Source organism: Streptomyces sp. A2-16 (assembly GCF_018128905.1).
Taxonomy (GTDB): domain Bacteria; phylum Actinomycetota; class Actinomycetes; order Streptomycetales; family Streptomycetaceae; genus Streptomyces.
In genome coordinates this window covers 5,638,291-5,695,961 of sequence record NZ_CP063808.1, presented here as the reverse complement: position 1 = coordinate 5,695,961, position 57,671 = coordinate 5,638,291, and the positions used below count along the sequence as shown (strand labels likewise).

Below are 57,671 nucleotides of genomic sequence, written 5' to 3'. Positions count from 1 at the left end.
GCAGGAAGATCGACTGCTTCGATCCACCGCTCATCCAGACCGTGCGCGGGGTGGGCTACAGCCTGCGCTTTCCCCGCGACCACGCAGGGACGCCGGAGCAGTGACCCACCTTCTGCCCCGGCCGCCCGGATCACTGAGAAGGCGCCTCGTCCTGGGCGTCACCGTGCTCGCCACCGCGGCGGTGCTGGCCTCCCAGGCCATCGGCTACGTGGTGCTTCGGTCCTGGCTGCTCGACCGGGTCGACGAGCAGCTCGTAGCGTTCCACCCGCCGGCACCGGTCTTCCACGACGCCCTCGACGGCACACTCCCGGTGCCGGAGGGCCGCCCGGACATGCTGCCCTCGGATTTCCACGTCTACTTCTACGACGCCTCCGGGCGACTTCTGAAGGACGCCCTCGGCTCCGAGGCGAAGCCCGGACCTCAGCTGGCCGATGACGCGCAGGACCTCGGTCTGAGGGACGGGCATCCGGAAACGGTGCGTGCCACGAGCGGTGACGGACGCTGGAGAGTGATGCTCGACCCCGGCCCGGACGGGATGAGCGCGGTGGTCGCCCTGCCGCTGGACACCGTCGACGGCGCCACGTCGAAGATCCTCTGGCTGAACGCGGTCCTTCTCGCCGTCACGGTCCTCGCGCTGCTCGCCCTGGGCCGCTGGGTCGTCCGGCTGGGCCTGATGCCGCTGACCCGGATGGAAAGCACCGCTCAGGACATCACCGGGGGCCGGCTCGGCCTGCGGTTGCCCGACACCGATCCGCGCACCGAGATCGGCCGGCTGGGCCGGGTCCTGAACTCCATGCTCGACCGCCTCCAGAAGGCGCTGCTGGCCCGCGAGGCCTCCGAGGCACGGCTGCGTCGGTTCGTCGCCGACGCCGGGCACGAACTGCGCACCCCGCTCACCGCCATCCAGGGCTACGCCCAACTCGCCCTGCGCCCGGAGCAGCGCTCGGCGCGGGAACTGCAGGAGGCCAACCGGGTCATCGCGCAGAACGCCGAACGCATGAGCCTGCTCGTCGACGACCTTCAGCTGCTCGCCACCCTGGACAAGGAACCCTCCTACCGCAGGGAACGGGTCGACCTGCTGTCCCTGGCGGCGGACGCCGTCAGCGCGACCGCCGTCCACAGCGCGTCCCACCCCGTTGACCTCGGCCCGCTGCACACCCCGGCCGATCCCACCGGGGCCGAGGAGCTCGACGTCGCGGAGACCGTCGGCGACCCGCACCGATTGCGGCAGATCCTGGAGAACCTGCTCTCCAACGCCCGGACCCACACCCCGCAGGGCACCCGCGTCCACGTCCGTGTCGGCACCGGCGAGGCGGGTCCCGGCACCGGAGGCACGGACCGACCCGGACGCTTCGCCGCTTCACCGCCCCTGGCGGAGCGCCTGCCGATCAGCGTGATCGAGGTGGCGGACGAAGGACCGGGCCTCCCACCCGTCGACGCCGAGCTCGTCTTCGAGCGCTTCTACCGCGCCGATCCGGCGCGTTCCCGCCGCCACGGTGGCAGCGGCCTCGGCCTCGCCATCGCCGCGACCATCGCCGAGGGCCATGGCGGCCGCCTCGAACTCGACACGGCCCCCGGCCGCGGCTGCACCTTCCGCCTGGTCCTGCCCGCAGCCGACCCGGGGCAGGGAGCCCGCTGATCCCGCGCGAGCCCCCGACCGCCGCGGGCACTTGGCATCGCTGCAGCTCATGAGTGGTGTCTTGTGCCACCTGGCGTTCCTGGTCACACTGCGCGTATGGCGGACACGGCGCGCCCCGTGACGGGCGATCCGGGGCTTTTCACTCCGGACTCGGTGACCTGGCAGGTGCACGGCGACCCGATGATGTGGGTCGCCGGCATCCGAGCGCTCTACCTCCAGGCCCTGCACCCGCGAGCCGTGCGCGGTGTCATGCAGAACTCCGACTTCCGGCGCGACGCCTGGGGCCGGCTGATGCGCATCGCCAACTTCGTCGCCACCACGACCTACGGCACCACCGAGGCTGCCGAGAAGGCCGGCGCCCGGGTCCGGAAGATCCACAGCAAGCTCGGGGCGACCGACCCGGACACCGGCGAACGCTACGGCGTCGACGAACCCGACCTGCTGCTCTGGGTGCACTGCGCCGAGATCGACTCCTACCTCCACGTCGCCCGCCGCTCCGGCTTCCGCCTCACCGACGAGCAGGCCGACCGCTACATCGCCGAACACCGTGTCAGCGCCCGCCTGGTGGGCCTCGAGCCCGAGGCCGTACCCGCGAACCAGGCGGAGATGGCCGCCTACTTCGAGAAGGTGCTCCCCGAGCTCGCCGCTACGCCCGAGGCCCGCGCCGTGGACGACTTCCTGCTCCGCCCGCCGACGCACCCCCTCCTGGTCCCGGCGCGTGAGGTGCTGTGGCGGCGCGTGGCGCAGCTGGCGTACGCCGCCCTGCCGCCGTACGCCCACGAGCTGTACGGCAGGAAAGCCCCCGAACCCACCACCGTCACCCGTCAGTTGCGCGCCACCGGCACCCTGCTGCGCTGTGTTCCCGCACGTCTGCGCTGGCAACTCCCGCCCAAACACATCCTCCGCGCCATGGCACGGCTCGGCCCGGGGACCCGGCCCGCCCCGTACAAACTCGGACGATAGGTCGCCATACTGGGCAGGCCAGGGGAGGCGGGGCGAGTTCGACGGGGGCGGTCGCAGGAGATGGGGGACAGCAGGCTCATCCAGGGGCGGTACCGGCTGCTCGACCTGATCGGGCGCGGGGGCATGGGCGAGGTGTGGCGGGCACGCGACGAGTCGCTGGGCCGCCATGTCGCCGTGAAGTGCCTCAAGCCGCTGGGCGGACAGCACGACCAGTCCTTCACCCGGGTCCTCAGAGAGCGGTTCCGGCGGGAGGCCCGGGTGGCCGCCGCGCTGAGCCATCGCGGGGTGACCGTCGTCCACGACTTCGGCGAGTCGGACGGCGTCCTCTACCTGGTGATGGAGCTCCTGGAGGGCCGCAACCTCAGCCAGCTCCTGGAGGACAACAAACAGCACCCGCTCCCGGTCGCCGACGTCGTCGAGATCGCCGACCAGGTCGCCGCCGCCCTCGCCTACACCCACCAGCAGGGCATCGTGCACCGGGACCTGAAACCGGCGAACATCGTCCGTCTCACCGACGGCACCGTGAAGATCTGCGACTTCGGCATCGCCCGCCTCGGCCACGACGTCGACTTCACCTCCCGGCTGACCGGCACCGGCATCGCGATGGGCACCCCGCACTACATGTCGCCGGAGCAGATAGGGGGTTCCGAGGTCGACCAGCGCAGCGACCTGTACTCCCTGGGCTGTGTGCTGTACGAGATCGCCACCGGGGCACCGCCGTTCGACCTGGAGGACGCGTGGGCGATCCTCGTCGGCCACCGCGACACCCCGCCCCGGCCGCCGCGCAACCACCGCGCCGAGCTCCCCGAGTACCTCGACCGGGTCATCCTCGACCTGCTGGCCAAACGGCCCGAAGAACGCCCGCGCGACGCACGTGAGCTGGGCCGCCGGATCACCTTGGGCCGCACCACACCGGCGTACGTGCCCACCGTGGTGACCCCGCGCCCCGACTTCCCGCCGCCGGAGCCGCCCGGGTCCGCCCGTCCGCGTGAGACCCGGCTGCCCTCCTGGACCCGGGGCATGACGACCGGCCACAAGGCCACCGGCGCGGGCCTGGTCACGACACCCCCCGACGCCGGGGCCGGGCTCACCGGCGAGTGGATCGCCCGCCCCGCCACCGGCAGAGTCGAGGAACCCGTCCCGGAGCAGCCGTCCCTGCCCTCCGCGCAGGCCCTCTCGGCACTCGCCGGACGGCACAACGCGGGGCTCAGCCTCGGACGCCTCGGCCGCTGGCCCGAGGCCGGCGAGGTGCACCGGGCGGTCGCCGCCGAACGCGAGCACCTGCTCGGCCCCGACCACCCCGACACCCTCGCCAGCCTCTACGAGGTCGCCTTCACCCTCAGCCGCACGGGCCGTGCCGCCGACGCCCTGCGCGAGTACAAGCACGTGGCCGCGAGCAGGACCCGCGCGCTGGGCCCGGACCACCCCGACACCCTCGCCGCCCGCCAGGAAATGGCGTACGTGCTCGGCCAGTTGGGCCGTCACTTCGACGCCCACCAGGTGTACAACTCGGTGCTCGCCGCCCGGGAGCGCGAGATGGGCCCGGACCACCCCGACACCCTGCGCTGCCGCCACAACCTCGCCTTCAACCTCAGCAGGCTCGGCCGGCTGGAGGACTCGTACCGCATGGCCTGCGAGGTGGCCGCCGCGCGCGCCCGGGTGCTGGGCCCCCATCACCCCGACACCCTGGTCACCCGCTACGAGGTCGCCTACGCGCTCGGCCAGCTGGGCCACTGGGCGGAGGCCCTGCAGACCTACCACGAGGTCGCCGAGGCCCGCGCCCGCGCCCTCGGCCCCGACCATCCCGACACCCTCGCCGCCCGCTACGAGGTGGGCATCAGCCTCGGCCGCCTCGGCCGCAGCGCGGACGCCCTCCAGCTGTACCGCGACCTGATCGAGGACCGCACCCGCGTCCACGGCCCGGCCCACCCCGAGACCCTGCGCGCCCGCCACGGTCTGGGGGTCAACCTCGGACGCCTCGGCCGCTGGGAGGAGGCCCTCGCCGAGTCCCGTGACGTGTGCGCGATCCGCGAACGGGTCCTCGGCCCCGACCACCCGGACACCCTGGTCAGCCGCCGTGAGGTCGCCGTGGGCCTCGGCTGGCTCGGCCGCTGGACGGACGCCCTCACCGAGTACCGCACCGTGGCCGGCGCCCGGGAGAGAGTCCTCGGCGCCGACCACCCCGACACCCTCGCCAGCCGCAACGACGAGGCCCACTGCCTGGAACAGCTCGGCCGGGGCGCGGAGGCGGTCGAGCTCTACCGCCAGGTCGCGGTGCTGCGGCAGCGGCGGGCGTCGGGAGCGCAGTGATCCAGGACCCCACCGGCCCGGACCGGAGCGGTGGGCCGGGTGCCTCCCCCCTCTGGCCGACCTAGATCACCACGTGTTACGAAGAACCATGCCTGCACACGAGGGACACCACCGCCGCTACGACGCCGTCATCGTCGGCGGAGGCCACAACGGACTGGTCGCCGCCGCCTATCTGGCCCGGGCCGGACGCTCCGTACTGGTCCTGGAGCGGCTCGGCAACACCGGGGGAGCAGCGGTCTCCACCCGGCCGTTCGCGGGGGTGGACGCCCGGCTGTCGCGCTACTCGTACCTGGTCAGCCTGCTGCCGAAGAAGATCGTCCGTGATCTCGGCCTCGACTTCCGGGTCCGGACGCGCAATGTCTCGTCGTACACCCCCGTCGAACGCGACGGCAGGCCGACCGGACTGCTCGTCGGCGGCGGCGAGCGCCGCACCCGGGAGGCCTTCGCCCGGCTCACCGGCGGCGAGGACGAGTACCGGGCCTGGCAGCGGTTCTACGACATGACGGGCCGCGTCGCGCAGAGGATCTTCCCCACGCTCACCGAGCCCCTGCCGACCCGGGACGAGCTGCGCCTGCGGGTGGACGACGAGGAGGCGTGGCGGGTCCTGTTCGAGGAGCCCATCGGTGTGGCCGTGGAGGACCGTTTCACCGATGACCTGGTCCGGGGCGTGGTCCTGACCGACGCGCTGATCGGCACCTTCGCCGACGCCCATGACCCCTCCCTCAAGCAGAACCGTTGCTTCCTCTACCACGTGATCGGGGGCGGGACCGGGGCCTGGGACGTGCCCGTCGGCGGCATGGGCGCCCTCACCGACGCCCTGGCCACCGCGGCACGACAGGCCGGCGCGGTCCTCGCCACCGATCACGAGGTCGTGGGGATCTCCACGGACGGGAGCTCGGCGGAGATCACGTACCGCACCGCCGGGGAAGAGGGCACGGTCGCGGCCCGGCACGTCCTGGTCAACGCCTCCCCGGACGAGCTGGCCGTGCTCACCGGCGACCGGCCGCCCACACCCGCCGAGGGGGCCCAGCTCAAGGTCAACATGCTCCTCAAGCGCCTGCCGCGGCTGCGTGACGGCGAGGTGGACCCGCGCGAGGCGTTCGCGGGCACCTTCCACATCGCCGAGGGGTACCAGCAGTTGGCCGTCGCCCACGCCGAGGCCGCCGCCGGCCGGCTCCCCGCCGCCCCGCCCTCCGAGATCTACTGCCACTCCCTGACCGATCCGACGATCCTCGGCCAGGACCTCGTCGAGCAGGGCTACCAGACCCTCACCCTGTTCGGGCTGCACACCCCGGCCCGGCTGTTCGACCGGGACAACGACGCCGTGCGCGAGGAACTCCTCAAGTCGACCCTCGCCCAGCTCGACGCCCACCTCGCCGAGCCGCTGGCCGACTGCCTGGCCACGGACGCGGACGGCCGGCCCTGCATCGAGGCGAAGACCCCGCTCGACCTGGAGCGCGACCTGCGGCTGCCCGGCGGCAACATCTTCCACCGCGAACTGTCCTGGCCGTACGCCGAGGAGGGCACCGGCCGCTGGGGCGTGGAGACCCGGCACCCGAACGTGCTCCTGTGCGGCGCGGGCGCGGTACGCGGCGGCGGGGTGAGCGGAGTGCCGGGCCACAACGCGGCGATGGCGGTCCTGGAGGAACTCGGCGGCTGAGACGGCCGACCGGCGTGCGCCCGCCCGCAGGCCTGACGGAGGCGAGGGGCCGGGTGCCCGACGGGTCGCCGGCCCGGCGCCGCGCATCCTGCTCGGTCGCCGGCGGGACCGCTGCCGACGAGGTAGTGCCGGCCGCACGGGTCCTCGACGGGTCGGCCGCCGGGCCTGCGTGTGTGCGGCCGCCTCATGCCTGGTCGAGGAGTGCCGGCCCGGATGCCCCTGACCCGAGGCCCGCGTGGGGCCCTGCCACGCGCGTCCGCCGTCGGGCCCGATGCCGCGCCCCGTCCGCGTGCCCGTGCCCGGCTGCCGCCGTCGACCCGGAGCACCACTCCGGTGACGTACGAGGCCCTGTAGCCGGCCGCCCCCGGCTCGCCGTCCGAAGAGGCGCTACGGCTGCTGTCGGTGGTCGGCACCCAGCGGCTGGACGTCCCCGGCTGAACCGTCAGTCACCGGACGCCGTCCAGCCGGCCGCCTCGATCCGCGCCGCGTCCGCCGGACGTGACGCGTCGAAGAGGACGCGGTCGCCCGCCCCGACGCACAGCCCGTCGACGTAGGCTCCCCGGCCGACGTACAGCCGGTCGGTGGAGTACCGCCAGCGCAGGGCCAGGCTTCGAGCCGCCGGAAGGGCGGCCGTGAGCCGGTGCCAGACGCGTCCCGACCACCCGGTGACCGTACCGGCGAGGTGCTCCTGCGCGCCGTCGCGCTCCGTGCCGAACGGCACCGGCCGCCAACTCCGACCGCCGTCCGTCGTGGCCTCCAGGGTCAGGACGTCCGCGGGCTCGATGTCCCACCACAGCGCACACCGCAGCCGCGCGTCACCCGACGACGTGTCCAGCGCGGGCAGCGTGAGGGTGGCGTCCGTGGCGCTCGCCATCCCCGAGAACCACGCCCTGCGGCCACGGGCCGGGCGGACCGCCACCGCGCGGGCCATGTTGTTCCCGGCGGCCACCCGGGGAGCCGACCCGGAGCGCCAAGTGCGCACCGGGTGGACCGAGTTGCCCAGCACGATCAGGAAGGAGTCGGTCGTCGGGTCGAGGACCAGCGAGGTGCCGGTGAAGCCGGTGTGGCCCGCGGTGCGCGGAGTGGCCATCGCCCCCATGTACCAGTGCTGGTAGAGCTCGAAGCCGAGGCCGTGCTCGTCGCCGGGGAAGGCGGTGTTGAAGTCGGTGAACATCAGCTCCACCGACTCCGGGCGCAGGATGCGGGCCCTGCCGTACGCCCCGCCGTTGAGCAGGGTCCGCCCGAGGACGGCCAGGTCCCACGCGCTGGAGAACACGCCCGCGTGACCGGCGACCCCGCCCAGAGCGAAGGCGTTCTCGTCGTGCACCTCGCCCCACACCAGCCCCCGGTCCAGTCCTGACCAGGGCTTGCGGGCGTCCTCGGCGGCGGCGGTCCTCGGCTTCCAGGAGGCGGGCGGGTTGTAGCGGGTGCTGCGCAGACCGAGCGGTCCGGTGATCTCCTCGCGCAGCAGGACGTCCAGCGCGCGGCCCGTGACCCGCTCCAGGACCAGCTGGAGCGAGATGAGGTTGAGGTCCGAGTAGAGGTAGGTCGAGCCGGGCGGGTTGAGGGGCGCCTGGTTCCAGATGAGCCGGAGCTTCTCCTCGTACGTCGGGGCGTTGTACAGCGGGATCCAGGACCTGAACCCCGAGGTGTGGGTGAGGAGTTGGCGGACGGTGACGTCCTGTTTGCCCGCCGCCCCGAACTCGGGGAGGTACGTGGCGACCCTGCCCTCCAGCTCCAGTGCGCCCCGCTCGATCTGCTGCACGGCGAGCAGCGAGGTGAACAGCTTCGACACCGAGGCGAGGTCGAAGACGGTGTCCTCGGCCATCGGGATCTGCTGGTCGGCCGGGAACTCGACGCCGGTGTCGGTCTTCTCGTCGTACGACCGGTAGCGCACCGCCATGCCGATCGGCCGGTGCAGGGCCACCGTGGCGCCGCGCCCGGCGAGCAGGACGGCGCCCGCGTACCAGGGGTGCCCGGGGGAGGGGCCGAGGAAGGTCTCGGCGTCGGTGACGAGTCGGCGCAGGTGGGCCGGGAGGAGCCCGGCGCGTTCGGCGGTGCCGTGGCGGAGGGTCGGGTGGTGCCTGGTGGCCGCCGCTTCGGCGGGGCCTGCGGGGAAGGGGGCGACGGCGAGTGCGCCGCCCAGGGCGAGGGTTCTTCGGGCCAGCTGACGGCGGGTCACTCCGGTGGTCACCTCATCGGTCATCGTGGAACTCTAACCGGCTGCCGCCGACGGCACCGCGACCCGCGCTGAATCCGGTCGCCGACGGCACCGCGTCCCGCGCTGAATCCGGTCGCCGACGGCACCGCGGTCCCGACCTGAATCCGGCCGCGTTCCGGGCCTGAATCTGACGGAGCATCAGAAAACCTCTTCCGTCGTCCGGAGGTCTGCGGCATCCTGCGGCCATGCAGACGGAGCTGAGCAAGAAACTGGGAGTCGAGCACGCCGTCTTCGGCTTCACGCCGTTCCCCGCCGTCGCCGCGGCCATCAGCCGGGCCGGCGGCTTCGGAGTGCTCGGCGCGGTCCGCTACACGGCACCCGACGAACTCAAACGCGACCTCGACTGGATCGAGGCCCACGTCGACGGCAAGCCGTACGGCCTGGATGTCGTGATGCCCGCCAAGAAGGTCGAGGGCGTGACCGAGGCGGACGTCGAGGCGATGATCCCCGAAGGGCACCGGCAGTTCGTCAGGGACACCCTCGCCAAGTACGGGGTGCCCGAACTCGCCGAGGGCGAGGCGTCCGGGTGGCGCATCACGGGCTGGATGGAACAGGTCGCCCGCAACCAGCTGGACGTCGCCTTCGACTACCCGATCCGGCTGCTCGCCAATGCACTGGGCTCCCCGCCCGCCGACGTGGTGGCCCGGGCGCACGAGCAGAACGTCCTGGTCGCGGCTCTCGCGGGCAGCGCCCGGCACGCCATCAAGCACAAGGAGGGCGGCATCGACATCGTGGTCGCCCAGGGGTACGAGGCCGGCGGCCACACCGGGGACATCGCCTCCATGGTCCTCACGCCCGAGGTCGTCGACGCCGTGGACCCGCTGCCCGTCCTGGCCGCGGGCGGTATCGGCAGTGGCCAGCAGGTGGCGGCCGCGCTGGCACTCGGCGCTCAGGGTGTGTGGCTGGGCTCCATATGGCTGACCACCACAGAGGCCGAACTGCCCTCGCCCAGGCTGATCCAGAAGCTCCTCGCCGCCGGCTCCGGCGACACCGTCCGCTCCCGCGCACTGACCGGCAAGCCCGCACGCCAGCTCCGTACCGAATGGACCGACGCCTGGGACTCCGCCGACGGACCCGGCACCCTGCCCATGCCCCTGCAGGGCCTGCTGGTCGCCGACGCCGTCTCCCGCATCCAGAAGTACGAGGTCGAGCCCCTGCTCGGAACACCCGTCGGCCAGATCGTCGGCCGGATGACCAGCGAACGCAGTGTCCAGGCCGTCTTCGACGACCTCACCCGCGGCTTCGAGAAAGCCGTCGATCGCGTCAACCGCATCGCCGGAAGGAGCGGCCAGTGACGAGCACACCTCCCGCGGGCTTCTGGGTCCAGGCCGCACAGGACCCCTCCCGCACGGTCCTCATCGCCCCCGACGGCTCGCCCTGGACCGCGGGCCGCCTCCACGCCGCCGCCAACCAGCTCGTGCACGGCCTGCGGGCCGCCGGACTGGAACGCGGCGACGCCTTCGCGGTCGTGCTGCCCAACGGCGCCGAGTTCTTCACCGCGCACCTCGCCGCCAGCCAGGCCGGCTTCTACCTGGTCCCGATCAACCACCACTTCGTGGCCCCCGAGATCGCCTGGATCGTCGCCGACTCCGGCGCCAAGGTCCTGGTCGCCCATGAGCGGTTCGGGGACTGCGCGCGTCAGGCCGCCGATGAGGCCGGGCTCCCGGCGAGCCACCGGTACGCCGTCGGCGAGGTCGAGGGCTTCCGGCCGTACGCCCAACTCCTCGACGGACAACCGGAGTCGGCGCCCACGGACCGTGAGCTCGGCTGGGTCATGAACTACACCTCGGGCACCACGGGCCGCCCGCGCGGCATCCGCCGCCCACTGCCCGGCAAGCTGCCCGAGGAGGCCTACCTCGGCGGATTCCTCGGCATCTTCGGCATCCAGCCCTTCGGCGACAACGTCCACCTCGTCTGCTCGCCGCTCTACCACACCGCCGTCCTGCAGTTCGCGGCCGCGTCCCTGCACATCGGCCACCCGCTGGTCCTGATGGACAAGTGGACGCCCGAGGAGATGCTGCGGCTGATCGACGCACACCGGTGCACCCACACCCACATGGTCCCGACCCAGTTCCACCGGCTGCTGGCCCTGCCCGAGGACGTCCGGGCGCGCTACGACGTCTCGTCCATGCGGCACGCCATCCACGGCGCCGCCCCCTGCCCGGACCATGTCAAACGGGCGATGCTCGACTGGTGGGGGCCCTGTGTGGAGGAGTACTACGCGGCCAGCGAGGGCGGCGGAGCCTTCGCGACCGCCGAGGACTGGCTGAAGAAGCCCGGCACGGTCGGCAAGGCCTGGCCCATCAGCGAACTCGCGATCTTCGACGACGACGGCAACAGGCTGCCGCCCGGTGAACTCGGCACGGTGTACCTGAAGATGAACACCGGCGGCTTCGCCTACCACAAGGACGAGGCCAAGACGAGGAAGAACCGCATCGGCGACTTCTTCACCGTCGGCGACCTCGGTCTCCTCGACGAGGACGGCTATCTCTTCCTCCGCGACCGCAAGATCGACATGATCATCTCGGGCGGGGTCAACATCTACCCCGCCGAGATCGAGTCCGTCCTGCTGCAACACCCCGCCGTCGCCGATGCCGCCGCCTTCGGCATCCCGCACGACGACTGGGGCGAGGAGGTCAAGGCCGTGGTGGAACCGGCCCCGGGCCACGCACCGGGACCGGACCTGGCCGCCGACGTCCTCGCCCACTGCGCCGAACGACTGGCGGGCTACAAACGCCCCAAGAGCGTCGACTTCATCACCGAGATGCCCCGCGACCCCAACGGCAAGCTCTACAAGCGACGCCTCAGGGCCCCGTACTGGGAGGGGCGCTCACGACCCGTGTGACCTTCACGAACGGACCCGGACGACCCTCAGCGCCGGTGACGACAGGACGTCCTTCTCGCAGAACCGGGACGTCACCCACCGTTCCGCCGAGAACAGCCGCGTCTGGTCGCTGAAGTGCGGCGAGTCCGGGTTCGAGGACTGGGAGTACGTCAGCAGGGTCCGGGCCACCGGACAGCGGCCGCCGTCCCAGCCCACCGCCTGGATGTAGCTGGACCCGGTCGACACCTCCGTGTATCCGCCGCCCGCCGGGTCCCACACCGGCTCGACCTTGTTCCACACGCCCAGCGACTCCGTGCCGCCAGGAACGGCGATGTGCTTTCCGTTCCGCACCACGAACTGGTGCTCGCCCAGACGGGAGGCCAACGGGATGCCGGCCGCCCTGAGTTCGGTGACGGTGTCCGCGAGGGCCGTCGAGAAGGCCGGTGCGGAGGTGTCGAGCGTGTTCGGTGTGCCCACCGGGTCGGCCGCCGAGAACGGCACCTTCCACAACTGGGCCGTGGGCAGCTTCCGCCACAGCCGGTCGAAGAGCAGCGCGCCCCGGCTGCCGGTGTTCGCGGTGCGGTCCCATCCCGCGAGCACCCCGCAGGCCTCACGGACGTCAACAGCCTTGCCGTCACTGCCCGTTGCCGTGCCGCCGGGCAACGCCGCACAGGCCTTCGCCGCGTCCGCCGCGACGAGGTCGCCCGCGGGCACCCGGTTGGCGAACTGCTGAGCCTGCAGATCCCGAACGGTCAGCTTCCCGCGCGCGGCCATCGCCGACACGTCCTCGAGAGCACCGCGCGTACGCATCGAACGCTGGGTGCCCACGGTGCCGAATACTCGCTCGTACCCGGTGATCGGACGCTCGGCATTGGCCAGCCAGGCGCTGTCGTTGGAGTTCTCCGCGTACGGCGCGTCCTTGAGCACCGGCATCCTCGCGGGCCCGAAGATCCCCGGCTGAACGGCGTCCGGATCACTGCCGAGCGCGCAGTCGCTCCGCGAGCCGTCGAGGACCGCCACTCCCGAGGCGGGGTAGGTCACCCTGCCCAGGGGGGTGGAGCAGCGCTGCGCCAGTTCGTCGGTGATCCGGGGCAGCACCTGGGACTGGGTGAACAGCGTGTGCCCCTGTGAGTCGGCGGCGATCGTGTTGACCCACGGCAGCCCCTGGGTGCGCTGCAGCGTCCCCAGCACATCGCTCGTGCTGCGGGACTTGCCGAAGCCGAGGGCGGTGTCGGAGCCGCGCAGGTTGGTGGCGTTCGGGTCGCCCAGGGCGTACGCCGTCGCGGTCGTCCAGGGCAGCGGCAGCGCGGCCCCGAGCGAGGTGACGACCGGGCCGTACCGTGTCCACCACTGGGTGCGCGTGACCGGTGCGCCGTCCTTCACGGCGACGGTGACCTTGCGTTCGGTCATCCGCTCCGGTCTGCCGTCCACCAGGTACGTGGTCGGGTCCGCCGGGTCCAGCGTGAGCTGGTGCAGGTTGAGGGTGATGCCGGTGGCCACGGTGTGGCTCCAGGCCACCCGCGCGTTGTGGCCGATGGAGATCGTCGCCGAACCGAGCAGGGAGCCGCCCGCGACGTTCAGTTCGCCGGGGATGGTCTGCTGCGACTGCCAGAAGCGGCGGCCGCCCTGCCAGGGGTAGTGCGGGTTGCCGAGCAGGAGCCCGCGGCCGTTCGCCGTCGTGGTCCCGCCGAAGGCCACGGCGTTGGAGCCCATGTCGGCGGAGTCGGCCGCGAACAGCTCCCGGGCCGCGCGGGCGGTGTCCCGGGCGTCCGGTGCGCCGGCCGCCGCAGCGGTGGACCCGGGCGGCCGCGCGGCGGTGATGCCGTCCACGGCCCGGCCCTGGCCCCCCAGCACGGCCAGGGCGAAGTTGCGCGCGGCCACGTCCTGGACCGACACCGGACGCACCCAGTCGGCACCCCGGCACGCCGGGTCGGTGATCCGGTTCTTCTTCAGCCAGGTGTTGTAGCCCGCCGCGAAGCCCCGCATCAGGTCCTTCACCGCACGGCTCGGACCGAGCGGGGCGGGCGTGGCCATCAGCTTCTCCACGGTCCCCGCCTCCCGCACCCCGCGGAAGTACAGGTCGCTGGAGACGTTCTTGGTGGCGGAGGAGAGCGCGGAGTCGGCGGCCGCGTCGGCCCCGAAGAAACGGGAACGCTCGCCGCGCACGGTCACGAACCCGTCGGCGAGCGTGCACACCTGGTCGGCGGCCTGCGCCCACCCGGTGCCGAAACCGAGGTCCGCGTAGTTCCTCGCGAGGATGTGCGGGATGCCGTACTCGGTGTAGCGGATGGTGGCGGACAGGCCGCCGTGGGACGGATGGCGCGTGTTCTGCTGTCTGTGCTGGTCCTGCGCGGCTGCGGCGGGCAGCGTGCCGACGGCGGCGAACAGGGCCACGGCCGCGACGACCGCGCGTCTGGGGCGGGTGCGCATCGTGCCTCCCAACGTCATTGAGGGAAGGAGCGGTTGAGCGTACCAACCGGTAGGTTGTCCCGTATGACGCCTGGACACGGCAGTACGGTTGACGGGGTGCTCCGCCGCAGCGCCCGGCGCACCCCGGCACGCGTCGCGGTGCAGTACGGCGAGCGCTCGTGGACGTACGAGGAACTCGACGACGCGGTGTCGCGCGCGGCGAGCGTGCTGCTCGGGGAAGGCCTCTCGCGCGGCGACCGGGTCGGCGCCTACGGCCACAACTCCGACGCCTACCTCATCGCGTTCCTGGCCTGCGCCCGTGCGGGCCTGGTGCATGTGCCGGTCAACCAGAACCTCACCGGGGACGATCTCGCGTACATCGTCGGCCAGTCGGGCAGTGCGCTGGTCCTCGCCGATCCCGACCTCGCCGCACGGCTCCCCGACGGCGTCCGTTCGGTGCCCCTGCGGGATGCGGACGACTCCCTCCTGGCACGGCTCGGCGCGACCCCGCCGTACGACGGCCCGGAGCCCCGCAGCGAGGACCTGGTCCAACTCCTGTACACCTCGGGGACGACGGCCCTGCCCAAGGGCGCGATGATGACCCACCGCGCCCTGGTGCACGAGTACCTGAGCGCGATCGCCGCCTGCGACCTGAGCGCGGGCGACCGTCCCGTGCACTCGCTGCCGCTGTACCACTCCGCGCAGATGCACGTCTTCCTGCTGCCGTATCTCGCGGTCGGCGCGACGAACACCATCCTCGACGCGCCCGACGGCGACCGGCTCTTCGACCTGATCGAACAGGGCCGCGCGGACAGTCTGTTCGCCCCGCCCACGGTGTGGATCGCCCTGTCCAACCGCCCCGACTTCGCCACCCGTGACCTCGGGGGACTGCGCAAGGCGTACTACGGTGCCTCGATCATGCCGGTGCCCGTCCTGGAGCGCCTCCGCGAGCGTCTGCCGAAGCTGGCCTTCTACAACTGCTTCGGCCAGAGCGAGATCGGCCCGCTGGCCACCGTCCTCGCGCCCGACGAGCACAAGGGACGGATGGACTCCTGCGGCCGCACCGTCCTGTTCGTCGACGCGCGGGTCGTCGACGAGGACGGCAAGGACGTGCCCGACGGCACGCCCGGCGAGATCGTCTACAGGTCACCGCAGTTGTGCGAGGGCTACTGGGACAAGCCCGAGGAGACCGAAGCGGCCTTCCGGGACGGCTGGTTCCACTCCGGCGACCTCGCGGTGCGGGACGCGCACGGCTACTTCACGATCGTCGACCGGGTGAAGGACGTCATCAACTCCGGTGGCGTGCTGGTCGCCTCACGTCAGGTCGAGGACGCGCTGTACACGCACGAGGCGGTCGCCGAGGTCGCGGTGATCGGGTTGCCCGACGAGCGCTGGATCGAGGCCGTCACGGCGGTCGTCGTCCCGCGCGGCGAGGTCACCGAGGCCGAACTCCTCGCTCACGTGCGGGAGAAGCTCGCCCACTTCAAAGCGCCCAAGCGGGTGCTGTTCGTGGACGAGCTGCCGCGGAACGCGAGCGGGAAGATCCTCAAGCGGGAGCTGCGGGACCGGTTCTCTCAGTGAGGCGGCGGTGAGGCCGTGCGCCGGCCGTCAGGTGTCGAAGCGGCGGCGGGCGGCCTCGATGTGGCCGAAGTACTGGTGGGTCCAGCCGCACATTCCGTCGACCGTTGCGCGCAGGGCTCGTCCCGGCTCGGTGAGGGTGTACTCGACCCGCGGCGGGACGGTGGGGTGCACGGTGCGCTCGACCAGGCCGTTGCGCTCCAGCATGCGCAGGTTCTGCGTGAGCATCTTGTGGCTGATGCCCTCGATCTCGTTCCGCAACTCGCTGAACCTCAGGGTGCGATCACCGAGCCCCTCGACGATGAGGAAGGCCCACTTGTTGGCGATGTCGGAGAAGATCTCCCGTGCCAGGGAGTCGGCACGCGCCAGATCCGCATCCTCCGGCGAGCCTGTGAGCTGCTTGGTCACCATAAGGTTCTCCAGTCACTGAAAAGTGCGTTCTTCCACGTCAGCGTCCACTCTCTTACGGTTCCTGAGTAACCACAAGAGAGTGAGCGCCCTGGCGGGCGTGCACGCGAGCCCACAGGCGCTCAGGACGAGGAGACAGGCGACATGGCCATCAACTTTGTGAACCCCATCGGACTGCCCAGGATCGACGTCTACCGGCAGGTGTCGGTCGCATCCGGGTCGAGACTGGTCTTTGTCGCAGGGCAGGTCGCCTGGGACGCCGAGGGAGTCACGATCGGCGAGGGCGACCTCACCGCCCAGGTCGAACAGAGCTATCTCAACGTCGGCACCGCCCTGGCCGAGGTCGGTGGCTCCTTCGACGACGTGGCGAAGCTGACCTTCTACGTCGTCGACTGGACGCCCGACAAGATGCCCTCGCTCCTGGAAGGGATCTCCCGGGCAGCCGCGAAGCTGGGGATCACCCCGGCCCCGCCGGCCACGCTGATAGGTGTCGCAGCACTGGACGTCCCCGAGCATCTGGTCGAGATCGAAGCCACCGCGGTCCTCGACTGAACAGCTGTTCTCTGTGCCACAGTTGCTGACCCACGCTCCTAGCGGGGCCGCTGGTCGACGATGCGGCGGATCTTGCCCACGGACCGCTCCAGGGACTCGGGTTCGACGATCTCGACGGCCACCGACACCCCGATGCCGTCCTTCACGGCCGCCGCGATGGCCCGGGCGGCGGCCGTGCGGGCCTCGGGCGTGGCCCCGGGCCGGGCCTCCGCGCGCACGGTGAGGGCGTCCAGACGGCCCTCACGGGTGAGCCGCAGCTGGAAGTGGGGCGCGACGCCCGGGGTGCGCAGGACGATCTCCTCGATCTGCGTGGGGAAGAGGTTCACCCCGCGCAGGATCACCATGTCGTCACTGCGGCCGGTCACCTTCTCCATCCGCCGGAACACCCGGGCCGTGCCGGGCAGCAGCCGGGTCAGATCCCGGGTCCGGTAGCGGATGACGGGCATGGCCTCCTTGGTGAGCGAGGTGAACACCAGCTCGCCCTCCTCGCCGTCCGGCAGGACCTCCCCGGTGATCGGGTCGACGATCTCGGGGAAGAAGTGGTCCTCCCACACATGGAGCCCGTCCTTGGTCTCCACGCACTCCTGCGCGACACCCGGGCCGATCACCTCCGACAGCCCGTATATGTCCACGGCGTCGATCGCGAACCGCTCCTCGATCTCCCGGCGCATCTCCTCCGTCCAGGGCTCGGCACCGAAGACGCCCACGCGCAGGGAGGTGCTCCGCGGATCGACACCCTGCCGCTCGAACTCGTCGAGCAGTGTGAGCATGTACGACGGGGTCACCATGATGATCCGGGGCTCCAGGTCCTGGATGAGCTGGACCTGGCGGGCCGTCATGCCGCCGGACGCGGGGACGACCGTGCAGCCGAGCCTTTCGGCGCCGTAGTGCGCGCCGAGGCCGCCGGTGAACAGTCCGTAGCCGTACGCCACATGGACCACGTCACCGGGCCGGCCGCCCGCGGCCCGGATGGAACGCGCCACCATGTCCGCCCACAGGTCCAGGTCGTTGTCGGTGTAGCCGACGACCGTGGGGCGCCCGGTGGTGCCGCTGGAGGCATGGATGCGGCGCACATGGTCCCGGGGCACGGCGAACATCCCGTACGGATAGTGCTCGCGCAGGTCCGCCTTGGTCGTGAACGGGAACCTGGCCAGATCGGCCAGGGACCGGCAGTCGTCCGGCCGGACGCCCGCCTTGTCGAAGGACTCCCGGTAGAAGGGCACATGCTCGTACGCGTGCCGCAGCGAGGCCCGCATCCGCTCCAGCTGCAGCGCCCGCAACGCCCCGGCGTCCAGCCGTTCCCCCGAGTCCAGCAGCTCCGCCGCATCCGCCATCGGAACGTCCCTTCCGCCCGCCACGTCGTCGAGTCGACCGATCATTCGGTCGAGGTGCTGGAGATCAGTAATCCAGCCGACCCGGCTCGAAGCAAGGGGTGTGTCCGCAGTGTACGGCTGTCCGGCGCTCTGCCCTGGGCAGAGGCGGACCCCGGCAGGCAGCCGCTCCGCCTAGGTTCCCCGGTATGGACACCGTGAAGGCCAACGGCATCACTCTCGCGTACCGCGCGTGGGGGCCCGAGGACGCGCCGCCCGTGCTGCTGCTGCACTGCCGGGGCGCCGACGGGGCGGACTGGACACAGATCGCCGAGCGGCTCGCCACGGGAGCGCGCCCGCGCCGCGTGTACGCACCGGATCTGCGGGGGCACGGCCGCAGCGACTGGCCCGGCAGGGGAACGGAAGCGGGGGCCGGGGAGTACGCGTACGAAGCGATGCGCGACGACATGCTCGGCTTCGTGGCCGCGCTCGGTCTCGACCGTGTCGACGTCGTCGGCCACTCGCTCGGCGGGGCCGTCGCCTACCTGCTGGCGCAGCAGGCCCCGCACGTCGTACGGCGGCTGGTCCTGGAGGACGTGCCCGCTCCGATGCCCCTCGATCCGCCGCGGCCGCCCGCCCCCGCCCCGGACACCGACCCGCCCTTCGACCGGGCCATGCTGCGGGCCACCGACGAGCAGCGCAACGTCCCCGATCCGCTGTGGTGGGACCACATGGGGCGGATCACCATGCCCACGCTCCTCATCGGGGGTGGTCCCACCAGCGCGATCCCCCAGGAGGAGGTCGAGCTGCTCGCCTCCGTGATCCCCGACTCCCGGCTGGTGACCGTGGGCGGAGGCCATCTGGTGCACGAGGCCAGACCGCGCGAGTTCTTAGCCGCCGTGACGCCCTTCCTGGAAGGGCCCGGCGTCACTTCGCGAACGCCGTCATGAAGCGGTCGCGGAACTTGTCCATGCCCCACACGGGCGCGTTGTCGGCGGGCTTGAGGCCGTCCGTCCAGTTCCAGTCGGCGACCCGGTCCAGCACCTTCGGGTCCTTGGCGACGATCGTGATCGGTACGTCCTTGCTGGTGGAGCCCTTGGTGACGGTCGGCACCGGCTGGTGGTCGCCCAGGAAGACGAGGACCGTGTTCTCGTCGCCGTAGCGCTGCATCCACTGGGTCAGGCTGTCCACGGAGTACTGGATGGCCTTGCGGTACTCGGTGCGCACCCGCTCCTGGCTCTTCCAGACCTCGGTCGGGTTCGTGCCCTCCTTCTTGATCTGCTCGAAGACCGAGCCGTCACCGAGGTCGTTCCAGTCGATCATGTGCGCGATCGGCGACCAGGGGTTGTGGCTGGAGGCCAGGATGATCTCCGCCATGATCGGGTCGCGGTTCTTCTTGCCGTGCTCCAGCTTCTGGAAGGCCTCCAGGCTGAACTGGTCCGGCACGGGCGTCCAGCTGAAGTAGGGGCCCTTGTAGCCGAGGTGCGTGGAGTCGTAGATGTGGTCCAGGCCGAAGTACTTGCCCTCCGGCCAGGACTTGCGCACGCCCGGCACGATGCCCACCGTGCGCCAGGCGCCGGTCTTGCGGAAGTAGCTGGTGAGGGTGGCACGGTCGCTGGAGGTGAGGTTGAGGTACCGCTGCTGGTTCTTGACCCACAGGCCGGACAGGAACGTCGAGTGGGCCATCCAGCTGCCGGCGCCCGTCACGGGGGAACTCAGCCAGCCGCTGCGCGAGGCGAAGCCGGCGGACTTGAGCGTCGCGTCGCCCTGCTTGAGCGTCGCGTCGATCTCCGGTGCCATCGCCGGGTCGTCGATCGCGACCCGGCCGTAGCTCTCGATGAAGGTGAACAGGACGTCCTTGCCGCGCAGCCCGGTCAGCAGCTGGTCGGGAGGGGTGGCGGCGAAGGCGTCGACGGCCGACTCCTTCTCGAAGACCTTGGCGTCCCCCAGTCCGTTGCGCACGTGCTGCACACGGTTGGCGAGGAACTCGGTGTTCCCCTTGGTGGCGAACGAGACACCCCCGAACTGCACGCCCACCGTGAAGCAGGTGACCCACACCGTGCCGAGGACGAGAGTGGTGCCCACGGCCGTCTGACGGTGCCGGGACATCAGGTTCGTCAGCCGGACCATGGCCCAGGTGCACAGCGCGAGCAGGGCGAGGAACAGGACGATCACGCCGGTCACCGCGAGCACCTCGCCGGTGCGGCCGAAGGACTCCCGGAGCCAGTCCGTCGCGTTGCCCAGCATGATCCAGTCGAAGACCAGGTCGAACGGCCGGGCCAGGGTCTGGTAGAAGCCCATGTCCATGAACTTCAGGACGGTGAACAGTCCGAGGAACAGCCCGAAGAGGACCGCCGCGATCCGCCGCGCCCTGGGCGGCAGCACCAGGAGGACGGCCGCGATGACGATCGCCTCCACGGGAAGCCGGAAGAACGACCGGAGGTTCATGTGGTCGAGCCGGTTGGGGAAGAGCAGCACGAGCAGCACCAGAAGACCGGCCAGCACGCTCGTCCCCACGGACACACCACGAGCCGTACGGGGGTAGCGGCGGCGCCAGCCGAACCAGCCGGGGCGGGGCGAGTCGGGTACGTCCGCGGAGCTGGGTTCATCCACCTCCTGGGCCGACGGGGTCGCCGCCACCTCCTGGGCCGAAGCGGTCGCCTCTGCGGCCTCCTCCGTCACTTCCTCCCCCGTCGCACCCTCACTGTCCGCATCTCTCTCGTCCCCAGCGGTACCCGGCAGTTGGCGAGAGCGAGTGAAGAGCGACACCCGGTGGTCCTTCCGTGCGGTCTTGCTGTGACGTGCGGTCCTGCCGCGACGGCATGACGAACAGGGCCCGGTGACCGAGCCTGCCACCACCAGTACGGTCGCACGTCACGTTCGGTTCAATCGCACGCGGGTCGGGATCGGGCACTCACCGGTCCGCCGCCACCGCCACCTTCTGCGCCCACCGGTAGTCCGCCTTGCCGCTCGGGGACCGCCGGATGGACTCGGCCACGACCAGCTGGCGCGGCACCTTGTAGCCCGCGAGCCGCGTCCGGCAGTGCGTCTGGAGCTCGTCCAGGGACATCGTGCGCGCCCCCTCGCGCAACTGCACCACGGCGGCCACATGGTGCCCCCACTTCACGTCCGGTACCCCGGCCACGAGGGCGTCGTACACGTCCGGATGCGCCTTGAGCGCCTGCTCGACCTCCTCCGGGTACACCTTCTCGCCGCCCGTGTTGATGCACTGCGAGCCCCGGCCGAGGACGGTGACGACCCCGTCCTCGTCCACGGTGGCCATGTCACCGAGGAGCACCCACCGCTCGCCGTCCTTCTCGAAGAAGGTCTCGGCGGTCTTGCGGGGGTCGTTGTAGTAGCCGAGCGGCACATGGCCGCACTGCGCGACCCGGCCCACCTCGCCCACGGCCACGGGCTCGTGCGTCGCGGGGTCGACCACCTGGGTGCGGGAGTTGACCCGGACACGGAAGCCGCGCTCCGGCCCGGAGTCCTCCGTCGCGGTCCCGTTGAAGCCGGACTCGGAGGAGCCGAAGTTGTCGAGCAGCATGGCGTTCGGGACGAGTGCGCGGAACTGCCGGCTCACCGTGTCCGACATGATCGCGCCCGAGGACGACACACTGAACACCGACGACATGTCGGTGCCCTTCATCGGCCCTTCCAGCGCGTCGATGAGGGGCCGCAGCATCGCGTCCCCCACCAGTGACATCGCGTTGACCTTCTCCGCCTCGACGGTGCGCAGGACCTCCTCGGGCACGAACTTGCGGTGCAGCACCACCCGTTGGCCGAAGTTGAAGCCGATGAGCGTCGTCAGCGTGGAGGTCCCGTGCATCAGCGGGGGAGTGGGGAAGAAGGTGATGCCCGCCCCGCCCGCGGCGACCCGCTCGGCGAGCTCCTCGGGCCGCTTGACCGGCTCACCGGTGGGTGCTCCGCCGCCCAGCCCCGAGAAGAACAGGTCCTCCTGACGCCACATCACTCCCTTGGGCATCCCGGTGGTGCCGCCCGTGTAGATGATGAACTGGTCGTCGGGCGAGCGCGCCGGGAATCCCCGGTCGGGGGAGCCGGAAGCCTCCGCGTCCGCGAAGTCCACCGCCGACAGCCCACCCGGCTCACCGCCTCCCACCCGCACCAGCCGGCGCAGTCGTTCCGTGTGCGGCAGCGCGGCCGCCACCCGATCCGTGAACTCGGCGTCGAAGACCAGACCCACCAGATCCGCGTCCCGGTAGAGGTAGACCAACTCCTCTTCCACATAGCGGTAGTTGACGTTGACCGGGACGATCCGCGCCTTCAGGCAGCCCAGCAGCGTCTGTACGTACTCCACCCCGTTGTAGAGGTGCAGTCCGACGTGCTCGCCGGCCTGCACCCCGCTGTCGAGCAGATGGTGAGCGATGCGATTGGCGGCGGCGTCCAGCTCCGCGTACGTCAGGCGGCGCTCCGCGCCCGTACCGGGAATGTCGAGGTACGCGAGCGCCTCACGGTCCGGCACCACGTCGACGACCGACTCGAACAGGTCGGCAAGGTTGTACTCCACCGGTTCCTCCTGACCCGACGCGGCCTGGCTGTTGGACGGTTCGCCGGTCATCAGAGCAAAGGGCGGCGTGACTGTGAAGGGTTCGCGCGAAGAAATCTGACTGTCTGTCAGAAAACCCTTGAAGTGCATCGGCGCCTCCTGCAACCTGTTCTCGTTCTGGCAGAGGGGAGACGGGCGATGGGTGGGACGGAACACCTCGACATCCAGCGTGAGGGCGCCACACTGGTGCTCACGCTCAACAGGCCGGAGGCGAAGAACGCGCTCTCGTTGCCGATGCTGGTCGGCCTGTACGACGGCTGGGTGGAGGCGGACGCGGACGACTCGATCCGCTCGGTCGTCCTCACCGGCGCCGGCGACTCGTTCTGCGCCGGCATGGACCTCAAGGCCCTCGCGGGCAGGAGCACGGGCGGCGAGCAGTACCGGGACCGGCTGACCGCCGACCCGGACCTGCACTGGAAGGCGATGCTGCGCCACCACCGACCCCGCAAACCGGTGATCGCGGCGGTCGAGGGCTACTGCGTGGCGGGCGGCACCGAGATCCTCCAGGGCACCGACATCCGGGTCGCCGGCGAGTCGGCGACCTTCGGCCTCTTCGAGGTGAAGCGCGGCCTGTTCCCGATCGGCGGCTCCACGGTCCGGCTGCAACGCCAGATCCCGCGCACCCACGCGCTGGAGATGCTCCTCACCGGCCGCCCCTACACCGCGGAGGAGGCCGCCGGCATCGGTCTGATCGGGCATGTCGTCCCCGACGGCACGGCACGCGCCAAGGCCCTGGAGATCGCCGAACTGATCAACGCCTGCGGCCCGTTGGCCGTCGAGGCGGTCAAGGCCTCGGTCTACGAGACCGCCGAGATGACCGAGACCGAGGGACTCGCCGCCGAACTGAAGCGGGGCTGGCCGATCTTCGACACCGCCGACGCGAAGGAGGGTGCCCGCGCCTTCGCGGAGAAGCGGCCGCCCGACTACAGGCGTGCGTAGCGCCGCGCCGGCTCGGGCCGGTTCACGGCCGCGGGTCCGCTGTGGCCGGTCGCGCCCACGCGGCGGAGCCGCAGATGTCACCGCCCCGCGCCCCCGAGGGCGCGTCCCCCGCACCGACCTCCCAAGGAGGCACGCCCCTGATGCCTGACGTACTCAAAGCTCCCCTGGTCGTCGAGTTTCCCTTCACCCGCTCTCTCGGGCCCGTGCAGAGTGCCTTCCTGACCGGTCTGCGGGAACGCGTGGTCCTCGGCGTGAGGACCCGCGACGGACGCACCCTGGTCCCGCCCGTCGAGTACGACCCCGTCACCGCCGAGGAGATACGCGACCTCGTCCACGTCGGTGCCACCGGCACTGTCACCACCTGGGCCTGGAACCACGAGCCCCGGCGCGGGCAGCCGTTGGACACGCCCTTCGCCTGGGTCCTGGTGAGGCTCGACGGCGCCGACACCGCCCTGCTGCACGCCCTCGACGCCCCGGGGCCCGACGCCGTCCGCACCGGCATGCGCGTCCGCGTCCGGTGGGCCGAGGAGCGCACCGGCGCCATCACCGACATCGCCTGCTTCGAGCCGTACGACGGAGACGATTCCGAAGTCACCTTCCATGCGGGCGAGTTCGCGGATCCCGTCCACGGCATCGTCGCCCAGGCCCGCCTCGACTACACCTACTCACCGGGCCGCGCCCAGACCGCCTACATCAACGCCCTCGCCGAGCGGCGGGCCGTCGGCGAGCGCTGCCCCTCCTGCCGCAAGGTGTACGTGCCGCCCAGGGGCGCCTGTCCCACCTGCGGTGTCGCCACGTCGGAGCAGGTGGAAGTGGGGCCGGCGGGCACGGTCACGACCTTCTGCATCGTCAACATCAAGGCGAAGAACCTCGACATCGAAGTGCCGTACGTCTACGCCCACATCGCCCTCGACGGCGCCGACCTCGCGCTGCACGGCCGGATCGGCGGCATCCCGTACGACCAGGTGCGCATGGGCCTGAGGGTCGAGCCGGTGTGGACCGAGGGCGGCCGCTACCCGGACCACTACCGGCCCACCGGCGAACCGGACGCGGACTACGAGACCTACAAGGAGCTCCTGTGACCAGCGAAGCCTCCCCGGGGCGCCGCGAGATCGCCGTCGTGGCCTTCGCCCAGTCCGACACCCTGCGCTCCACCGCGGAACTCTCCGAGGTGGAGATGCTCATGCCGGTCCTGCACGACGTCCTGGCCCAGACCGGCCTGAAGACCGCGGACATCGGTTTCACCTGCTCGGGCTCCTGCGACTACCTCGCCGGGCGCGCCTTCTCCTTCACCCTGGCCCTCGACGGCGTGGGGGCCTGGCCCCCCATCTCCGAGTCGCACGTCGAGACGGACGGGGCGTGGGCGCTGTACGAGGCGTGGACCAAGCTGCTGTCCGGGGACGCGGACACCGCGCTCGTGTACTCCTACGGCAAGTCCTCGCCCGGTTCCCTGCGCGACGTGCTCACCCGGCAGCTCGACCCGTACTACGTCGCCCCCCTGTGGCCCGACTCCGTCGCCCTCGCCGCCCTCCAGGCCCAGGCGCTCATCGACGCGGGCGACACGGACGAGCGCGAGCTGGCGGCGATCGGCGCCCGCAGCCGCACGACCGACAACCCCCGCGCACAGCTCAAAGGCCCTGTGCCGCAGGGGGACTACCTCGTACGACCGTTGCGCAGGGGAGACTGTCCGCCGATCGGCGACGGGGCCGCCGCCGTCATCCTCGCGGCGGGGGAGCGGGCCCGGGAGCTGTGCGAACGCCCCGCCTGGATCCGTGGCATCGACCACCGCATCGAGGCGCACTCGCTCGGCGTCCGCGACCTGACCGACTCGCCCTCCGCTCGCCTCGCCGCCGAGCGGGCCGGAGCCTTCGAACGGCCCGTCGACACAGCCGAGTTGCACGCGCCGTTCACCTCGCAGGAGGTGGTCCTGCGCAAGGCCCTGGGGCTCGGCGACAGCACGCGGATCAACCCGTCCGGCGGCGCCCTCGCCGCGAACCCCATGATGGCCGCCGGGCTCGCCCGCATCGGCGAGGCCGCCGTCCGCATCCACCGGGGCGAGTCCGACCGGGCCCTCGCCCACGCCACCTCCGGGCCCTGCCTCCAGCAGAACCTGGTCGCCGTACTCGAAGGGGATCCCCGATGAGCAAGGAGCCCGTGGCCGTCGTAGGCATCGGCCAGACCAAGCACGTCGCGGCCCGGCGGGACGTGTCGATCGCCGGTCTTGTCCGGGAGGCGGCCGGGAGGGCGCTCGAGGACGCCGAGCTGACCTGGGCCGACGTCGACGCCGTGGTGATCGGCAAGGCGCCCGACTTCTTCGAGGGCGTCATGATGCCGGAGCTGTACCTGGCCGACGCGCTCGGCGCGGTGGGCAAGCCGATGCTGCGGGTGCACACGGCGGGCAGCGTGGGCGGCTCCACGGCGCTGGTCGCCGCGAACCTGGTGGCGGCCCGGGTCCACGGCACCGTGCTCACCCTGGCCTTCGAGAAGCAGTCCGAGTCCAACGCCATGTGGGGCCTGTCCCTGCCGATCCCCTTCCAGCAGCCCCTGCTGGCCGGGGCGGGCGGCTTCTTCGCGCCGCACGTGCGCGCGTACATGCGGCGCACCGGCGCGCCCGACACGGTCGGCTCCCTGGTGGCGTACAAGGACCGCCGCAACGCGCTCAAGAACCCGTACGCGCATCTGCACGAGCACGACATCACGCTGGAGAAGGTCCAGGCCTCGCCCATGCTCTGGGATCCGATCCGCTATTCGGAGACCTGCCCGTCCTCCGACGGCGCCTGCGCGATGGTGCTCACCGACCGTGCGGGTGCCGCCCGCGCGCCCCGGCCGCCGGCCTGGATGCTGGGCGGCGCGATGCGCAGCGAGCCGACCCTGTTCGCCGGCAAGGACGCCGTGTCGCCCCAGGCCGGCAAGGACTGCGCGGCCGACGTGTACCGGCAGGCGGGGATCGCCGACCCGCGCCGGGACATCGACGCGGTCGAGATGTACGTGCCGTTCTCCTGGTACGAGCCCATGTGGCTGGAGAACCTCGGCTTCGCCGACGAGGGAGAGGGCTGGAAACTCACCGAGGCCGGGGTCACCGAGCTGGACGGGGACCTGCCCGTCAACATGTCGGGCGGGGTGCTGTCCACCAATCCGATCGGCGCCTCCGGCATGATCCGCTTCGCGGAGGCCGCCCTCCAGGCCCGCGGACAGGCCGGGGAACACCAGGTGGAGGGCGCCCGCAAGGTGCTCGGGCACGCCTACGGCGGCGGATCGCAGTTCTTCTCCATGTGGCTCGTGGGGTCTGAGCCCCCTGATGCGTGAACCGACTCCTGAAAGGTCCCCCTCACGTGGCCTGTCGGCGGTCCGGGTCGATCGCTAGGCTGGCCGCGGACGACGCAATCGGGAGGAGCACGGACGTGGCCGAGACCACCATCCAGCAGCAGCCGCTCATGGGCTGGGACAAGCCGGAGCTGGACCTGAGCAACGCCGATTGGCACTCGAGCAGCCGCGGTCTGGGGGATGTCCAGATCGCCTTCGTCGAGGGGTTCATCGCGATGCGCAACAGCGGCCGCCCGGAGAGCCCCTCCCTGATCTTCACGCCCGCGGAGTGGGGCGCGTTCGTGTCGGGGGCCCGGGAAGGAGAGTTCGACCTCACCTGAGGGTGAGCGCGAGGGGGCCTGGGCGGGACGATCCCGCCGATGACAGCGCGTTAATGGATGCGGCGGCTCCTATCATTAGCCGTATGCAGGACACGACCAACGCCGACACCCGCCTCGCTCTGGACCTGGCCCTCACCGTCCGGCACGACGGGCACGGCGGCGTCGCCGACGACCTGAGCGACCCCGCCGGTCTCACCGCCTGGGTCCGGGAGCGCGCCGACGCGCTGCCGGGCTGCTCGGACTTCGCCGCCGACGAGACGACCCTCGGCGCCGTGCGCGACCTGCGGGCCGCCGTCCGCGCGCTCTTCGCCCGCGCCGTGCGCCCCGGCGAGCCCAGCCCCGCCGACGCGGCCCGCCTCCTGCCCGTGCCCGAGGCCCTCACCCGCCTCAACACGGCCGCCGCCCGCACTCCCACCGTCCCCGTGCTGCACTGGAGGGACGACGCCGAACCCGTCGTGCACCGGCAGCCGTCGCCGCGGGGAACCGACCTCACGGCCGAACTCGCGCAGGCCGCCATCGCCTTTCTCTCCGGAGCGGACCGGCGACGGCTGCGCGCCTGCCATGCCCCGCGCTGCGTGCGCTACTTCCTGAAGGATCACCCGCGGCAGGAGTGGTGCAAGCCCTCCTGCGGCAACCGCGCCCGGGTGGCACGGCATCATGAGCGTCACCGGAAGCAGGGCGAGGGGGCGTGACCTCGAAAGCGGCCGGACGGCGGTTCAGGAAGGCCGAACGGCTGCGGGCGTTCCGTCGCACACAGCGCGAGAAGCAGGTGAGACAGCGGGGCGAACGGCTCCGTTCGGCCTTCGCCGCCCTCGTGTGCCTCACGTTCGGCGCGGTGCTCACCGGCTACTGCGGCCTGATGCTCGCCGGTGCCGTGGGCCTGTCCGGGACCCCGGGACGCCTGCGGGTCGACTCGTGCGCGGTGGTGCGCATGGACAGCAAGCCCACCACCGAGTGCCGCGGTGAACTGCTGTCGGCCGACGGCCGCTCGGTCGACACCGACGCGGTCATCGAGGCCGATGCCCGCGTCGGATCGACGATCGCCGTACGCGACCTGCCACTGGCCGGGCTCGAGACGCTCGGCCTCAGGGCGATCACGGGCTGGGCGGCCCTCACGGCGACGGGGCTCCTCGTCCTCTGCCTCGGGACCGTCATGGCGCTCACCGCGTGCGGCCGGAGCGCCGCCGCGACAGCAGGGTCGCGCCACGGCTTCCACCTGGCCGTGGTCGCCGGCGCCGGCGGGCTCGTCCACCTCCTGACCGTGCTCTGCGAACACCTCTTCCAGTGAGGGCCCGAGTGAGCCGAGACGGGCCCGCCCGGCACCCCGGAGGCGTACGCTGAGGTGCCTGTAGGTCACGGTGTGCGCTCGCTCCCCGCGCGGGTGTGCCACCGTGACGGGGGGTGCGCCATGGTGCAGCGCAGTGGTCGCAGCAGAAAAACTCTCCTGGAGCGGGAGAGCGAACTCGCCGCCGTCGACGAGGCGTTGGGAGAGCTCACCGGGCTGCGCACGGACGGTGCCGAACCGGACGGACGCCCCCGCGGCGCGCTGCTCGCCGTCGCGGGCCGGCCCGGCATCGGCAAGACGACCCTGCTCACCGAGGTCCGCCGCCGCGCCGCCGCCCGGGGCTGCACCGTCCTGGCCGCCCGCGGCGGCGACCAGGAACAGCGGGTCGCCTTCCACGTCGCCCGACAGCTTCTCCAGCCCCAGTTCGCCGGCGCGGGCGAGGCCGACCTCCGTGCCCAGCTGGGCAGTTGGTACGACATCGTCGGCCCCGCACTCGGCCTGTGCGCCCCGACCGACGGCGCGCCCCCCGACCCGCAGGGCCTGCGCGACGGACTCGACTGGGTGCTCACCCACCTGGTCGTGCTGCGCGCACCGATGGTGCTGGTGCTCGACGACGCCCACTGGGCCGACCCCGAGTCCCTGGGCTGGCTGGCCGCCTTCGCACCCCGCGCCGAGGAACTCCCGCTGCTGGTCGTGGTCGCCTACCGGCCCGACGAACTCCCCGACCACGCCGAGGCGTTCAGGGCCCTGCCGGGCCGGGCCGGCGGACGTCCGCTCGACCTGGAACCGCTCAGCGCCGTCGCCGTGGCCCGCCTCGTGCGGGAGACCCTCGGCGCACACGCCGACGACGCGTTCTGCCGGGAATGCTGGGCCGTCACCGCGGGCAACCCCTTCGAGACGGTCGAACTCACCGCCAAGGTGCACGACCGCGGGGTCACCCCGACCGAGGACGCGGCGCACCTCCTGCGGGACCTCGCCGCCGCGGTCAAGGGCAGCGGCCTGGTCGCCCGCCTCGAACGTCTCGGCACCTCGACGGTCCGCTTCGCCTGGGCCTGCGCGGTCCTCGGCACCGAGATCCACCCCCAGCTCGCCGCCGCCGTCGCCGGACTCGGGCACGAGGAGGCCGCCGACGCGGCCGACGCCCTGCGCGGCGCACGCATCCTCACCGGCGTCGAATCCCTCGAGTTCGTCCACCCGCTCATCGCCACCGCCGTCTACCGGGCCATCCCGTCCGGCTTCCGCGTCGCCCTGCACGGCCAGGCCGCCTGGTGCGTCGTGGACGACGGACGGGGTCCCGCCGCTGCTGCCCGCCACCTCCTGGAGACCCACCCCGACGGCGACCCCTGGGTCGTCCAGCAACTGCGCGCCGCCGCGGCCGAGACCCTGCGCTCCGGCGCCCCCGACGCCGCCCGCAGCTATCTCGCCCGCGCCCTGCGCGAGCCCCCGCCCTTCGAGGACCGGGCCGCCGTCCTGTACGAACTGGGCAGCGCCTCCCTGCTCACCGAGCCGGCCACTACCGTCAACCACCTGCGGGCCGCCCTCGAGGAACCCATCGCCGAACCCGACCTGCGCCACCGCATCGTCTACCGGCTCTCCCAGGTCCTCGCCCACAGCGACCACCTCGCCGAGGCCTCCGAGACCCTCGCCCACGAGATCAAGGTCACCGACGACGCCCGCGTCAAGCTCCGCATGATCTCCGAGCAGTTCATGTGGGACGCCTTCCGCGCCGACGAACCCGACCACCCCTCCCGCTCCCGCCGCATGGCCAGGCTCGCCGACCGTCTCGCCGGCCGCGACCTCACCGAGCGGTACATCATCGGCCTGCGCACCTGGGACGCCGTCCTGCGCGGCGAACCCGCCCACATCGCCCTGCACCACGCCGAGCGCGCGCTCACCGGCGGCCTCGGCTGGGCCGAGCCCGACCGCGGCTTCGAGGTGCCCGTCCTGGTCGCCCTCGCCTTCACCTACGCCGACCGCCCGGGCCGCACCGAGGAGCTCTTCGCCGCCGGGATCGCCGACTTCGAACGCCAGGGCTGGCGCGGCGCCCACCTCTCCTTCGCCTACACCCTGCTCGCCTACGTCCGCTTCCGCCGGGGCCGCCTGGCCGAGGCAGAGGACTTCGTCCGCGCCGGGCTGCGCCTGGCCGAGCGCGTCGGGCCGGGCACCCCGGCCCACTGGTACGCCGTCGGCATCCTGATCGAGGTCCTCCTGGCCCGCGGCCGCGTCAACGAGGCCGCGCAGATCGCCGAGGACTACTCGTTCTGCGCTCCCTTCCCGGCCGCGGTGGTCTTCCCGGACGCCCAGACCGTGCGCGGCGAACTGCTGCTGGCACGCGGCCTGACCAAGGACGCGGCCGCCGAACTGGCCGCCGCCGGACGCCGCCTGGAGCCGCGCGGCGTCCGCAACCCCGCGTGGTGCCCCTGGCAGCTCCACCTGGCCCGCGCCGAGAGCCACGACACCCCCGACCGCGCGGTCGCCACCGCCCTCGAAGCGGTCGCGCGAGCCCGCCAGTTCGGCGCCCCGTCCGCGGTCGGCCAGGCGCTGCGGCTGGCCGCCGAGGTCTGTTCGGGCTCGGCCCGCGTGAAGCTCCTGGAGGAGTCCGTGACCCACCTGGAGCGCTCCCCGGCCGCGTACGAACTCGCCTGCGCGCTGGTGGCCCTGGGCACGGAACTGCGCCGCACGGGCCGTACCCGGGAAGCCGCGGAACTCCTCTACCGCGGCCTGGACACGGCCGTGCAGTGCGGCGCCGACGCCCTGGTGGAGACGGCCCGCGACGAACTCACGGCCGCGGGCCTGCGCCCCCGACGCCTGCACAGCACGGAGACGGACACCCTCACGGCGCGCGAGCGCGCGGCGGCGGGCCTTGCCGCGCGGGGGCGCACCGAGGGGGAGATCGCGAAGGAGCTCGACATCGACCAGCAGGCCGTGGTCCGGCTGCTCTCGGCGGTCTGCCGGAAACTGGGAACGGACCGTACCGGTCTGGGAGCGGTGAGTGGTTCCGCCTGACCGGCGCGGCCGGGTCGATGCGGAGCCCTTGGCCTGCACCCGCACGAGACCCTCGGGGCCGATTACCATGGGCGCATGTCGTTCCTCCGCCGCCGCAGCGCAACCCCCGCCGGTCCAGACTTCGACGTACTGGCCATGGACCCGGGTGACTGGCCCGGCAACCTCGGAGCGGGGCTCCTGCCCGCCCCCGACGGCACCTGCCAGGGCGTCTTCCTGCGCTACGACCTCTTCGGCGGCCGCGGCCCCGCGATGATCATCGGCAACCTCCCCGAGGGCTCCCCGGCCCGCGAGGTTCCCGAGGGCCAGGTCCCCTTCGAGGTGGCGCAGCTGCTGCTCGCGCTGGAGAACGACGAGGAGGTGACGGTCACCGACACCGAGGACGTGCCGGTGATGCAGGGCGACAACCTGCTGATCGTGCGCCGCCTCAAGCTCTCCGAGAGCCGGATCTCCTGCGTCCAGTTCGACCGCAGCGACAACGTCCTGGTGACCATCGCCGCCTGGGACCGCCCCATCACGGACGACCTGTACGCCCTCCTCAAGCCCCTGCCGGCGGAGCTCTTCCAGCAGGGCTGACGCCCGCTTCCTGCCCGGGGGCCGCCGTACGCCGTCGGGGCCCGCCCGTGCCGCCGCGTGCCGTCGTGCTCCTCACCGGCGGACGTCCGTGGGCCCCGGAAGGCCAAGTCCCCCGATTCCTGGCCTTCCGGAGCCGCCCGCGGGCACGGTCGGTCATCCGGCCCACCACGGTCACACCCGGGATTCCCCCACTCCGCCCGCCGCGGCGGAGCCCCGAGTGCCGTGATCCCAGCTTTCGCGATCCGCACGTTGTTTGGCAGCCCCCTTTCACCACTCCAGACAATTTCCCGGGCCTCCCACCAGGTGCGTGGAACTGCCTTGCCCCCCGCCCGCGTCGGTCCGTAGCGTGCGAGATCCGCGGCCGGCCGCGCGGACGGTGATGTCGAAGGAGAGTCATGGGGCGACGCGAGCGACCGCTGGACCCGACCGAGGGACCGGTCGCCCGATTCGCCCACGAGCTGCGGAAGTTACGGCAGGAGGCCGGCGGCCCCACCTACCGGGCCATGGCGGGACGGGCCCACTACTCCACCGCGACCCTCGCCCAGGCCGCGGCCGGCGACCGGCTCCCCTCCCTCCAGGTCACCCTCGCCTACGTCACGGCCTGCGACGGCGACGTCGAGGAGTGGGAGCGGCGCTGGCACCAGGCGGCCCACGAGACGACCGAGGAGCGGCGCGCCGCCGACGACCCGGGCCAGGCCCCGTATCTGGGCCTGGCGAGGTTCGACACCGGTGACCGCGAGCGCTTCTTCGGCCGGGACCAACTGGCCGGCCGACTCGTGGAGACGGTCACTGCCTGCCCGGTCGTCGTCCTCGTCGGCCCCTCCGGCAGCGGCAAGTCCTCACTGCTGCGCGCCGGTCTGATCCCGCGGCTGCCGGGACCCGCCCGAGTCCTCTCCCCGGGACCGCATCCCTACGGCACCCACGCCGAGACCCTGGCGTCCGGGGCCTCCGTGATCGTGGTCGACCAGTTCGAGGAACTCTTCACCCTCTGCACGGACCCCGACGAGCGCGCCCGCTTCCTGGACCTGCTCTTCGCGGCCGCGGGCACACCCACCCGCGTGGTGATCGCCGTACGCGCCGACTTCTACGGCCATCTCACCCGCGACCGCCGCCTCGCCGAGGCCGCCCAGGAGGCGACCCTGCTGGTGGCGCCCATGGGCCCGGACGAACTGCGCGAGACCATCGTCAAGCCGGCGGCCCTCGGCGGTCTCGTCGTCGAACGCTCGCTGACCGCACGGTTGTTGGACGAGATCGCGGACGAGCCGGGCGGACTGCCCCTGCTGTCCCACGCCCTGCTGGAGACCTGGCGCCGACGCCGGGGCAGGACGCTGACCGAAGCGGCCTACGAGGAGACCGGCGGCATCCACGGAGCCATCGCCCGCACCGCCGAGGAACTCCACGAGCGGCTCACCCCGCAGCAGGCCGACACCGCCCGCCGCATCCTGCTGCGCCTGGTCACCCCAGGCCAGGGCACCCCGGACACCCGGCGGCCCGCCGACCGCGCCGAACTCACCGGCGCCGACTGGCCCGACACCCCCTTCGTCCTCGAACAACTCGCCCGGACCCGGCTGATCACGGTCGACGACGAGACCGTGGACCTCGCCCACGAGGCCGTGCTCACCGCCTGGCCCCGGCTGCGCACCTGGATCGACGAGGACCGCGAACGGCTGCGCGTCCAGCGCGCACTCACCGAGGCGGCGCACGCCTGGACGGCCCTCGACCGCGACCCGGAAGCCCTGTACCGGGGAGCGCGACTGGCCGGCACGGAGGAACACTTCACCACCGACTCCGGCGAACTCACCCCGCTGGAGCGGGAGTTCCTGCGAACCTCCGCCCAGGCGCGGCACCGGGAACGGCGCCGGCGGCACGGCCGGATCGGCGCCCTGTCCCTGCTGGTCGTCCTCTGCCTCGTCGCGGGGCTCGTCGCCTGGCAGCAGAACCGGGCCGGGGAACAGCGCCGCGTGGAGGCCGAGGCCCGCCGTCTCGCCGGCGTGGCGGAGAGCCTGAGGCTGTCCGACCCGGTCACCTCGATGCGGCTGAGCCTCGCCGCCTGGCGGGTGGCAGACCTGCCCGAGACCCGGTCCGTGCTGCTCTCGGCCGCCGTACAGCACGAACAGGACGTCTTCACCGACCCGGACGGCGGGAAGCGGACCATGCGGCGGCTCAGCGCCGACGGACACACCCTGATCAGCGTGGGCGCCGACCGCGTGACCCGCTGGGACGTCACCGCCCACCGGCGGCTGAGCCGCGGACCGGGCCTCGGCCGGAGCCTCGAACTCGCCGGGTTCCCCCGCACGGACACCTCCTGGCTCCCGGTCTTCGACGGCACCCGCGTCACCGTGCGCGACCTCGCCACCGTACGCCAGGACCGCACCCCCCTCACGGACGCCGACGGCGGCGCGGAGATGAGCCCGAGCGGCCGCACCCTCGTCGTCTACGACCGGAAGGGCACCAGCCGTCGCGTCCAGCTCTGGGACCCCCTCGGCCGGCGGAAACTGCTGGACATCGAGGAACCGGGCAGCGGGCGTGACATCGACTTGAGCAACATCGCCTGGGCCCGGCTCACCGCCGTGCAGGCGCAGTTGCGGCAGGAACGCCGCACAGCCGTGCAGACATACCTGGCCACTCCCGACGCGACGGTCGGACCCGACGACCGCCACCTCGCCCTGTGCGTCCCGAACGGGCGGCTCCGGCTCTGGGACGTCGCCGCACGGCGCGAGATCACCGCGCCCTGGCTGCCGAGGACCTCCGCCCGGCAGTGCCTCCAGGAACAGATCGTGTTCAGCCCCGACGGGCGCAGCCTCGGCGTGATCGACCCCGACGGGTTCCGTGCCTGGCGGATCGACACCGGCCGGAAGATCGCCGAGGTGGAGTACGCGGGCCTCAAGACGGCCCAGTTCGGCACCGACGGCACGTTCCTGGCCGCCTCGGACGGCCAGGAGATCCTCGTGTGGCGGCTGACCGACCCCGACTTCCCGGTGTTCCGCCACCGACTCGCCGGCGAGACGGTGAAGGACATCCGCCTGGACACCGCCACCCGGACCCTGCGCTACCTCGGCGGCGCGGAGGGCGTGTGGGGCCCGGGAGTGCACACGGTCACCCTGGGACGGGCCGCGACCGCCGACTGGACGGCGGCCCGGAACGCGGCATCGGTGTTCGGCCACGACGGCGAACTGCTGGCCACCTCCCGCCCGGACCCGGACGGCAAGCACCTGCGGTTCCGTCTCCACGACGTCCGCACCGGACGGCTCCTCGCCGACGTCGGCACGGAGCCGTGCCCGAGCGCTCTCGACGACTGCACCGGCCTGCTGGCCTTCGACTCCACCGGCACGACCCTCGCCTACGGCACCGCGTCCTACGACCGCAGCGGGTCCGCGACGGGCCGCGTACGGCTCTACGACGTCCCCGGCCGCCGCGTCACCACCGTCCTGACCGCGCACGACATGGGCCGGGTCCCGCTGTCGGACATCGCCTTCGGCCCCGGTGACCGCTCTCTCCTGCTGCCCGATCCGGCAAGTCCCGACACCGGCGTCACCCGAGTCTGGGACCTGCGCGAACGCCGGACCACCGCCGTCCTGGAGGACACCTCCGGAAAGACGGTGCCGCATCCGGACGGAGATCTGGCCGTCACCACCGGCGGAGAGGCGTACCGCCTGCCGTCCGGCACCCGGCTGCCCGCCACCCGCTTCACCGGCGGCGGCACCGCCCTGGCCTTCAGCCCCGACGGCGGCTACCTGGCCGTCGGCGAAGGCTCCGGCCGGGTCGTGCTGTGGGACGGCCGGCTCAAGCGCCGGCTCGGCGTCCTCGCCGACCCCGACACGACCACCTACCAGTACGTGTCCGCACTGGCCTTCTCACCCGACGGCCGCACCCTCGCCGTCGCCGGGGACGAGGGCACGCTGCAACTGTGGGACGTCGCCTCCCGCCGCCGTGTCGGATCACCGCTGCCGACGCCGGGGGACACCGTGCAGGCCCTGTCGTTCGGTCCGGACGGCGGCACCCTGTACGCGGCGGGACAGCACGCCCCGCCGCAGACCTACAGGATCGCGTCGGCCGACGCCGCCACGACCGTCTGCCGCCGGGCCGGCGGCGGCCTCACCCGCGAGGAGTGGAGCCGCCACCTCCCGGACGTCCCCTACCGGCGCAGCTGCCCCCGCTAACGCCGTACCGAAGGCTGCACCACGACGTCCGCCGCCCGCACGAACGCCACCCGGTGGCCGTACTGGATCTCGTAGTACAGGTCCTTGCCGACCACGACCTTGTGCGAGTCCGTGGTGAAGGTGACCGCGTAGTAGTACTCGCCGGGGACCCGGTCGCCGATCACGTACGTCTGGCCCTTGAGCACCTTGTACGGCAGCGGCGACACCGCCTGGGCGGGAACCCCCGCCGGATAGGCGGAGGCCTCGGGGTAGGCGCGGCCGTACACCGGAACGCTGTCGAGGCCCTCCTTCGGGGTCACCACGAGACCGGCGGCGCTCACCGCGGTCGGGTCGCTCGCGGGGTTCTTGAACCACGCCTTCTGCCCCAGGTACCAGATCGCCGTCCAGTCGCCGTCCCGGCCGGCGACCGCGTACTGCTGGCCGGTGGAGACCCGCGACGACAGGTCGTTCACATCGATCGTCGGTGCCCTGCCGCCCATCCCGACGTCCGTGATGAGGGCGGAGTTCTCGTCCGGGGCCGAGTAGAGCCGTACCTCGCTCGAACCGTGGGGTGCGCAGGGCTCGCCCTTGGTGACGCAGCCGGTGTACTTCGGCTGGTTGGTGGCGTAGTCGGGCCGGATCGTCACCAGGCCGCCCTTCTTGCCTGCGGTGGCCTTGAGCGGGTGGCCCAGCAGCGCGAAGTAGTGCCGCCAGTCCCAGTACGGGCCGGGGTCCGTGTGCATGCCCGCGACCGTCGAGGTGGTCGGGCCGGGCACGTTGTCGTGGCCGAGGATGTGCTGCCGGTCCAGCGGGATGCCGTACTTGGCGGAGAGGTACTTCACCAGCCGCGCCGAGGACCGGTACATGGCCTCCGTGTACCAGGCGTCCGGGTTCGCCAGGAAGCCCTCGTGCTCCAGGCCGATCGACTTGGCGTTGATGTACCAGTTGCCCGCGTGCCAGGCCACGTCCTTCGCCTTCACATGCTGGGCGATGTGACCGTCGGTCGAGCGCAGGGTGTAGTTCCACGACACATAGGTCGGGTCCTGCACCAGATTGAGGACACCCTCCCAGGCGCCCTCCGTGTCGTGGATGACGATGTATTTGATGCTCTGCGAGGCCGGGCGGTCGCCCAGGTCGTGGTTGCCGTAGTCGTTGTCCCCGAACTCCTCGTACGGCGCCGGGATCCACTCGCAGGACACCGTCCTCGGACACTCCGTGTCGCCCGCCTTGGGCTTCCTGAGGCCCGTCCGGACGAGCTGGGCGGTGTCCGGGGCGAGTCCCGGCTGCGCCGCCAGGGCGATCCGCTGGCCGGCGTCGGTGGTGCGCTCCTCGCCGGTGCGCAGCACGTCGAAGACGTCGTTCGCGTACGCCGCCGCGGTCGCGCGGTCGTCGGCGCCGGAGAAGCGGGCCACCGCGCCGTACCAGTCCGCCGGGTCCTGGCTCAGCGGTTCGCCCAGCTCCTTCTGGGCCGCGGCCAGCAACGCGGCACCACCGGCGACGTTCGCCGCGGGGTCGGTGCGCAGGTCCCGCGCGCTCAGACCGGTCAGCTCGGCGGCCTCGGGCAGCGTCTCGAGGCGGGCGGGAAGGTCGGCGGGCACCGGGACCTCGGTGCGGGGCAGCAGGGCGGCGCGGGCGCTGTCGCCGCGCGCGTCCTCCGTGCCCTCGCTGTGGTGCGGTGCCGAGGCGAGCGCGGTGCGGGCGTCGGTGAGGTGCATCGGGCCGTAACCCCCGGTCACACTGGGCGCACCGGCGTGGCTGTCCCAGCGGGACTGCAGATACGAGACGCCCAGCAGGACGCTCTGCGGGACGTGGTACTCGGCGGCCGCGGTGGCGAAGGCCCGCTGGAGGCCGGTCGAGGAGTCCTCGGCCTGTGACGGGGCCGCGCCGAGCAGGGGCAGCAGCAGGGCGGTGCCGGCCAGCGCGCCGAGCACTCTCCGGGTGGCTCTGTTGGGGTCGGTGGCGGATCCTCGCAAAGCAGCCTCCTGGGACGATCGGGCGCGATGGGGCGAGCGGGGCCGGACGTGCGTCAGTGCTACCGGCTTGCCGACGATCCGTCAATCATGCCCAGGGGCAGGGGATTTCCCATGTCAATCAGGGTTCGCGGGAGTTTCGTGGCGAAGGTCCGCGGGCCTGCGGGGCGTCAGTGGCGTACACCAATGTTCGGGTCCCAGAGGGCGCCCCGGACACACGGAGGTCCGCGGTGCGCCGCTCCACAGGGCGCACCGCGGACCTCCGTCCCCTCAGCGAGTGCCGACCGCCGCGCGTACGGCCCGACGGGCCAGCTGGCAGTCGTCGTGCAGCCGCCTCAGCAGCAGCCGCTGTTCCTCGCCGGACGGCGCGGCACCCGGGTGGGCAGCGCCCGGTGCCGCCGGGGTCGAGTCGTGCATCGAACGCTGCACGGCCGTTTCGTACGTGCGGATCTCGCGGGTCAGCACGAGCATCAGGTTGACCAGGAAGGCGTCCCGGGAGGCAGGGCCCGCCGACTGGGCGATCTGGCTGATCTGACGACGGGCCACCGGGGCGTCACCGAGGACCGACCACAGCGTCGCCAGGTCGTACCCCGGCAGGTACCAGCCCGCGTGCTCCCAGTCCACCAGCACTGGACCGGCCGGTGACAGAAGGATGTTCGAGAGCAGTGCGTCGCCGTGGCAGAACTGACCCATGCCCTGCCGACCCGCCGAGTGGGCGATGCCGTGCAGCAGCTTCTGGAGGTCGCCCATGTCCCGGTCGGTCAGCAGCCCCAGCTCGTGGTAGCGGGAGATGCGGGCCGCGTAGTCGAGCGGGGCGTCGAAGGTGCCCGCGGGCGGACGCCAGGCGTTGAGCCGGCAGACCGCGCCGAGCGCCGCCCTGATGTCCGCACGGGGCGGGGCCTCGGCGGGATGCCGGTGCAGCGCCGCCACCCGGCCGGGCATCCGCTCGATGACCAGAGTGCAGTTGTCCGGGTCCGCCGCGATCAGCCGCGGGACACGCACCGGAGGACGGTGCCGGACGAACGAACGGTAGGCGGCTATTTCGTGCCGGATCCGCTCGGCCCAGACCGGGGAGTGGTCGAGTAAACACTTGGCGACGGCCGTGCTGCGTCCCGTCGTACCGACCAGGAGCACGGAGCGTCCGCTGCGGCGCAGCACCTGCACCGGGGCGAACTCCGGGCAGATCCGGTGCACCGACGCGATCGCCGTGCGCAGCTGGGCGCCCTGGGGGCCGGACAAGTCGAGTCTCCCGCTGAGCGGTTGGGTGCCGAGCCCCGGAACGCGTCGCGTCCTGCCCGTACCCGGTACGGGGGCCGTCGGCCGCGCGGGGTCGAGGTAGGGGCCACCGCCCGCCGGGCGGAGATGCGGCGACCTGGGCGGGGCGGACACGGAGGACGATGCTGCGTACATGGGCGAGACAGATCCCTTCGTGTGCCTGCTGTGCCTGGAGAAGCAGTGCGCCGCCCGGCCCGGACCACCGGGTGCACCCTGGGGAATGTCCCTGTGCGGTCCGGGTCGGGGTGGCGCGTTCCTACCTCAGCGCATATGCCCCGTGGCACACCATCTGGCGCACCCTGGCGAACCCTGGCGAATAGTCCCGGAGCAACTGACACGGAGCTACTGTCAACTCAGCCGAGAACCTGGGGGCTTGACGTGAGCGGACAACCCAACACCCGACTGTCGGACCTGTTCGGCCTGGCCGGCTGGTCCAAGGGTGAACTCGCGAGGCTGGTCAACCGGCAGGCGGCGGCCATGGGCCATCCCCAGCTCTCGACCGACACCTCGCGGGTCCGGCGGTGGATCGACACGGGAGAGATCCCGCGCGATCCGGTGCCGCGGGTGCTGGCGGCTCTGTTCACCGAGCGTCTCGGCCGTGTCGTGACCATCGAGGACCTCGGTCTGGTCCGGCACGGGCGTACGGGGAAACGGCAGGGCGACGGGAGCGCGGAACATCCCGACGGCATGCCGTGGGCGCCCGACCGAACCGCTGCGGTCCTCACCGAATTCACGGGAATGGACCTCATGCTCAACCGACGCGGCTTGGTGGGTGCGGGTGTCGCGCTCACCGCAGGATCCGCACTAAGCAGCGCCATGCACGACTGGCTGCACACCGATCCGGCCCTCACCGCAGATGCCCCCCAGTTCGACGACCCCCTGCACGCCGACCCCGCTGGGTTCGACCGTTACGAGGCCGCCCCCATCGGGTCGCAGGAGATCGAGGAGCTGGAGCGCTCGGTCGAGGTGTTCCGGGCCTGGGACGCGGCCCGCGGGGGCGGGCTGCAGCGCAAGGCGGTCGTGGGCCAGCTCAACGAGGTGGGCGGCATGCTCGCCTACCGCCACCCCGACCATCTCCAGCGGCGCCTGTGGGGCGTCGCCGCCAACCTCGCCGTCCTCGCGGGCTGGATGTCCCACGACGTCGGCCTCGAACCCACCGCCCAGAAGTACTTCGTGATCGCCGCCCATGCCGCGAGAGAGGGCGGTGACCGGCCCCGCGCCGGCGAGGCGCTCTCCCGCGCGGCCCGCCAGATGGTGCACCTGGGCCGGCCCGACGACGCGCTCGACCTGATGAAGCTCGCCCAGTCCGGCTCCGGCGAACAGGTGCTGCCCCGGACCAAGGCGATGCTGTACACCATCGAGGCCTGGGCACAGGCGTCCATGGGCAAGGGCCAGGCGATGCGCCGCACCCTCGGACAGGCGGAGGACCTCTTCGTCTCCGACAAGGGCGACGTCCCGCCGCCGAGCTGGATGCAGACCTTCAAGGAGGAGGACCTGTACGGCATGCAGGCCCTGGCCTACCGCACGCTGGCGGAGCACGAGCCGGGTGCGGCCGCGCACGCCCAGCACTACGCGGAGAAGGCCCTGGCCCTGCGGGTCGACGGACGGCAGCGGTCGAAGATCTTCGACTTCCTGTCCATGGCCTCGGCCTGCTTCATCGCCGACGACCCCGAACAGGCGGACCGGTACGCGCGCTTGGCGCTGGTGTCGATGGGCTCCAACTCCTCCCACCGCACCTGGGACCGACTGCGTCAGATGTACCGGCTCACCGCCGAGTACTCCAGCTATCCGAAGATCAACGAGCTGCGTGAGGAGATCAGGATGGCGCTGCCGAAGCCGAAGGGAAGGGGTGGCAACAGCGCACGGGCGTGAGCTTGTTATGACGTCACTTTGGCGATGAGCACACAGGCGTCGTCCTCGCGCTCGGTCTCGCCGAACTCCTCCATGACCGTCCGCACGCAGTCCTGCGCGGTGCGCGCCCCGTGGAACCGGGGGGCGAGGTCCAGGAGCCGGTGCACGGCAGCCGTGTTGCCGCGTCCGGGCACCAGCCCGTCCGTGTGCAGCAGGAGCAGGTCGCCGGGTTCGAGGGTCTCCTCGGCCTGGGCGTAGACGGCTCCGGAGGTAGCGCCGAGGAGCACGCCGTCGGGGGAGTGCAGCCTGCGCCCCGTCCCGTCGCGGAACAGCAGCGGGGCGGGGTGCCCGGCCTGCGCCCAGACCAGGGTGCGGGTCTCGGGACGGTAGCGGCAGCAGACCGCGCTGCCGAGGGCCGGCTGCACGGTGGCGTCGAGCAACTGGTTGAGCAGGGACATCAGTTGACCGGGCTGGGTGCCGGCCATGGCCATGCCGCGGACGGCACCGAGCAGGGTCGCCATGCCGGAGGCCACCGAGACACCGTGCCCGGTGAGGTCGCCGACGCTCAACAGCGTGTCCCCGTCGGCCAGTTCGAGTGCGTCGTACCAGTCGCCGCCGATCAGGGCGCTCGACGACGACGGCAGGTAGTGGGCGGCCAGGTCCAGGGTCTCGGTGCCCCGGTGCGGGAGCCGCAGGGAGCCACGCCATGGCGGCAGCACGGCCTCCTGCAGCTCGACCGCGAGCCGGTGTTCGCTCTGCGCGCGCTGCCGGTGGCGTTGTAACGAGTCACGGGTCTCGCTCACCGCCCGCTCGCTGCGGCGCAGTTCGCTGACGTCCCGCAGCACGGCCCACATCGAGGCGGTGCTGCCGTCGGCGGCGAGCACGGGCTCGCCCATCATGTGGACGGTGCGCACCTCGCCGCCCGGGCGTACGACGCGGAACTCGCCGTCGATGCGCTTGGCGTCGACCAGACAGTCCGTGACCATGACCGTCAGCCTCGGCCGGTCCTCGTCGAGCACCAGGGAAGGGAGCTCGTCGAGGGTGAGCGGGGGAGCGGTGCGGTCGCGGCCCAGGATCTCGTACAGCTCCCCGGACCAGCTCGCCTCGTCCGTCAGCAGGTTCCACTCCGCGCTGCCGACCCGGCTGAGCAACGAGCCGCGCCGGGGAGCGGGCGGCGCGGTTCGCGCGGCGGACTCCGCCCCGGGTGCCGACGGCACGGGCGGCGGGCCGTCCCGTAGTTGCGCCAAGTGCGCGTCCAGGTCGCTGAGTTGGTGCAGGGCGAGGTCGTACAGTGCGCGCTGCCAGCGCTCCTGGGGGTCCGAATCGTCGCTGGGTGCGTCCCGTCGTACGGCGTCCACGTCGCCCTTGAGCCGCCGCGCCTGCGATATGAGCGCGTCGACCGAGCCGCGTCCTGGTGGCTGGGCGGCGGGGCGGTCCGCGGAGAGGTGGGACGGCATGACGCACTCCGATGCGGGGACGGTTCGACCAAGGCGGGACGGAGGGACCGCTACGACTGTTGCACAGGCCGCGACGCGCTGTAAGGGATTCGGCAACACACGATACGGTGGTGCTTCTGGCATATGCCACAGTCTTCACGGAGCGGTCGAACCGGGCGTCTCGTCTGCGCCGTGCACTGTCTCAAGTCGTAGATGCCGTACGTGACTTGATGGGCCGTCGGGGTGGTCGGTCCGGTGTTCATTTATGTGTTCGACGGCCCTGTGTTCTAAGGAGTTTGGCACAGGGGGGTAGGGCCTGGCGGCATGCATGTGACGCAGGTCACATAAACTCGCCCCTGCTCCGGCGTAATGCAAAAGGCACCTGCGAGCTCCTAAGAACATGGACACGACCTACGAGCAGCCCGCCCGCGCCCGACTGATCACCGGGGACGACCAGGAACTGCCGGTCCCCGCCACCCTGCGCTACGCCTCCACCGACCCGCTGGCCGTGTGCGTGGACTTCCCGCCCGAGGTCTCCCTGGACGGGCGGGGGGTGACCTGGACCTTCGCCCGTGCCCTGCTGGAGGAGGGGTTGCGCGGACCGGCCGGCGGCGGGGACGTGCACATCTGGCCGTGCGGCCGGGACACCACGGTCGTGGAGTTCCACTCGCCGTACGGCCTCGCCCTCCTCCAGTTCGACACGCCCACCCTGCGCGCCTTCCTGCTGCGGACCTACGCGGTGGTCGGCGTCGGACAGGAGGACCTCGGGGAGGCCGTCGAGCGTGGGCTCGACGCTCTCTTCGGCAACGTCTGAGGGGGTACGGCGTCCCGGTGGCCGCCGTACCGCTCAGTAGCGCAGCACGCCCGCGATCCCGTCGGCGCCGCCGAGTGTGCCGTCCGGTACGAAGCGGACGTCGGCACCCGTCTCCAGGCACTGTTCGACGATCTCGTCCACGATGTCCTCGCGGGAGTCCAGATCGCCGCTCTCGGCCGGGACCAGATGGTCGCCGCCCTCGTCGCGGACCGTCACCCGGTAGTTCTCCTCGACGGCCAGCAGCCGCACCCGGCCCTCCCGCGCGCTCTGCCAGATCTCGTCGACACCGGCCGCGAACGCCCGCCGCCCGCGCGCCGATTCGAGCTCACGGGCCACCGCTTCGGTGCTCTTGCGGGCCTCGGCCGCGACCAGCGGCCGCACCGCCTGCCACACCGTGTCCGGGGTGCCGTGCGCGAGCCCGCCGTGCGGGACGTGTACCGCGTCCTTGGTGACACTGCCGACGTCGTCGAGCGCGGACAGCGCCGTGGTCTCACCGGTGATGTAGAGCGGGCGCGGGTCCTCACGCAGGAGCCTGGCCATCGCCGTGTCGGCGTCCCGCAGGAAGTGCCGCGTGTCCTCGTCCCGGTAGGTGCTCGGCATGTCGCCGATGCGTTCCAGGCGTTCGGCGTCGAAGTTCTCGCGGGTCCTGGTCAGCGGGAAGCCGCCGGCGCGATGCTCGGTGACCCGGTCGACACCGCCGTTCCACAGCGTGACGCGGTCGGCGGAGACCGACAGCACCCAGAAGGGCCGCTCGGAGGCCTGCGCGGAGACGAGGTTGCGGGTCAGGAAGGTGTCCGAGAGCACCACCCGCTCCGGTACGGCCCGGGCCAGGGACCAGACCTGGTGCTCGCCCGGCGCCGCGAAGATCACCAGTCCGTCCTCGGCGTGCGTCAGATCGATCTCGGCGAGGGCCTGGTCGAGCTGCCGGGAGACCTCGATGCGTCGCTCCCGGGGGACCGCGGGATCGGTCTCCAGCTGCTTCTTGGCCGCGGCCACCACATTGCGCAGCCGGACCGGGTCCTGGGTGTTCTCGGGTTCACGGCGGTGGGTCGGTGTCAGGACGGACACCGCCGGATAGGCGCGCGGGCGGCGCAGTTCGGAGAGGGTCGCAGGGCTCAGTGCGTGCTCCATAACAGCACCATAGGACCGATCGGCCGATCAGGCATTTGGGGCAACTTGATCGGTCGTTCAGGGTATTTCGTTGTCGACGTGATGATCTCCGGTGCCGATGGGATCCTGTTCGAGAACAGCGCCGTCGAGCACATGATCGTCGCCGGCATGAGGGCTACGCCGGAACCGGCTCCAGTACGGCGATCGAGCCCTGCGCCACCGCGCACAGGGTCTCCGTGCCCTCGGCGTCCACGGTGCTCAGCTCGCAGCGGCACACCACACGGGTCCGCCCGGCCCGTACGACCCGGGCGCGAGCGCGCAGCAGTCGCCCGCGCGCGGGCCGCAGGAAGTCTATGGAGAAACCGGCGGTGGTCACCGCCGGGCCGGCCGCCGAACCCGCTGCGAAGGTGAGCGCGTTGTCGGCCGCGTAGCCGAGCACTCCGCCGTGCACGGTGCCGTGCTGCTGGAGCAGATCGTCGCGGATGTCGAACTCGAGTGTCGCCCCGCCCTCCTCGAAGTCGGTCAGGCGGGCGCCGACCAGCCTGCTGAAGGGCTGTGCCGCCAGCACCTTCCGGGCGAGCTCCAGGTCCAGGGTGCGTGTCATCGCCGCGCTCCGTCCGCTCTTCTCACTTCACTGATGAAGTGAGACTGGCGCGGGCTCCTCCCGTCTGTCAACATCGGCCCATGCCCGAGCCCGACGACCAGCGCCTGTACTTCCTGCTCCAGCGGGCCGCACACCGTCTGCGCACCGCCGCGGACCGGCGCTGTCTGGCCGCGGCCGGGATCACCACGGCTCAGCTCGGCGCGCTGTTCGCCGTCCGCGACGAGCCGGGCGTCACCCAGCAGGAACTCGCTCGCACGCTGGGACTGCGCGAGTCGGCGGTGACCGGGCTGGTCGGACGGCTGACGACGGCGGGTCTCCTCGTCAAGGAACCGCATCCGCGGGAACACCGGGCCGTCGTACTGGAGTTGACCGCGGCCGGGTCCGACGCCCTGCGCGCCGCCCAGCCGGAGATCGACCGTTTCAACGCGGAACTGCGCGAGACCCTGGGCGAGGACGGCTTCATCGGCGCGGCGACGGCCATGCGCCGACTCGCGTACGGGGAGTCCTAGGCGGGCCGGCGCTCGGGACGTGCCACGTAGATCCAGTCGAAGCCGTCGTATCCCTCGGTGTCGAGATGCGGGGCCCGGCTGAGCCCGGCGCGTTCCGCCACTCGCTGCGAGGCCGTGTTCGCCGGTCGCACGCGGGCGATCAGCGCAAGGTCGGGCACGTGCGTCGCGGCCCAGGCGGTGACCGCGCCGGCGGCTTCACCGGCGAAGCCCCGACCCCAGGCCGAGGGGGCGAAACGGTAGAAGAGGTTCAGGACCGGTTCCCCATGGAGCTCCATCGGCTTGATCCCGCAGAAGCCGAGCTGCCGGGCCTGGTCGTGGCGTCCGACGACCCAGTAGCCGTAGCCGTGCCGCTCCCACTGCTGGTCCCAGCGCCGGTACAGCTCCTCGGCCTCCTCGTGCCGGGTGAGTGCGTCGGAGGGGTTGTGCGCACACGCCTCGGGGTCGCTGTGGACGGCGAGGATCATGTCGACGTCGGCTTCGACCGGGCGCCGCAGCCACAGCCGATCGGTTCTCAACTCCTCGGCCGCCGCGATCCGTTCACTCATGCCGGGATCGTAACCCGAGTGGATCTCAGTCGTCGTGCTCGGGCCCGCAGGAGCTGCCGTTCGGCGGCAGGCTGCCGTACAGCAGGAAGTCGTCGACCTTGCGGTGCACACAGGTCGAGGAGCCGTAACCGGTGTGGCCCTCGCCCTTGTTGTCGAGGACCACGGCCGAGTCGCCGAGGCGCTCGGCGGTCTCCACGGTCCAGCGGTACGGCGTCGCCGGGTCACCCCGGGTGCCGACGAGGAGCATCTTCGGGGTGCGGACGTCGCGCACCTTCTCGCGGATGAAGTCGGTGCCCTTCGGGCGGCCGTAGCACATCAGGTACTCGGTGAGCCGGTAGCGGCCGAAGACCGGGGACGCCTGTTCGTAGGCGGCACGCAGCCGCGGCAGGTCCTCGGTGATCCGGTCGGCGCCGGGGCGATCGGGATCGTCCGCGCAGTTGACCGCCATCAGCGCCGCCGGAAGATTGTCGAGCGGCACGTCCTCCACGTCGGCGAGGGTGTCGTGCGCCGGATCGCCGGAGGGAGGGCGCACGCGGGGGAGGAAACCGGAGCCGCCGCCGGCGAAGCCGAGCACGCCCGTCGTGTCGCCCTGCTCCACCAGCTCGGCGAGCGCCCGCTCCAGCGAGGGCCACATGTCCTCGCTGTAGAGGGCCTGGCTGATGGCGCCCACGAGGTCCTGCCCGGTGAAGTCGGGGCCGAAGTCCGTCGGCACCGGGTCCTCGTCCAGCGACGCCACCAGTTGCACGACCTGCTCCCGGGCGCTGCGCGCGTCCGTGCCGAACGGACAGGCGACGTCCTTCACGCACCAGTCGACGAAGTCCTCCAGGGCGGTCTGCTGCCCTGCGGCGCCCGCCACGCCCTGTTCGGACAGCGGCTCGGTGAGGGTGTCCACACCGTCCAGCACCAGGCGGCCCACCTTCTTCGGGAACTGGGCCGCGTACACCGCCCCGAGCCGGCTGCCGTAGGAGAAGCCCAGGTAGTTGAGCTTCTTGTCGCCGAGGGTCTGGCGGATGACGTCCAGGTCGCGGGAGACGTTCACCGTGCCGACGTGCGGGAGCACGGGTCCGGAGTGCTTTGCGCACTGGTCGGCGGCCTTGCGCAACGTGCCGAGCACGCCCTGGGGATCCCGGGTGAGGGCCGTGTCGTCCTCGGTGGCCGCCAGGGCCTCGTCGGTGCCGCCGCCGCAGCTGACCGGGGAGGACCGGCCCACGCCGCGCGGATCGAAGGACACCACGTCGTACTCGTCGGTGAGGGCCATGAAGTCGTCGCCGCCGGCCGCGAGTCCGGGCACGCCCGCGCCGCCCGGGCCGCCGAAGTTCAGCACGACCGAGCCCCGCTTGTGCTTGGTCGTGGCCCGGTAACGGGCGAGTGCGAGTTCGAGCGTGCCCGCGCGGGGCCGCGCGTAGTCGAGAGGGACCGTGACCTTTCCGCACTGGAGGTCGGCGGGGGCCTCCATCCCCACGCACTTCGACCACTTGATCTTCTGGTCGTAGAAGCGGGACAGGTCCGCTCCGGAGCCGTCGGCGGCCGCGGCCGGCAGTCCGGCGCCGAGCAGGGCCAGTCCCACGGCTCCGGACAGAGCGCATCGCCGCCTCGTCACCTTGGCGAGCATCAAAGCCTCCCAGGACGCCCATCGGCGCCCTCGATCACGATAAGCGGCCCTCCGGCGGCACGCCTCCGGGCGAGCGGGCTCGTGGCATGGGCCCTACCATGTGCCCGCTCGATACCCATGAGTCGGGTTTGCCGTAAGTTCGACAACCATGTCGCTCGATGGGGTGAAAGGCCGATTAGCCATAACTCAGATGGTTCTCCTGCGTTTTAAGCGGTGCGGGCGAGTGCCCGCGTCCATGTCTGGAAGGCAGGGAACCTATGAGACGGGTCACCCGAAACGGAGTGATCGCCGTCGCCGCCGCGTCCGGGGCGATGGCCGTGACGATGCCGGCGTACGCCGGTGGTACGGCCGACGCGGCCGCGGCAGGCTCGCCCGGGCTGATCTCCGGCAACACCGCCCAGCTCCCGGTGCACGTCCCGGTGAACGTGTGCGGCAACACCGTCGACGTGGTCGGACTCCTCAACCCCGCCGCGGGCAACACCTGCGTGAACCAGGACTCCGGCGGCGACCGCCGGTCGGCGCCGGCCGGCGGTGCGAGGGCCGAGGCCGACGCAGGGAACGCGGCCGGCGTGCTCTCCGGCAACGGGGTGCGGCTCCCGGTCCACGTCCCGCTCAATGTCAGCGGAAACTCCGTGAACGTGGTCGGTGTCGGCAACGCGTCCGTGGGCAACGAGTCGGTGAACGCGCCCGGGGACGGTCTCCCCGACACCCCGGAGCTCCCCACGAAGCCCACGCCCGGCACACCGCCGAAGAGCGACCCAGGGCCGCGCCCGACCGCACCCACCTCACCGGAACCCGGGACCGCCCTCGCCCACACCGGCACGGACCAGCTCCTGCCCGCCGCGATGGGCAGCGCCGCGCTGATCCTCGGCGGGGCGGCGATCCACCGCCGCTCCCACCGGAGGGGAGCGCGCCGATGAGGCCCTGACGGAGGGGCCCGTCGGACGAGACCGGGAGTGCGACTCCGCCGTGGGACAACGGGAGAGCCGTCAGACCGACGGTGTGACACTGCGCCGGGACGACGAGGGCAGCCGTAGGACCGGCGGTGTGACTCTGCCGTGGTGCCGCGAGTGGGCTTTCGTCGTACGACCACGGGGTGGGCCCCGGCCTCACCGCAGCTGGGGCCGCTCGGGGGCCCACGGGTGCGGCCTCGACCGCAGGGCTACGGGCGAGCCTGCGCTGTGTGACGGCGGGGGCTCTCGGCCCTGGTCGTCGGTGTGCGAGGCAGTGCGGCGCCACGTGGATGCCCGGCGGACGCCCGGCTGTGAGATGACCGGGGCCTTCCGGCCTGGACGCCCGGCGGGCTCGCGGCCCGTGACCACCCGGCTCGGCCCCGGACGTCCGACCTGCCCCGCACGCCCGGGGTGGCTCAACCCTCTTCATGGCCATGGGGCCTCCTTCAGCCGAGCCCGTCCGACGTCACGGCCGTGAGCAGGACCATCCCGGAGTCGCCGTAGTCCGGCAGGGTCGGGTCGGTGTCGACACGGGTGACGGTGAGTTCCCGGGTGAGAGGGGCGAAGACCTCCGTGACGCCGGCCGGGGTGACGGGACAGCCCGGCCAGCGTGAGGTCGGTCCGATGCGGTAGGTCGGCATGTTCTCCATGAACGCGGCCACCAGATACCCGCCCGGCACCACACAGCGGGCGAACGCCCGGCAGAAGTCGGCGAACTCGGCGAAGTCCTCCGTGGCACCCTCGGCGACGAAGTGCATGGACGCCAGCCCGTACCCACCCGGCTCCAGGTCCCGGACGTCCGCGTGGACGACGTGCACCTGCGCCAGCGACCCCGCGAGAGTCCTCGGCACGGTGGGATTGAGCTCTCGGCACAGCGCGTGGAAGGGCAGCCAGCTCGCGTCCGGCCCGCAGACGATCTGGCGGTGCAGATAGGCCACATTCCCCGCGCCCGCCTCGACCGCGTCCACATGACGGCTCGCCGCGGACGCCAGGATCAACGGGTAGAGGTTGGGCCCGGCACCGAACTCCACCGAGCGGGCGACCGCACCCGGCCCAAGGCCCCGGTAGAACGCGGAGTGGTGGGCGATCACTTCGGCGTCCGAGGGGTGCAACTCCCGGTAGTTCTCGGCGAGATAGTCGGCGACGGGCCAACGGTCCCAGTCCACGTCGTCGTTGTGCGTCAGCATCACCGTGTCCACCTCCTTCTCGTCAGTTCCTCGGCCACAGCCGGAACCGCCCGGCCAGCGAGGTCAGTGTGCTGTTGAGCCGGTCGATGTCCTCGTCGGAGTTGAGCGCCGTGATCTGCACCCGGAAACCGACCCGGTCGCGGGGCACGAGCGGATGGGCTGCGAGCGTCACGTAGATGCCCTCCTCCCACAGGAACGCGGCGACCGCGTCGAGGTCGGTCGGGTCGGCCAGGGGGATCTCCACGATCGGCAGCCGGTCGGTGTTGAGCGTGCCCACGTCGAGGTCCGCGAGATGGTCGAGGACCCGCACGGTCTTGCGGTACAGGTCGGCCCGCAGCGCGTCGCCCCGCCGGTCGTTGACCTCGAGCCCGGCCAGCGCGGTGGCCAGCGACGCCGTGGGCGAGGGGCCCGAGTACAGGTAGGGGGCCGCGGTCGTCTTGAGACGGTTCTTGAGGTCGCCGGGCAGCGCGAGGAACGCGAGCAGCGACGAGTACGCCTTGGAGAAGCCGCCGGCCAGCACGATCCCGTCGTACGTCTCGCCCGTGTGCCGCACCACCCCGTTGCCGCGCAGACCGTAGGGGCACGGCTCGTCCGGCGCGCGTTCCCCGATCACCCCGAAGCCGTGCGCGTCGTCGACGTACAGCGTGGCGCCCTGCTCTCGGCACAGGGCGGCCAGCACCGGCAGGTCGGGGAGATTGCCGGTCATGCTGTTCACGCCGTCCAGGCAGACCAGCCGGGTGGTGCGCGCGGGCACCGAGGAGAGCAGCGCTTCCAGCTGCTCGGGCCGTTCGGCGTGGAAGCGGTGCAGGGTGGCGCCCTGGCCGCGGGCGACCACACAGCCGTCGTACACCGTCCGGTGCGCGCTCGCCTCGACGAAGACGTGACCGCCGTCGGCGAGGATCGGGATCACCGCGGCGTGGATGAGCGTGAGCGTCGGCAGCAGCAGGGTGTCGGGGGCGCCCAGCAGCGCGGCGAGGCGCTCCTCCAGTGCCGGATACAGGCGCGGACTGCCGATCAGCCGTGACCAGCTGGGGTGGGTGCCCCAACGGCGGACCGCGGGATCGATACGGGCGGCGATCTCCGGGTCCCAGTCGAAGCCGAGGTAGTTGCAGGAGGCGAAGTCGATGAGCCAGTGGCCGCGGCTGCGGATGCGGCGGCCGCGCACCTCGTCGATGACCGCGTCGCTCATCGGGCTGCTGCGCCGCAACTGCGCGAGATCCGCCGTCCGTCTCTCGGCGGTGGCCGAGGGCCGGCCGCGGTGGGCCGGGCGCCCGTGCGTGCCACCGGCACCCGGAGTGAAGCGTCCGCCGTCCTGTCGCAGCACCCTCTCGCTCTGCTCGACCGTCATGGGCCGGGCGAACAGGAAGCCCTGCCCGAACCGGCACCCCATCGCGGCCAGCATGTCCCGCTGCGCCGGATCCTCGATGCCCTCGGCGATCACCTGCAGGCCCAGCGTGTCGGCGATGCGGACGATGCCCTCGACCAGTGCGACCTGCTGGGCGTCGCTCGTGATGTCGTCGATGAACGTCTTGTCGATCTTCAGTACGTCGATGGGGAAGTCCCGCAGATAGCGCAGCGAGGAGAACCCGGTCCCGAAGTCGTCGACCGCGATGTGCACCCCCAGCTCCTTGAGGGCCTGGAGCACCGCCTGGATCTGCGCGTCCCGGCGCAGCAGCACCGTCTCCGTCAGCTCCAGCTGCAGGGTGCCCGGGACCAGCCCGGGCGTCCGCAGGGCCCGGCCGACCTGGTCGACGAACCCGGTGTCGCGGAACTGACGCGCGGACACGTTCACACTGACGTACGGCGGAGCCGCGGGTCCCGGCAGCTGTTGCAGCCCGGCGATGTCGCCGACCGCGTTCTCCAGCACCCACGAGCCCAGCGGGGCGATGTGCCCGGTCTCCTCGGCCAGGGTGATGAACTGCTCCGGCGAGACGGGCTGATGCGGGGCCTGCGGCCAGCGCACCAGCGCCTCGAATCCGACCACCTCGCCCGCGTCGATGTCCACGACGGGCTGGTAGCGCAGGGCGAACTCCTGCGCCTCGACGGCCCGGGCGAGCCGGGTCTGCAGATCGTGCCGCTCGACCATGCGGGCGCGCAGCAGCGGACGGAAGCGCCGCCACTGCCGTTTGCCCGCCGCCTTGGCCGCGTACAGCGCGAGGTCGGCGTGCCCGAGCAGTTCCTCCGCGTCGATGCTGTCGCGGGCGGTGGCCACGCCCACGCTGGCCGAGACGGTGACCGACTCGTCGCCGAGCACGAACGGCCGGGTCAGCGTCTGCACCACCTGCGCCGCCAGCAGCTCGGCGTCGAGCGGCTCCCTCGCGTCCTCCATCAGTACGGCGAACTCGTCGCCGCCGAGCCGGGCCGCGGTGTCGGTGCGCCTGAGGGTCCGGGTCAGCCGGTTGCCGACGTCTATCAGGAGGTGATCGCCCGCCGAGTGCCCCATGGTGTCGTTGACCTGCTTGAAGTCGTCCAGGTCGATGAAGAGCAGACAGGTCAGGGACGACTCGCGGCGGCCACGCAGCAGGGCGCGTTCGATGCGCTCCAGGAGCAGCGTCCGGTTGGGCAGGCCGGTCAGCGAGTCGTGGAAGGCCCGCTGCGTCAGCTCGTGCTCCAGCCTGCGCTGCTCGGTCACGTCGCGCAGGGTGACCACGAGACCGGCCACGGTCCGCTCGTCCCGGAAGTCGCTGCACCGCACCTCCACCTCCACCCGGCCCGACCGGTGCCGCACCCACCAGTGGTCGTGGGAGACACGCGGCCCGTGCTCGCGCACGGCGGCCAGTTCACGGGTCGCCCGGTTCCGGTCCCGGGGGTCCAGCAGGTCCGGCAGCGACGTGCCGAGGAGGTCGGCGGTACCGAACACGGCGGCGGCGGAGGGGCTGGCGTACCGGATCGTGTCGTCGTCCTCGACGATCAGGATGACGTCGGAGGTGTTGCGCACCAGGGTGCGGAAGTAGGCCTCGCTCTCCCGGCGGATCACCTCCTGGCGCAGCATGACGCGCTCCATGGCGAGCCCCGCGTGGGAGGCGAGGATCTCCAGGGAGGCCCGCGTCTCGGTGAGCGGCCGCTGGGGGCCGGCGACCAGCAGGACGCCGGGGTCCTCGGTGGGAGGCCGGTCGGGCTGCGTCATGGGGCACACCAGCACAGCGGGCAGATTCCCCATCAGGGCGGCGATGTCCGGCCCGAGGTCGGCGGGGGGCACCTGGCGGGCCTGGCGGGGGAGCAGGGGCGCGGCCTGCTCGGCCGACAGCAGCAGGGTCCGGTGGCGGACCGTCGGCCCCAGGAGCATCTCGACGGCCGCCTCGCAGGACCGCACGACCTCCTGCTGCCGCACCGCCGCCACCAGGGACCCGGCCGCCCGGCGCAGGGCCAGCTCGCGGGCCATGGCTCCCCGGTGGGCCACGACCATGCCCGCCAGCCGCAGGATGACCAGCAGGAACAGCACGGCCGAGAAGGCGGCGATGACGCCCGTGTGGTGGGCGCTGTGGGTGACCGACTCGTACAGCAGGATCCCCGGGGCGATGAAGGTGACCGCCGCCAGCATCGCCAACCGGTGGGGTGGCGGGAGCGGGGACTGCTTCTGCGGCGCGGCGGCGGTGAGCGCCGTCATCGAGGGGTGCAGGGCGGCCAGGCCCCAGGCCGTGTAGAAGACGATCCATCCGGAGTCCAGCAGGGTGCCGGCCTGCCACAGGGAGTTCAGCTGGAGGATGCCGTACGCGATGTCGAAGCCGAGCAGCGTGAGCGTACCGACGACCAGGAGTTGCACCGAGCGGTTGTGCCCGCCGACCGGGCTCGGAGTGAGCAGGCGGGCCAGCAGGGCCAGGACCAGCACGTCACCGAGGGGGTAGGCGATGCTGATGGCCCGCTGCTGCCAGGTCAGGCCCTCGACCTCGGCGAGCGGCTGCACCAGGTACACCCACACGGGCAGGGCGAGCCCCGCGGTGAAGATGAGGGCGTCGAGCAGGCTGGGCAGGTCGTGGCCCGGCGAGCGGTAGCGGATGAGGCCGTACAAACCGGCCGCGAAGAGCGGGTAGGTGACCAGGTAGCAGGCGTCTGCGGGGGAGGGGAAGGGGTTGGAGGCGTGGAAGTACTCCTCCATGGCGTTGTAGTACGTGTCGCCCGTGATGAAGGTCAGCAACCCCGCCGCCAGAGCCCACCAGGGCCACCGGTGGGCGGGCCGGTGCAGTCGTACGCCGACGAGCACCGCGCCGGCGCCGGCGAGCCCGATCAGCGCCCACAGCGCTGTGCGGGCGGCGGGGACCGTCATGTAGACGAGCGTGGCGACGGCGACCAGCGTCAGGTGGGCGGCCATCGCCCGTCGTGCCGACTGCATGGGCGAGCGCCTCCCCCCACTGACCGCTTGGAGGAGACCGGGCCGTCCACCTGGTCCGGGGTCCTTTTCGATCGTAGGCACCGGGAGTGCGGGGCTGCATCCCGGGAGATCGTGGATCAGCCCTGGTGGAACCTAACGTGCAACCGCCGTACACGCTCCGTGAGCTCCGGCACCGGGCCCTCCACGACCACGCCCGGGGCGATCTCGTTGACCGGCAGGGTCCGCACCGGCGGCGCCGGCACGCCCAACCGGTCCAGCCACTCGGCCAGTTGCTCGGACGAGGCGACGTACACGATGCGCCCCAGGCCCACCCAGGCGTGCGCGGCCGCGCACATCGGGCAGTGCTCGCCCGAGGTGTACACGGTGGCGGCGGCCCGTTCCCCGGGCGTCAGGTGCGCCGCCGCCCAGCGGGCCAGTTCGAACTCGGGGTGCCGGGTGCGGTCGCCCGAGGCCACGCGGTTGTGGTCCTCGGCGAGGATCTCGCCCCCGGCGCCGACCAGGACCGACCCGAACGGTTCGTCCCCGGCCTCCAGCGCCTCGGCCGCCAGCTCGACGCAGCGGCGCAGATACGGCAGTTCGGTGTCCTTCACGACCATGGAGTACGGCCCTCCTCACCACGAGCCTAAGGTCGGCGCCGCGTCGCCGAGAACACGTCGCTCAGGCGCCGGGCCCTCCGGCGCGACAGGGCTCGTGGTCCGCGCGCGCTGCGGCCGGCGGCCGTAAACGGCATTGCCGCCACGGCGTGCGGGTGATGAAGTGAGCACATGGATCATGTTGCGGTACTCGCCCTCTACGACCGGGACGTGCGCGAAGGCGCACAGCCGGACGGTCCCGGCGCACAGGTGGAGCGGGTCGGCGGGGTGGTCCGCCAGGTCGCCGCCGAGCACGGCTGGAACGGCGTCGTCTGGTCCGACCTGGACGAATCGACCGCCGACGAGGCGATCGCCGGGCAGATCGCGTACTACACCGGGCTCGGCCGCGAGTTCGAGTGGAAGCTGTACGGCCACGACCTGCCCATCGACCTCGGCCGGCGGCTCAGAACGGCCGGGTTCACCCCCGAGCCCGAGGAGACGCTGATGATCGCCGAGGTCGCCGACCTCACCCTCGACGTCGAGGCGCCCGAGGGGATCCGCTTCCTCCCGGTCACCGACCAGGAGGGCGTCGACCTCGTGGCGGACGTGCACGAGAAGGCCTTCGGCACTGACAGCTCCCGCCTGCGGCACCAGCTGCGCGCCCGGCTGCGGGACGACCCCGAGACCGTGGTCGCCGTCGTCGCGCTCGCCGGGGACGTGCCGGTCAGCGCGGCCCGCATGGAGCTCGTCCCCGGCACCCGCTTCGCCGGGCTGTGGGGCGGAGGCACCGTCGAGGGCTGGCGCGGCCGCGGCATCTACCGCGCCCTGGTCGCCCACCGCGCCCGTGCGGCCCTGGCCCGCGGATACCGCTATCTCCAGGTCGACGCCCTGCACACGAGCCGCCCCATCCTGGAACGCCTCGGATTCGAGCCGCTGACGACCACACAGCCGCACGTGTACCGGCCTCGGCTCTGACACCAGGCGCGGCCCTGAGAAAGTTCTCGCGGCCGGGATGTCACATCCGGGCCCAGCCCGTCCGTCACACCGGCATGACGACGAACCAGAGCCAGAGCCAGAGCATCCTCCTCGCCGGTGCGAGCGGCGTCCTCGGCCGCCACATCGCCAAGGCCCTGACCGACGCGGGCCACAAGGTCACCGGGCTCGGCCGGAGCGAGGGCAACGGCGTCCGGGCCGACCTCATGGACCGCGACGCCCTGCTGCGCGCCGTGGACGGACAGCACTTCGACACCGTCGTGCACGCGGCGACGGCCCTGCGCAAGCCGCCCATGCGCCACCGCGACATGCACGCCACCGACGCCCTGCGCATCGAGGGCACCGCCCACCTGATCGAGGCGGCACAGCTCACCGGAGCCCGCCGTTTCGTCGCCGAGTCGATGGTCTTCGGATACGGCTACGGCAACTTCGGCGACCATCTGATCACCGAGGACGACGAATACGGCCCCCGCGGCGCCGGCGCGGAGCTGGAACGGCACCTCGCCGGTATGCGCACCAAGGAGCAACTCACCTTCGGTACACCCGGGTTGGAGGGGATCGCACTCCGCTTCGGTGCCTTCTACGGCGCCGGCGGCACCGAGACCATCGTGGAGCTGCTGCGGAAGCGGCAACTGCCCGTCCCCGCCGACCGTGACCGGGTCCTGCCGTGGGTCGAACTGAGCGACGCGGGCCGTGCGGTGGCCGCCGCCGTCGAGCACGGGCGCCCGGGGCAGGCGTACAACGTCGTGGACCGCACACCGATGGGCTTCCGAGGCCATCTGCTGTGCGTGGCCGAGGAGTTCGCGCTGCCGAAGCCGATGACGGTACCGCTCTGGGCGACCAGGCCGTTGTCGTACGCGCACACCATGTTCCGGGCGACGATGAGGGTGTCGGCCGCCAAGGCCGAGCGGGAACTGGGCTGGACGCCCGCCTACCCCTCCAGCCGCGACGGCCTGGCCGCGCTTCGGGCCGCGACCCGGTGATCACAGGTCGAGCTGGTACTCCACGGCCTTGTGGGTCGGCCGGTAGCCGAGGGCGTCGTTGACGGCGAGCATCGGGGCGTTGCTCTCCGCGGTGTCGGTGCACAACCCGGCCAGTTCCGGGTGCCGTTCGAGGGCGTGGCGGACGGCGGCCGCCTTCATCCAGCGGGCGAGGCCACGCCCGCGGTGCTCGGGGAGCACGGCGGTGCCGTAGTGCTGTCCGTCGCCCGATCCGTCCCCGGGCACGACCAGTTCGGAGAACCCGACCACGCTGCCGTTCGTCGTGTCCACGACGGCGACGGTGTGCAGCAGTTCGCCGCGTCGCGCGACCGCCTCCGCGGCCGCGACCACACGCTCCACGTCCCAGACGACCCTGCCGAAGTCCGTGCCCTCCATCGGCATGTCGTCCATCGCCCGCCGCGAGTAGGCGAACGACTGCGCCAGCGCGTCCGGCACGGTGCCGTCCCACTCCGTCAACCGGTAGCCGGGGTGGGGCAGTTCGACCAGGGCGTCGACCTCGGCGCGATCGACGTCGGCCAGCGCGAGCCGGGCGTAGGCGAGTGCGAGGACCCGTCGGAATCCGCGTGCGGCCAGGAATCCGTCGGCGGGGGAGTCCTGTACGGCCTGGGCGATCACAGACCGGCGCCGCTCCGCCTTCGCCGCGTCCACGGCGGCCTCCAGCAGCCGGGTTCCGACGCCCCGCCGCCGCTCGGCGCCGTGCACCGCGAGCTCCAGCTCGGCCAGGTGCTCCTGCCCCGCCCTGGTGAACAGCCGCAGGAAGGCGGACCCGAGCGGGGCACCGTCGTCCCCGGAGGCCAGCCAGGCCAGTCGGCGACTGGAGGCGGTGGGCCGGGGATCGGCGAGCGCGATGATGTCGAGGGACAAGCGGGTCTCCGTCACGGA

General features: G+C 72.1%; 43 protein-coding genes (1 of these 43 running past the window's edge). 26 read left to right on the top strand and 17 right to left on the bottom strand.

Translation table 11 applies throughout. The annotated features are described in order from the left end of the window. The 5 genes from IOD14_RS25515 to IOD14_RS25495 all read left to right on the top strand — a co-directional run. Nucleotides 1–104, top strand: partial view of a response regulator transcription factor gene (locus IOD14_RS25515; RefSeq protein ID WP_123987145.1) — the end only. Its footprint begins 640 nt before the window's first position; only the last 104 of its 744 coding nucleotides appear in the window; the start codon falls outside the window, past its left edge; the stop codon is at nt 102–104. Beyond that, on the top strand, nt 101–1,639 hold the full coding sequence (locus tag IOD14_RS25510) for a HAMP domain-containing sensor histidine kinase (protein ID WP_212671625.1): 1,539 nt from the start codon (nt 101–103) through the stop codon (nt 1,637–1,639). The genes IOD14_RS25515 and IOD14_RS25510 overlap by 4 nt, the downstream gene beginning before the upstream one ends. Before the next feature lie 96 nt (nt 1,640–1,735). Next, nucleotides 1,736–2,602 (top strand): oxygenase MpaB family protein, encoded by an 867-nt coding sequence (locus IOD14_RS25505; RefSeq protein ID WP_212671624.1) that lies wholly within the window; start codon nt 1,736–1,738, stop codon nt 2,600–2,602. A gap of 60 nt (nt 2,603–2,662) precedes the next feature. Continuing rightward, entirely contained in the window at nt 2,663–4,912 is a 2,250-nt protein-coding gene (locus IOD14_RS25500; RefSeq protein ID WP_123987142.1) for a serine/threonine-protein kinase, read from the top strand. Between the two features lie 88 nt (nt 4,913–5,000). Then, the gene (locus IOD14_RS25495) at nt 5,001–6,572 is read left to right on the top strand and encodes an NAD(P)/FAD-dependent oxidoreductase (RefSeq protein ID WP_123987141.1); all 1,572 of its coding nucleotides are present in this window, start codon (nt 5,001–5,003) and stop codon (nt 6,570–6,572) included. A 442-nt stretch (nt 6,573–7,014) separates the two neighbouring features. Here the strand turns inward: IOD14_RS25495 and IOD14_RS25490 are convergent, their stop codons facing one another. Then, nucleotides 7,015–8,778 carry a serine hydrolase domain-containing protein gene (locus tag IOD14_RS25490; RefSeq protein WP_212671623.1) on the bottom strand — a complete coding sequence of 588 codons (1,764 nt, stop codon included), beginning with the start codon at nt 8,776–8,778 and terminating at the stop codon, nt 7,015–7,017. 200 nt (nt 8,779–8,978) lie between these two features. Here IOD14_RS25490 and IOD14_RS25485 point away from each other — a divergent pair, with 200 nt between their 5' ends. After that, nucleotides 8,979–10,088 carry a nitronate monooxygenase gene (locus IOD14_RS25485; protein ID WP_212671622.1) on the top strand — a complete coding sequence of 370 codons (1,110 nt, stop codon included), beginning with the start codon at nt 8,979–8,981 and terminating at the stop codon, nt 10,086–10,088. Further along, complete coding sequence (locus tag IOD14_RS25480; RefSeq protein ID WP_212671621.1) at nt 10,085–11,638, top strand: acyl-CoA synthetase; 1,554 nt, start codon at nt 10,085–10,087, stop codon at nt 11,636–11,638. The genes IOD14_RS25485 and IOD14_RS25480 overlap by 4 nt, the downstream gene beginning before the upstream one ends. A 3-nt stretch (nt 11,639–11,641) precedes the next feature. Here IOD14_RS25480 and IOD14_RS25475 read toward each other — a convergent pair whose 3' ends face one another. Further along, nucleotides 11,642–14,047 (bottom strand): penicillin acylase family protein, encoded by a 2,406-nt coding sequence (locus IOD14_RS25475; RefSeq protein ID WP_123987137.1) that lies wholly within the window; start codon nt 14,045–14,047, stop codon nt 11,642–11,644. A 63-nt stretch (nt 14,048–14,110) separates the two neighbouring features. Between IOD14_RS25475 and IOD14_RS25470 the strand changes: the two genes are divergently transcribed. Then, entirely contained in the window at nt 14,111–15,607 is a 1,497-nt protein-coding gene (locus tag IOD14_RS25470; RefSeq protein WP_123987136.1) for an acyl-CoA synthetase, read from the top strand. Nucleotides 15,608–15,634: 27 nt separating this feature from the next. On the opposite strand, the gene IOD14_RS25465 is transcribed toward IOD14_RS25470, so the two are convergent. After that, nucleotides 15,635–16,015 carry a helix-turn-helix domain-containing protein gene (locus tag IOD14_RS25465; RefSeq protein ID WP_123987135.1) on the bottom strand — a complete coding sequence of 127 codons (381 nt, stop codon included), beginning with the start codon at nt 16,013–16,015 and terminating at the stop codon, nt 15,635–15,637. Between the two features lie 141 nt (nt 16,016–16,156). Here IOD14_RS25465 and IOD14_RS25460 point away from each other — a divergent pair, with 141 nt between their 5' ends. Continuing rightward, on the top strand, nt 16,157–16,564 hold the full coding sequence (locus tag IOD14_RS25460; RefSeq protein ID WP_212671620.1) for a RidA family protein: 408 nt from the start codon (nt 16,157–16,159) through the stop codon (nt 16,562–16,564). A gap of 38 nt (nt 16,565–16,602) precedes the next feature. Here the strand turns inward: IOD14_RS25460 and paaK are convergent, their stop codons facing one another. Further along, complete coding sequence (gene paaK, locus IOD14_RS25455; RefSeq protein ID WP_123987133.1) at nt 16,603–17,898, bottom strand: phenylacetate--CoA ligase PaaK; 1,296 nt, start codon at nt 17,896–17,898, stop codon at nt 16,603–16,605. A 185-nt stretch (nt 17,899–18,083) separates the two neighbouring features. Between paaK and IOD14_RS25450 the strand changes: the two genes are divergently transcribed. After that, entirely contained in the window at nt 18,084–18,824 is a 741-nt protein-coding gene (locus IOD14_RS25450; RefSeq protein WP_212671619.1) for an alpha/beta hydrolase, read from the top strand. On the opposite strand, the gene IOD14_RS25445 is transcribed toward IOD14_RS25450, so the two are convergent. Both IOD14_RS25445 and IOD14_RS25440 read right to left on the bottom strand, forming a co-directional pair. After that, a complete protein-coding gene (locus IOD14_RS25445; protein WP_249126057.1) occupies nt 18,802–20,556 on the bottom strand; it encodes a sulfatase in 1,755 nt (584 codons plus the stop codon). The genes IOD14_RS25450 and IOD14_RS25445 overlap by 23 nt on opposite strands. 232 nt (nt 20,557–20,788) lie before the next feature. After that, nucleotides 20,789–22,402 (bottom strand): acyl-CoA synthetase, encoded by a 1,614-nt coding sequence (locus IOD14_RS25440; RefSeq protein WP_123992478.1) that lies wholly within the window; start codon nt 22,400–22,402, stop codon nt 20,789–20,791. A gap of 177 nt (nt 22,403–22,579) precedes the next feature. Between IOD14_RS25440 and IOD14_RS25435 the strand changes: the two genes are divergently transcribed. The 10 genes from IOD14_RS25435 (at nt 22,580) to IOD14_RS25390 (ending at nt 36,048) form a co-directional block, all read left to right on the top strand. Then, complete coding sequence (locus IOD14_RS25435; RefSeq protein WP_212671618.1) at nt 22,580–23,380, top strand: crotonase/enoyl-CoA hydratase family protein; 801 nt, start codon at nt 22,580–22,582, stop codon at nt 23,378–23,380. A gap of 140 nt (nt 23,381–23,520) precedes the next feature. Beyond that, nucleotides 23,521–24,462, top strand: coding sequence for an OB-fold nucleic acid binding domain-containing protein (locus IOD14_RS25430; RefSeq protein WP_212671617.1), 942 nt, complete (start codon nt 23,521–23,523; stop codon nt 24,460–24,462). Continuing rightward, a complete protein-coding gene (locus tag IOD14_RS25425; protein ID WP_123987128.1) occupies nt 24,459–25,523 on the top strand; it encodes a thiolase domain-containing protein in 1,065 nt (354 codons plus the stop codon). Before IOD14_RS25430 ends, IOD14_RS25425 begins: the two co-directional genes overlap by 4 nt. Then, a complete protein-coding gene (locus IOD14_RS25420) occupies nt 25,520–26,686 on the top strand; it encodes a thiolase domain-containing protein (protein ID WP_123987127.1) in 1,167 nt (388 codons plus the stop codon). Before IOD14_RS25425 ends, IOD14_RS25420 begins: the two co-directional genes overlap by 4 nt. 95 nt (nt 26,687–26,781) lie before the next feature. After that, the gene (locus IOD14_RS25415; protein ID WP_053749912.1) at nt 26,782–27,024 is read left to right on the top strand and encodes a DUF397 domain-containing protein; all 243 of its coding nucleotides are present in this window, start codon (nt 26,782–26,784) and stop codon (nt 27,022–27,024) included. 83 nt (nt 27,025–27,107) lie between these two features. Then, a complete protein-coding gene (locus IOD14_RS25410; protein ID WP_212671616.1) occupies nt 27,108–27,716 on the top strand; it encodes an ABATE domain-containing protein in 609 nt (202 codons plus the stop codon). Beyond that, on the top strand, nt 27,713–28,312 hold the full coding sequence (locus IOD14_RS25405; protein WP_123987125.1) for a hypothetical protein: 600 nt from the start codon (nt 27,713–27,715) through the stop codon (nt 28,310–28,312). Before IOD14_RS25410 ends, IOD14_RS25405 begins: the two co-directional genes overlap by 4 nt. A gap of 120 nt (nt 28,313–28,432) precedes the next feature. After that, complete coding sequence (locus tag IOD14_RS25400; RefSeq protein ID WP_212671615.1) at nt 28,433–31,315, top strand: AAA family ATPase; 2,883 nt, start codon at nt 28,433–28,435, stop codon at nt 31,313–31,315. Between the two features lie 75 nt (nt 31,316–31,390). Then, nucleotides 31,391–31,888 (top strand): hypothetical protein, encoded by a 498-nt coding sequence (locus tag IOD14_RS25395; RefSeq protein WP_031045328.1) that lies wholly within the window; start codon nt 31,391–31,393, stop codon nt 31,886–31,888. Between the two features lie 395 nt (nt 31,889–32,283). Further along, the gene (locus IOD14_RS25390) at nt 32,284–36,048 is read left to right on the top strand and encodes a PD40 domain-containing protein (protein WP_212671614.1); all 3,765 of its coding nucleotides are present in this window, start codon (nt 32,284–32,286) and stop codon (nt 36,046–36,048) included. On the opposite strand, the gene IOD14_RS25385 is transcribed toward IOD14_RS25390, so the two are convergent. Both IOD14_RS25385 and IOD14_RS25380 read right to left on the bottom strand, forming a co-directional pair. Beyond that, the gene (locus tag IOD14_RS25385) at nt 36,045–38,000 is read right to left on the bottom strand and encodes a peptidoglycan recognition family protein (RefSeq protein WP_123987123.1); all 1,956 of its coding nucleotides are present in this window, start codon (nt 37,998–38,000) and stop codon (nt 36,045–36,047) included. The two genes, IOD14_RS25390 and IOD14_RS25385, sit on opposite strands and share 4 nt — an antisense overlap. Nucleotides 38,001–38,267: 267 nt before the next feature. Next, nucleotides 38,268–39,407, bottom strand: coding sequence for an aminoglycoside phosphotransferase family protein (locus IOD14_RS25380; protein ID WP_123987122.1), 1,140 nt, complete (start codon nt 39,405–39,407; stop codon nt 38,268–38,270). Nucleotides 39,408–39,650: 243 nt separating this feature from the next. On the opposite strand from IOD14_RS25380, the gene IOD14_RS25375 reads away from it, so the two are divergent. Further along, nucleotides 39,651–41,144: a hypothetical protein gene (locus IOD14_RS25375; RefSeq protein WP_123987121.1), complete on the top strand. Its 1,494-nt coding sequence runs from the start codon at nt 39,651–39,653 to the stop codon at nt 41,142–41,144. Nucleotides 41,145–41,149: 5 nt separating this feature from the next. On the opposite strand, the gene IOD14_RS25370 is transcribed toward IOD14_RS25375, so the two are convergent. Beyond that, nucleotides 41,150–42,580 carry a PP2C family protein-serine/threonine phosphatase gene (locus IOD14_RS25370; RefSeq protein WP_212671613.1) on the bottom strand — a complete coding sequence of 477 codons (1,431 nt, stop codon included), beginning with the start codon at nt 42,578–42,580 and terminating at the stop codon, nt 41,150–41,152. Nucleotides 42,581–42,959: 379 nt separating this feature from the next. Here IOD14_RS25370 and IOD14_RS25365 point away from each other — a divergent pair, with 379 nt between their 5' ends. Continuing rightward, entirely contained in the window at nt 42,960–43,373 is a 414-nt protein-coding gene (locus tag IOD14_RS25365) for an SsgA family sporulation/cell division regulator (RefSeq protein ID WP_123987119.1), read from the top strand. Between the two features lie 33 nt (nt 43,374–43,406). Here the strand turns inward: IOD14_RS25365 and IOD14_RS25360 are convergent, their stop codons facing one another. Further along, on the bottom strand, nt 43,407–44,504 hold the full coding sequence (locus IOD14_RS25360) for a chemotaxis protein (RefSeq protein ID WP_212671612.1): 1,098 nt from the start codon (nt 44,502–44,504) through the stop codon (nt 43,407–43,409). Nucleotides 44,505–44,658: 154 nt separating this feature from the next. Further along, entirely contained in the window at nt 44,659–45,087 is a 429-nt protein-coding gene (locus IOD14_RS25355; protein ID WP_123987117.1) for a PaaI family thioesterase, read from the bottom strand. 80 nt (nt 45,088–45,167) lie between these two features. Here IOD14_RS25355 and IOD14_RS25350 point away from each other — a divergent pair, with 80 nt between their 5' ends. Next, nucleotides 45,168–45,596, top strand: a complete 429-nt coding sequence (locus IOD14_RS25350; protein ID WP_212671611.1) for a MarR family winged helix-turn-helix transcriptional regulator — start codon at nt 45,168–45,170, stop codon at nt 45,594–45,596. Here IOD14_RS25350 and IOD14_RS25345 read toward each other — a convergent pair. Both IOD14_RS25345 and IOD14_RS25340 read right to left on the bottom strand, forming a co-directional pair. Continuing rightward, nucleotides 45,593–46,141 (bottom strand): GNAT family N-acetyltransferase, encoded by a 549-nt coding sequence (locus IOD14_RS25345; RefSeq protein ID WP_212671610.1) that lies wholly within the window; start codon nt 46,139–46,141, stop codon nt 45,593–45,595. The two genes, IOD14_RS25350 and IOD14_RS25345, sit on opposite strands and share 4 nt — an antisense overlap. A 25-nt stretch (nt 46,142–46,166) precedes the next feature. Next, complete coding sequence (locus IOD14_RS25340) at nt 46,167–47,753, bottom strand: alpha/beta hydrolase (RefSeq protein WP_212671609.1); 1,587 nt, start codon at nt 47,751–47,753, stop codon at nt 46,167–46,169. A gap of 257 nt (nt 47,754–48,010) precedes the next feature. Between IOD14_RS25340 and IOD14_RS25335 the strand changes: the two genes are divergently transcribed. Next, entirely contained in the window at nt 48,011–48,673 is a 663-nt protein-coding gene (locus tag IOD14_RS25335) for a chaplin (RefSeq protein WP_212671608.1), read from the top strand. A 479-nt stretch (nt 48,674–49,152) separates the two neighbouring features. Here IOD14_RS25335 and IOD14_RS25330 read toward each other — a convergent pair whose 3' ends face one another. The 3 genes from IOD14_RS25330 to IOD14_RS25320 all read right to left on the bottom strand — a co-directional run bounded on the left by IOD14_RS25330 (nt 49,153) and on the right by IOD14_RS25320 (nt 54,819). Continuing rightward, nucleotides 49,153–49,893 (bottom strand): class I SAM-dependent methyltransferase, encoded by a 741-nt coding sequence (locus IOD14_RS25330; RefSeq protein WP_123987112.1) that lies wholly within the window; start codon nt 49,891–49,893, stop codon nt 49,153–49,155. A 22-nt stretch (nt 49,894–49,915) separates the two neighbouring features. Next, complete coding sequence (locus IOD14_RS25325) at nt 49,916–54,202, bottom strand: aminotransferase class I/II-fold pyridoxal phosphate-dependent enzyme (protein WP_212673393.1); 4,287 nt, start codon at nt 54,200–54,202, stop codon at nt 49,916–49,918. A 137-nt stretch (nt 54,203–54,339) separates the two neighbouring features. Continuing rightward, the gene (locus IOD14_RS25320) at nt 54,340–54,819 is read right to left on the bottom strand and encodes a nucleoside deaminase (protein WP_123987111.1); all 480 of its coding nucleotides are present in this window, start codon (nt 54,817–54,819) and stop codon (nt 54,340–54,342) included. A gap of 168 nt (nt 54,820–54,987) precedes the next feature. Between IOD14_RS25320 and IOD14_RS25315 the strand changes: the two genes are divergently transcribed. Both IOD14_RS25315 and IOD14_RS25310 read left to right on the top strand, forming a co-directional pair. Continuing rightward, the gene (locus IOD14_RS25315; protein ID WP_212671607.1) at nt 54,988–55,770 is read left to right on the top strand and encodes a GNAT family N-acetyltransferase; all 783 of its coding nucleotides are present in this window, start codon (nt 54,988–54,990) and stop codon (nt 55,768–55,770) included. A gap of 74 nt (nt 55,771–55,844) precedes the next feature. Continuing rightward, entirely contained in the window at nt 55,845–56,771 is a 927-nt protein-coding gene (locus IOD14_RS25310; RefSeq protein ID WP_123987109.1) for an NAD(P)-dependent oxidoreductase, read from the top strand. On the opposite strand, the gene IOD14_RS25305 is transcribed toward IOD14_RS25310, so the two are convergent. Then, on the bottom strand, nt 56,772–57,653 hold the full coding sequence (locus IOD14_RS25305; protein ID WP_174269044.1) for a GNAT family N-acetyltransferase: 882 nt from the start codon (nt 57,651–57,653) through the stop codon (nt 56,772–56,774). Between the last annotated feature and the right edge of the window lie 18 nt (nt 57,654–57,671).

Bases quoted from the DNA above. Each gene is read 5' to 3' on its own strand.
- IOD14_RS25505 (WP_212671624.1), top strand. From the start codon at position 1,736: ATGGCGGACACGGCGCGCCCCGTGACGGGCGATCCGGGGCTTTTCACT.
- IOD14_RS25500 (WP_123987142.1), top strand. From the start codon at position 2,663: ATGGGGGACAGCAGGCTCATCCAGGGGCGGTACCGGCTGCTCGACCTG.
- IOD14_RS25495 (WP_123987141.1), top strand. From the start codon at position 5,001: ATGCCTGCACACGAGGGACACCACCGCCGCTACGACGCCGTCATCGTC.
- IOD14_RS25490 (WP_212671623.1), bottom strand. From the start codon at position 8,778: ATGACCGATGAGGTGACCACCGGAGTGACCCGCCGTCAGCTGGCCCGA.
- IOD14_RS25485 (WP_212671622.1), top strand. From the start codon at position 8,979: ATGCAGACGGAGCTGAGCAAGAAACTGGGAGTCGAGCACGCCGTCTTC.
- IOD14_RS25475 (WP_123987137.1), bottom strand. From the start codon at position 14,047: ATGCGCACCCGCCCCAGACGCGCGGTCGTCGCGGCCGTGGCCCTGTTC.
- IOD14_RS25470 (WP_123987136.1), top strand. From the start codon at position 14,111: ATGACGCCTGGACACGGCAGTACGGTTGACGGGGTGCTCCGCCGCAGC.
- IOD14_RS25465 (WP_123987135.1), bottom strand. From the start codon at position 16,015: ATGGTGACCAAGCAGCTCACAGGCTCGCCGGAGGATGCGGATCTGGCG.
- IOD14_RS25460 (WP_212671620.1), top strand. From the start codon at position 16,157: ATGGCCATCAACTTTGTGAACCCCATCGGACTGCCCAGGATCGACGTC.
- paaK (WP_123987133.1), bottom strand. From the start codon at position 17,898: ATGGCGGATGCGGCGGAGCTGCTGGACTCGGGGGAACGGCTGGACGCC.
- IOD14_RS25450 (WP_212671619.1), top strand. From the start codon at position 18,084: ATGGACACCGTGAAGGCCAACGGCATCACTCTCGCGTACCGCGCGTGG.
- IOD14_RS25435 (WP_212671618.1), top strand. From the start codon at position 22,580: ATGGGTGGGACGGAACACCTCGACATCCAGCGTGAGGGCGCCACACTG.
- IOD14_RS25430 (WP_212671617.1), top strand. From the start codon at position 23,521: ATGCCTGACGTACTCAAAGCTCCCCTGGTCGTCGAGTTTCCCTTCACC.
- IOD14_RS25420 (WP_123987127.1), top strand. From the start codon at position 25,520: ATGAGCAAGGAGCCCGTGGCCGTCGTAGGCATCGGCCAGACCAAGCAC.
- IOD14_RS25410 (WP_212671616.1), top strand. From the start codon at position 27,108: ATGCAGGACACGACCAACGCCGACACCCGCCTCGCTCTGGACCTGGCC.
- IOD14_RS25400 (WP_212671615.1), top strand. From the start codon at position 28,433: ATGGTGCAGCGCAGTGGTCGCAGCAGAAAAACTCTCCTGGAGCGGGAG.
- IOD14_RS25395 (WP_031045328.1), top strand. From the start codon at position 31,391: ATGTCGTTCCTCCGCCGCCGCAGCGCAACCCCCGCCGGTCCAGACTTC.
- IOD14_RS25390 (WP_212671614.1), top strand. From the start codon at position 32,284: ATGGGGCGACGCGAGCGACCGCTGGACCCGACCGAGGGACCGGTCGCC.
- IOD14_RS25380 (WP_123987122.1), bottom strand. From the start codon at position 39,407: ATGTACGCAGCATCGTCCTCCGTGTCCGCCCCGCCCAGGTCGCCGCAT.
- IOD14_RS25370 (WP_212671613.1), bottom strand. From the start codon at position 42,580: ATGCCGTCCCACCTCTCCGCGGACCGCCCCGCCGCCCAGCCACCAGGA.
- IOD14_RS25365 (WP_123987119.1), top strand. From the start codon at position 42,960: ATGGACACGACCTACGAGCAGCCCGCCCGCGCCCGACTGATCACCGGG.
- IOD14_RS25360 (WP_212671612.1), bottom strand. From the start codon at position 44,504: ATGGAGCACGCACTGAGCCCTGCGACCCTCTCCGAACTGCGCCGCCCG.
- IOD14_RS25355 (WP_123987117.1), bottom strand. From the start codon at position 45,087: ATGACACGCACCCTGGACCTGGAGCTCGCCCGGAAGGTGCTGGCGGCA.
- IOD14_RS25350 (WP_212671611.1), top strand. From the start codon at position 45,168: ATGCCCGAGCCCGACGACCAGCGCCTGTACTTCCTGCTCCAGCGGGCC.
- IOD14_RS25345 (WP_212671610.1), bottom strand. From the start codon at position 46,141: ATGAGTGAACGGATCGCGGCGGCCGAGGAGTTGAGAACCGATCGGCTG.
- IOD14_RS25340 (WP_212671609.1), bottom strand. From the start codon at position 47,753: ATGCTCGCCAAGGTGACGAGGCGGCGATGCGCTCTGTCCGGAGCCGTG.
- IOD14_RS25335 (WP_212671608.1), top strand. From the start codon at position 48,011: ATGAGACGGGTCACCCGAAACGGAGTGATCGCCGTCGCCGCCGCGTCC.
- IOD14_RS25330 (WP_123987112.1), bottom strand. From the start codon at position 49,893: ATGCTGACGCACAACGACGACGTGGACTGGGACCGTTGGCCCGTCGCC.
- IOD14_RS25325 (WP_212673393.1), bottom strand. From the start codon at position 54,202: ATGGCCGCCCACCTGACGCTGGTCGCCGTCGCCACGCTCGTCTACATG.
- IOD14_RS25320 (WP_123987111.1), bottom strand. From the start codon at position 54,819: ATGGTCGTGAAGGACACCGAACTGCCGTATCTGCGCCGCTGCGTCGAG.
- IOD14_RS25315 (WP_212671607.1), top strand. From the start codon at position 54,988: ATGGATCATGTTGCGGTACTCGCCCTCTACGACCGGGACGTGCGCGAA.
- IOD14_RS25310 (WP_123987109.1), top strand. From the start codon at position 55,845: ATGACGACGAACCAGAGCCAGAGCCAGAGCATCCTCCTCGCCGGTGCG.